The 55,496-nt window shown below is 72.8% G+C and carries 53 protein-coding genes and 2 pseudogenes (1 of these 55 running past the window's edge); 22 read left to right on the top strand and 33 right to left on the bottom strand.

Annotated features, from left to right (window positions below; all coding sequences use genetic code 11):
* From RM609_RS13635 to RM609_RS13625, 3 genes are all read right to left on the bottom strand, one after another.
* On the bottom strand, window positions 1–810 hold the 5' portion of the coding sequence (locus tag RM609_RS13635) for an alpha/beta hydrolase (RefSeq protein WP_311611062.1). The gene continues 753 nt to the left of window position 1, outside the view; 810 of the gene's 1,563 nt are visible here — the first part of the coding sequence; the start codon lies at window positions 808–810; the stop codon falls past the left edge of the window.
* A 124-nt stretch (window positions 811–934) separates the two neighbouring features.
* Window positions 935–1,978 carry a DUF1996 domain-containing protein gene (locus tag RM609_RS13630; protein ID WP_311610771.1) on the bottom strand — a complete coding sequence of 348 codons (1,044 nt, stop codon included), beginning with the start codon at window positions 1,976–1,978 and terminating at the stop codon, window positions 935–937.
* Between the two features lie 6 nt (window positions 1,979–1,984).
* Window positions 1,985–2,836: a DUF4142 domain-containing protein gene (locus tag RM609_RS13625; RefSeq protein ID WP_311610769.1), complete on the bottom strand. Its 852-nt coding sequence runs from the start codon at window positions 2,834–2,836 to the stop codon at window positions 1,985–1,987.
* A 341-nt stretch (window positions 2,837–3,177) separates the two neighbouring features.
* Here RM609_RS13625 and RM609_RS13620 point away from each other — a divergent pair, with 341 nt between their 5' ends.
* Window positions 3,178–3,867, top strand: a complete 690-nt coding sequence (locus RM609_RS13620; RefSeq protein WP_311610768.1) for a nuclease-related domain-containing protein — start codon at window positions 3,178–3,180, stop codon at window positions 3,865–3,867.
* 34 nt (window positions 3,868–3,901) lie between these two features.
* Here the strand turns inward: RM609_RS13620 and RM609_RS13615 are convergent, their stop codons facing one another.
* Window positions 3,902–4,300 (bottom strand): BlaI/MecI/CopY family transcriptional regulator, encoded by a 399-nt coding sequence (locus RM609_RS13615; protein ID WP_311610766.1) that lies wholly within the window; start codon window positions 4,298–4,300, stop codon window positions 3,902–3,904.
* Between the two features lie 220 nt (window positions 4,301–4,520).
* Here RM609_RS13615 and RM609_RS13610 point away from each other — a divergent pair, with 220 nt between their 5' ends.
* Complete coding sequence (locus tag RM609_RS13610; RefSeq protein WP_311610765.1) at window positions 4,521–6,614, top strand: transglycosylase domain-containing protein; 2,094 nt, start codon at window positions 4,521–4,523, stop codon at window positions 6,612–6,614.
* Window positions 6,615–6,658: 44 nt separating this feature from the next.
* Here RM609_RS13610 and RM609_RS13605 read toward each other — a convergent pair whose 3' ends face one another.
* A complete protein-coding gene (locus RM609_RS13605) occupies window positions 6,659–7,165 on the bottom strand; it encodes a MarR family winged helix-turn-helix transcriptional regulator (RefSeq protein WP_311610764.1) in 507 nt (168 codons plus the stop codon).
* A 120-nt stretch (window positions 7,166–7,285) separates the two neighbouring features.
* On the opposite strand from RM609_RS13605, the gene RM609_RS13600 reads away from it, so the two are divergent.
* Window positions 7,286–7,789 carry a cupin domain-containing protein gene (locus tag RM609_RS13600; protein ID WP_311610762.1) on the top strand — a complete coding sequence of 168 codons (504 nt, stop codon included), beginning with the start codon at window positions 7,286–7,288 and terminating at the stop codon, window positions 7,787–7,789.
* A gap of 37 nt (window positions 7,790–7,826) precedes the next feature.
* On the opposite strand, the gene RM609_RS13595 is transcribed toward RM609_RS13600, so the two are convergent.
* From RM609_RS13595 to RM609_RS13585, 3 genes are read right to left on the bottom strand one after another with little or no spacing between them, the layout of a single operon-like run.
* Window positions 7,827–9,107, bottom strand: a complete 1,281-nt coding sequence (locus RM609_RS13595; RefSeq protein WP_311610760.1) for a polysaccharide deacetylase family protein — start codon at window positions 9,105–9,107, stop codon at window positions 7,827–7,829.
* A gap of 43 nt (window positions 9,108–9,150) precedes the next feature.
* Window positions 9,151–9,867: an aminoacyl-tRNA hydrolase gene (locus RM609_RS13590; RefSeq protein WP_311610759.1), complete on the bottom strand. Its 717-nt coding sequence runs from the start codon at window positions 9,865–9,867 to the stop codon at window positions 9,151–9,153.
* On the bottom strand, window positions 9,864–10,775 hold the full coding sequence (locus tag RM609_RS13585) for a LysR family transcriptional regulator (protein WP_311610757.1): 912 nt from the start codon (window positions 10,773–10,775) through the stop codon (window positions 9,864–9,866). The genes RM609_RS13590 and RM609_RS13585 overlap by 4 nt, the downstream gene beginning before the upstream one ends.
* Window positions 10,776–10,873: 98 nt before the next feature.
* Between RM609_RS13585 and lpdA the strand changes: the two genes are divergently transcribed.
* Complete coding sequence (gene lpdA / locus RM609_RS13580) at window positions 10,874–12,289, top strand: dihydrolipoyl dehydrogenase (RefSeq protein ID WP_311610756.1); 1,416 nt, start codon at window positions 10,874–10,876, stop codon at window positions 12,287–12,289.
* Between the two features lie 214 nt (window positions 12,290–12,503).
* Complete coding sequence (locus RM609_RS13575; protein WP_311610755.1) at window positions 12,504–13,424, top strand: N-acetyltransferase; 921 nt, start codon at window positions 12,504–12,506, stop codon at window positions 13,422–13,424.
* 61 nt (window positions 13,425–13,485) lie between these two features.
* On the opposite strand, the pseudogene RM609_RS13570 reads toward RM609_RS13575, so the two are convergent.
* Together RM609_RS13570 and zapE are read right to left on the bottom strand one after the other, a co-directional pair.
* A pseudogene (locus RM609_RS13570) lies at window positions 13,486–13,575 on the bottom strand (polysaccharide deacetylase family protein); the annotation flags it as partial.
* A 24-nt stretch (window positions 13,576–13,599) separates the two neighbouring features.
* Window positions 13,600–14,670, bottom strand: a complete 1,071-nt coding sequence (gene zapE, locus RM609_RS13565) for a cell division protein ZapE (RefSeq protein WP_311611061.1) — start codon at window positions 14,668–14,670, stop codon at window positions 13,600–13,602.
* Window positions 14,671–14,798: 128 nt separating this feature from the next.
* On the opposite strand from zapE, the gene RM609_RS13560 reads away from it, so the two are divergent.
* Both RM609_RS13560 and RM609_RS13555 read left to right on the top strand, forming a co-directional pair.
* On the top strand, window positions 14,799–15,572 hold the full coding sequence (locus RM609_RS13560; RefSeq protein WP_311610754.1) for a pyrimidine reductase family protein: 774 nt from the start codon (window positions 14,799–14,801) through the stop codon (window positions 15,570–15,572).
* 189 nt (window positions 15,573–15,761) lie between these two features.
* On the top strand, window positions 15,762–16,277 hold the full coding sequence (locus RM609_RS13555; RefSeq protein ID WP_311610753.1) for an indole-3-glycerol phosphate synthase: 516 nt from the start codon (window positions 15,762–15,764) through the stop codon (window positions 16,275–16,277).
* Window positions 16,278–16,332: 55 nt separating this feature from the next.
* On the opposite strand, the gene RM609_RS13550 is transcribed toward RM609_RS13555, so the two are convergent.
* Window positions 16,333–17,013, bottom strand: a complete 681-nt coding sequence (locus RM609_RS13550) for an ABC transporter ATP-binding protein (RefSeq protein WP_311610752.1) — start codon at window positions 17,011–17,013, stop codon at window positions 16,333–16,335.
* The gene (locus RM609_RS13545) at window positions 17,010–18,074 is read right to left on the bottom strand and encodes an ABC transporter permease (RefSeq protein WP_311610751.1); all 1,065 of its coding nucleotides are present in this window, start codon (window positions 18,072–18,074) and stop codon (window positions 17,010–17,012) included. Before RM609_RS13545 ends, RM609_RS13550 begins: the two co-directional genes overlap by 4 nt.
* Window positions 18,075–18,250: 176 nt before the next feature.
* On the opposite strand from RM609_RS13545, the gene RM609_RS13540 reads away from it, so the two are divergent.
* The 4 genes from RM609_RS13540 (at window position 18,251) to msrB (ending at window position 22,020) form a co-directional block, all read left to right on the top strand.
* Window positions 18,251–19,477 carry a sensor histidine kinase gene (locus RM609_RS13540; protein ID WP_311610749.1) on the top strand — a complete coding sequence of 409 codons (1,227 nt, stop codon included), beginning with the start codon at window positions 18,251–18,253 and terminating at the stop codon, window positions 19,475–19,477.
* Window positions 19,474–20,115 carry a response regulator gene (locus RM609_RS13535; RefSeq protein ID WP_311610748.1) on the top strand — a complete coding sequence of 214 codons (642 nt, stop codon included), beginning with the start codon at window positions 19,474–19,476 and terminating at the stop codon, window positions 20,113–20,115. The genes RM609_RS13540 and RM609_RS13535 overlap by 4 nt, the downstream gene beginning before the upstream one ends.
* 76 nt (window positions 20,116–20,191) lie before the next feature.
* On the top strand, window positions 20,192–21,586 hold the full coding sequence (murC, locus tag RM609_RS13530) for a UDP-N-acetylmuramate--L-alanine ligase (RefSeq protein WP_311611060.1): 1,395 nt from the start codon (window positions 20,192–20,194) through the stop codon (window positions 21,584–21,586).
* A 26-nt stretch (window positions 21,587–21,612) separates the two neighbouring features.
* Complete coding sequence (msrB, locus tag RM609_RS13525; RefSeq protein ID WP_311610746.1) at window positions 21,613–22,020, top strand: peptide-methionine (R)-S-oxide reductase MsrB; 408 nt, start codon at window positions 21,613–21,615, stop codon at window positions 22,018–22,020.
* A gap of 9 nt (window positions 22,021–22,029) precedes the next feature.
* On the opposite strand, the gene RM609_RS13520 is transcribed toward msrB, so the two are convergent.
* The 4 genes from RM609_RS13520 to glgX all read right to left on the bottom strand — a co-directional run bounded on the left by RM609_RS13520 (window position 22,030) and on the right by glgX (window position 28,809).
* Window positions 22,030–22,323: a hypothetical protein gene (locus RM609_RS13520; RefSeq protein ID WP_311610745.1), complete on the bottom strand. Its 294-nt coding sequence runs from the start codon at window positions 22,321–22,323 to the stop codon at window positions 22,030–22,032.
* 79 nt (window positions 22,324–22,402) lie between these two features.
* Entirely contained in the window at window positions 22,403–24,142 is a 1,740-nt protein-coding gene (gene treZ, locus RM609_RS13515) for a malto-oligosyltrehalose trehalohydrolase (RefSeq protein WP_311610743.1), read from the bottom strand.
* Between the two features lie 38 nt (window positions 24,143–24,180).
* Window positions 24,181–26,577, bottom strand: coding sequence for a malto-oligosyltrehalose synthase (gene treY, locus RM609_RS13510; protein ID WP_311610742.1), 2,397 nt, complete (start codon window positions 26,575–26,577; stop codon window positions 24,181–24,183).
* 84 nt (window positions 26,578–26,661) lie between these two features.
* Window positions 26,662–28,809 (bottom strand): glycogen debranching protein GlgX, encoded by a 2,148-nt coding sequence (gene glgX, locus RM609_RS13505; RefSeq protein ID WP_311610741.1) that lies wholly within the window; start codon window positions 28,807–28,809, stop codon window positions 26,662–26,664.
* A gap of 272 nt (window positions 28,810–29,081) precedes the next feature.
* On the opposite strand from glgX, the gene RM609_RS13500 reads away from it, so the two are divergent.
* Together RM609_RS13500 and RM609_RS13495 are read left to right on the top strand one after the other, a co-directional pair.
* The gene (locus RM609_RS13500) at window positions 29,082–30,332 is read left to right on the top strand and encodes a DUF5919 domain-containing protein (RefSeq protein WP_311611059.1); all 1,251 of its coding nucleotides are present in this window, start codon (window positions 29,082–29,084) and stop codon (window positions 30,330–30,332) included.
* 92 nt (window positions 30,333–30,424) lie between these two features.
* Window positions 30,425–31,159 (top strand): exonuclease domain-containing protein, encoded by a 735-nt coding sequence (locus tag RM609_RS13495; RefSeq protein WP_311610739.1) that lies wholly within the window; start codon window positions 30,425–30,427, stop codon window positions 31,157–31,159.
* Window positions 31,160–31,226: 67 nt separating this feature from the next.
* Here RM609_RS13495 and RM609_RS13490 read toward each other — a convergent pair whose 3' ends face one another.
* Entirely contained in the window at window positions 31,227–31,541 is a 315-nt protein-coding gene (locus RM609_RS13490; protein ID WP_311610737.1) for a hypothetical protein, read from the bottom strand.
* A 187-nt stretch (window positions 31,542–31,728) separates the two neighbouring features.
* Here RM609_RS13490 and RM609_RS13485 point away from each other — a divergent pair, with 187 nt between their 5' ends.
* Window positions 31,729–32,667, top strand: coding sequence for a zinc metalloprotease (locus RM609_RS13485; RefSeq protein WP_311610735.1), 939 nt, complete (start codon window positions 31,729–31,731; stop codon window positions 32,665–32,667).
* Window positions 32,668–32,698: 31 nt separating this feature from the next.
* Here the strand turns inward: RM609_RS13485 and RM609_RS13480 are convergent, their stop codons facing one another.
* Window positions 32,699–33,565 carry a phosphotransferase enzyme family protein gene (locus RM609_RS13480; protein ID WP_311610734.1) on the bottom strand — a complete coding sequence of 289 codons (867 nt, stop codon included), beginning with the start codon at window positions 33,563–33,565 and terminating at the stop codon, window positions 32,699–32,701.
* Window positions 33,566–33,782: 217 nt separating this feature from the next.
* Between RM609_RS13480 and RM609_RS13475 the strand changes: the two genes are divergently transcribed.
* A complete protein-coding gene (locus RM609_RS13475; protein WP_311610732.1) occupies window positions 33,783–34,415 on the top strand; it encodes a LysE family translocator in 633 nt (210 codons plus the stop codon).
* On the opposite strand, the gene RM609_RS13470 is transcribed toward RM609_RS13475, so the two are convergent.
* Window positions 34,412–37,207 carry an NACHT domain-containing protein gene (locus RM609_RS13470; RefSeq protein WP_311610730.1) on the bottom strand — a complete coding sequence of 932 codons (2,796 nt, stop codon included), beginning with the start codon at window positions 37,205–37,207 and terminating at the stop codon, window positions 34,412–34,414. The genes RM609_RS13475 and RM609_RS13470 overlap by 4 nt on opposite strands.
* A gap of 57 nt (window positions 37,208–37,264) precedes the next feature.
* On the opposite strand from RM609_RS13470, the gene RM609_RS13465 reads away from it, so the two are divergent.
* The gene (locus RM609_RS13465) at window positions 37,265–37,393 is read left to right on the top strand and encodes a hypothetical protein (protein WP_311610729.1); all 129 of its coding nucleotides are present in this window, start codon (window positions 37,265–37,267) and stop codon (window positions 37,391–37,393) included.
* Here the strand turns inward: RM609_RS13465 and RM609_RS13460 are convergent.
* The 12 genes from RM609_RS13460 to RM609_RS13405 all read right to left on the bottom strand — a co-directional run bounded on the left by RM609_RS13460 (window position 37,383) and on the right by RM609_RS13405 (window position 48,711).
* Window positions 37,383–38,132, bottom strand: coding sequence for a sirohydrochlorin chelatase (locus tag RM609_RS13460; protein ID WP_311610728.1), 750 nt, complete (start codon window positions 38,130–38,132; stop codon window positions 37,383–37,385). The genes RM609_RS13465 and RM609_RS13460 overlap by 11 nt on opposite strands.
* A 10-nt stretch (window positions 38,133–38,142) precedes the next feature.
* Window positions 38,143–39,033, bottom strand: a complete 891-nt coding sequence (locus tag RM609_RS13455) for an ABC transporter permease (protein ID WP_311610726.1) — start codon at window positions 39,031–39,033, stop codon at window positions 38,143–38,145.
* On the bottom strand, window positions 39,020–39,838 hold the full coding sequence (locus RM609_RS13450; protein ID WP_311610724.1) for an ABC transporter ATP-binding protein: 819 nt from the start codon (window positions 39,836–39,838) through the stop codon (window positions 39,020–39,022). The genes RM609_RS13455 and RM609_RS13450 overlap by 14 nt, the downstream gene beginning before the upstream one ends.
* Before the next feature lie 55 nt (window positions 39,839–39,893).
* Window positions 39,894–40,997, bottom strand: a complete 1,104-nt coding sequence (locus tag RM609_RS13445) for an aliphatic sulfonate ABC transporter substrate-binding protein (protein WP_311610722.1) — start codon at window positions 40,995–40,997, stop codon at window positions 39,894–39,896.
* Between the two features lie 186 nt (window positions 40,998–41,183).
* Window positions 41,184–42,512 carry a sulfate adenylyltransferase subunit 1 gene (locus tag RM609_RS13440; RefSeq protein ID WP_311610720.1) on the bottom strand — a complete coding sequence of 443 codons (1,329 nt, stop codon included), beginning with the start codon at window positions 42,510–42,512 and terminating at the stop codon, window positions 41,184–41,186.
* A gap of 2 nt (window positions 42,513–42,514) precedes the next feature.
* On the bottom strand, window positions 42,515–43,432 hold the full coding sequence (cysD, locus tag RM609_RS13435; protein ID WP_311610718.1) for a sulfate adenylyltransferase subunit CysD: 918 nt from the start codon (window positions 43,430–43,432) through the stop codon (window positions 42,515–42,517).
* Window positions 43,429–44,010 (bottom strand): adenylyl-sulfate kinase, encoded by a 582-nt coding sequence (gene cysC, locus RM609_RS13430; protein ID WP_438828428.1) that lies wholly within the window; start codon window positions 44,008–44,010, stop codon window positions 43,429–43,431. The genes cysD and cysC overlap by 4 nt, the downstream gene beginning before the upstream one ends.
* Window positions 43,992–44,675, bottom strand: a complete 684-nt coding sequence (locus RM609_RS13425) for a phosphoadenylyl-sulfate reductase (protein WP_311610715.1) — start codon at window positions 44,673–44,675, stop codon at window positions 43,992–43,994. Before RM609_RS13425 ends, cysC begins: the two co-directional genes overlap by 19 nt.
* Complete coding sequence (locus RM609_RS13420) at window positions 44,672–44,857, bottom strand: hypothetical protein (RefSeq protein WP_311610713.1); 186 nt, start codon at window positions 44,855–44,857, stop codon at window positions 44,672–44,674. Before RM609_RS13420 ends, RM609_RS13425 begins: the two co-directional genes overlap by 4 nt.
* On the bottom strand, window positions 44,854–46,551 hold the full coding sequence (locus tag RM609_RS13415) for a nitrite/sulfite reductase (protein ID WP_311610712.1): 1,698 nt from the start codon (window positions 46,549–46,551) through the stop codon (window positions 44,854–44,856). The genes RM609_RS13420 and RM609_RS13415 overlap by 4 nt, the downstream gene beginning before the upstream one ends.
* 342 nt (window positions 46,552–46,893) lie before the next feature.
* Window positions 46,894–47,490, bottom strand: a complete 597-nt coding sequence (locus RM609_RS13410; RefSeq protein WP_311610711.1) for a GNAT family N-acetyltransferase — start codon at window positions 47,488–47,490, stop codon at window positions 46,894–46,896.
* Between the two features lie 24 nt (window positions 47,491–47,514).
* On the bottom strand, window positions 47,515–48,711 hold the full coding sequence (locus RM609_RS13405) for a helix-turn-helix domain-containing protein (protein ID WP_311611057.1): 1,197 nt from the start codon (window positions 48,709–48,711) through the stop codon (window positions 47,515–47,517).
* A 297-nt stretch (window positions 48,712–49,008) separates the two neighbouring features.
* On the opposite strand from RM609_RS13405, the gene RM609_RS13400 reads away from it, so the two are divergent.
* From RM609_RS13400 to RM609_RS13380, 5 genes are all read left to right on the top strand, one after another.
* On the top strand, window positions 49,009–50,193 hold the full coding sequence (locus RM609_RS13400) for a YihY/virulence factor BrkB family protein (RefSeq protein WP_311610709.1): 1,185 nt from the start codon (window positions 49,009–49,011) through the stop codon (window positions 50,191–50,193).
* 196 nt (window positions 50,194–50,389) lie between these two features.
* Window positions 50,390–51,481: a ribosome small subunit-dependent GTPase A gene (gene rsgA / locus RM609_RS13395; protein WP_311610708.1), complete on the top strand. Its 1,092-nt coding sequence runs from the start codon at window positions 50,390–50,392 to the stop codon at window positions 51,479–51,481.
* Between the two features lie 164 nt (window positions 51,482–51,645).
* Complete coding sequence (locus RM609_RS13390; RefSeq protein WP_311610706.1) at window positions 51,646–51,858, top strand: cold-shock protein; 213 nt, start codon at window positions 51,646–51,648, stop codon at window positions 51,856–51,858.
* Window positions 51,859–52,003: 145 nt separating this feature from the next.
* The gene (locus RM609_RS13385; protein WP_311610704.1) at window positions 52,004–53,491 is read left to right on the top strand and encodes an AlkA N-terminal domain-containing protein; all 1,488 of its coding nucleotides are present in this window, start codon (window positions 52,004–52,006) and stop codon (window positions 53,489–53,491) included.
* 2 nt (window positions 53,492–53,493) lie between these two features.
* Window positions 53,494–53,988 (top strand): methylated-DNA--[protein]-cysteine S-methyltransferase, encoded by a 495-nt coding sequence (locus RM609_RS13380; protein WP_311610702.1) that lies wholly within the window; start codon window positions 53,494–53,496, stop codon window positions 53,986–53,988.
* 34 nt (window positions 53,989–54,022) lie between these two features.
* Here the strand turns inward: RM609_RS13380 and RM609_RS13375 are convergent, their stop codons facing one another.
* Both RM609_RS13375 and RM609_RS13370 read right to left on the bottom strand, forming a co-directional pair.
* Window positions 54,023–54,346 (bottom strand): DUF456 family protein, encoded by a 324-nt coding sequence (locus RM609_RS13375; protein ID WP_311610700.1) that lies wholly within the window; start codon window positions 54,344–54,346, stop codon window positions 54,023–54,025.
* 57 nt (window positions 54,347–54,403) lie between these two features.
* Window positions 54,404–55,072 carry a helix-turn-helix transcriptional regulator gene (locus tag RM609_RS13370; protein WP_438828427.1) on the bottom strand — a complete coding sequence of 223 codons (669 nt, stop codon included), beginning with the start codon at window positions 55,070–55,072 and terminating at the stop codon, window positions 54,404–54,406.
* A gap of 110 nt (window positions 55,073–55,182) precedes the next feature.
* On the opposite strand from RM609_RS13370, the pseudogene RM609_RS13365 reads away from it, so the two are divergent.
* A pseudogene (locus RM609_RS13365) lies at window positions 55,183–55,496 on the top strand (protein phosphatase 2C domain-containing protein); the annotation flags it as partial.

Genomic DNA, 55,496 nt, shown 5'->3' with positions numbered 1-55,496 from the left:
GGCGGCGGACTGCTCCAGGTTGTTGCCGTACCAGACCTTGCGGGGGTCGGGGTTGACGACGCTGTCGAAGACCATGCGGCGTACGTGCGTGGGGAAGAGCGTGGCGTAGAGGGCGCCGAAGTAGGTGCCGTAGGAGGCGCCCACGTACGTCAGCTTCCGCTCGCCGAGCGCGGCCCGCAGGACGTCGAGGTCCCGGGCGTTGTTGACGCTGGTGAAGTGGCGCAGGTCGGCGCCGTTGCGGCGGGAGCATCCCTGGGCGTAGGCCTTGGCCTTCTTGACCTGGTCCTTCTTGTACGCCTCGGTGGGGTGCTCGGGCGCCTGGGTGGGGCCCTTGCCGAAGCCCGCCGGGTTCACGCAGGACAGCGGCGCGGAGCGGCCCACGCCACGGGGGGCGTAGCCGACCAGGTCGTATTCCTCGGCGACGTTCCGCCACTGGGGAAGGCGGGTGAGCAGCGGGTAGAACATGCCGTTGCCGCCGGGGCCCCCGGGGTTGAAGACGATGGCGCCCTGCCGGTCCTCCTCCCGGCCGAGGGCGCGGGCGCGGCTGACGGTGAGGTTGATCTGTTTGCCGCCCGGGTGGGCGTAGTCCAGCGGCACGGTCACGGTGCCGCACTCGATGGGGGCGGGCAGGCCCTCCGAGGCGGGGCAGTCGTCGAAGTCGACGCCCCGGGCGGCGGCCAGCTTGGCCGCCTGGGCGACGCCGTGGGCCTCGGCCCGCCCGTCCTGGGCATGGGCCGGGGCGGAGGGGAGGCCGGTGAGCCCTGTGAGGACCAGGGATCCGAGGGTTCCGTACAGGGCTGCTGCTCTCAGTGGCACTGGCGCCGTCCCTTCATATGTAATGCGGCAAAAGGGATAATTAGGCCAGTAGTTGATGAAGTAAAGCACCGGGGTGCGATGTCGGGTGCGATGCGCCCGAAGAGAGGCCGGTCCCGGCTCAGCCGCAGCGCCGCCCCTCGTTGACGCAGCGCACGACGGTCGCCATCAGCCCGGCGGGCATCACGTCGGCGAAGTCGGCGTGGTCGGTGACGGGCTTGCGGAGCTGCTCGGGGAAGCTGTCCACGGCGAAGGAGGGGCCCCGGGGAACGCTGTAGGTCAGCTCCATGCGCAGCTGCGGCACGGGCGTGAACCCGCGCCCACAGCGCCCCGTGGCGCTGTCGGGGAAGACCAGGTGCGTCCGGTGCCCGGCCGAGTCGGTGTGCTGCCCGTCCCAGCAGCTGGGGAAGTCCAGCAGCCGTACGACCGCGCTGCCGCGCGGGCAGAGCGGGTACTTGTCGGTGAGGTGCCGGTCGGCGAAACCGGTGCAGCTCCAGCGGGCGCGGGCGTCCTTGGTGCCGTTGGTGAAGGCCTTCGCGTCACCGGTGATCGCGCGCAGCCCCTCCGGCATGGCGGTGACCTTGGCCGTGGGGTTGCCGCGGAAGGTGAGGGCCACGCTGTCGGGGGTCAGGACGCGGCCGGAGTTGCCGCCGCCGTCTCCCTCGCCCCCCTCCGTGTCCGGCTCGGCGCCCGTCAGCCGCAGGACGGGCCAGAAGTACGCCGACTTGTCGCCCCGGGCGCAGGTGGTGCCGGCCGCCCGCAGCGAGCCGTCGGTGGAGGAGGCGTCGGTGGAGAGGTTGCCGACGTAGTCGTGGAGGTGGTGGGCGCCGTTGCGCACGCCCGGCGTGACGATGAAGTTGTCGGGGTTGCGGTGGCCGTTCTCGTTGCGGCCGCAGCGGGCGGTGAAGGTCCCGGTGGAGGCGGAGGGCTGGTTCCGGGGCGGTCGCGCGTCGGGGCGGGCGCGGCGGATGTCGGCGAAATCGGCGGGGGAGGGGCCGCCGTGGGCGTGACTGTCAGTGGGGCCTGTCACTCTGGGTGACGGACTCGGATGGGCGGAGGCGCTGCCGGTGACGGCGGCGAAGGTGCCCGCCGAGCCGAGTAACGCGAGCAGTGCGACGAGGATCAGGTGCCGGGCGCCGAGGCGGCGCCGGTGAGCGGCGGTCATGGCGGCTCAGTTCCCTTCGGAGGGTGAGGGGGACGCGGGGGAGGAAGCCTGTGGTGAGGGGGAGGACGAGGGTGCTTCGGGCGAGGGCGGGGACACCGACATGGACGAGGACGGCGGCGCCGGCGACTCGGCGGACGGGACCATGGCCGACGGGGGCGGACCGGTGACGGCGGCACCCGGGGACGACGACGGGGCCGGAGCCCCGGACGGCGGCGCCCCCAGCTGCCCCAGCTGCGCGGTGAGGGCGTCGAAGTCGACGAGACCGGTGTCCTCCAGCACCTTCATGTGGTCCAGGACGGTCGCGTTGGCGTCCTCGGCCAGCTCGCGCACGGCCGCGTTGCGGGTGGCCGCGCGGATCTGCCCGACCAGCGCGAAGACCCGGCCGTGCGCGAGCCGCAGAACATTGGTGAACTCGCGGTCGTACGCGGAGCCGTGCGCGGCGTCCAGCCGCGACAGCCAGCCGCGCTGCTCGGCGGTGGCCTGGCTGGGCAGATCGACGCCCAGCCGCGCGGCCACGTCGCGGACGTGCCGGTCGAGCGAGGTGTGGCCCTCGACGAGGTGCTCGCCCGCCCGTTTCACGGCCGCCGTGCCGCCCCGCTCCATGGCCTGCTGGCCGGCGGGCAGCTCCCAGAGCCCGGCCTGGCGGACCCGGGCGACGAAGTCGCGGTCGGCCGCCGACAGCGGCCCGAAGCGGGTGGACACCGAGCCCGCCGTGAGATCGGCGGCGCCCGTGCCGGGGCCCGCGCGGTCGCGGTACGACCAGAGGGGGAAGAGCAGCGCGGCGGCCGTCGCCACCAGGGCGGTGACGACCAGACCCGTGCCGGTGAGGGAACGTACGGCGCCTTTCGGGGATCGCATGGCACCTCCTTGTGCGGCACCGCACGTTAGGGGCCCGGTGCTGATCGCCAAGGGGATTCCGGGAAGCCCTGCCGGCGGCCGGGCCCCGGAACACCGGGCCGACCTGCGGCTCCACCGCTCCGGAGGATTCCGGCGGGAGATTGTGCGCCACGTCACTTCCGGGGCGAGGGCGCCCGAGGAGCGGGCCGCCGCCGGTAGGGTGCGCGCTTCCGCCGCCGGCCCGGGCATGGACGAGGCCCCGCGGTCGGGGGGATGCCGCGGGGCCTCGACCGGTTCAACGGACGTCCGATTGGGTTGGTTCCCGCACTTCTGCGGCAGTATGGCGGGTGGGGGTGATGGGCGTGCGCGAGCGGCCGGAAGCGAAGAGGAGCGCGAACGGAAAGGCTTACGACCCCGAGAGGCTTTTCCTCCCACCCGACGACGACCTCGCCCCGAACCGGCCCGGGGAGACCCTGCGCGCCCGGCTGGAGGCGTCCCGGACCGGCCGGGTCGGGCTCGTGCTCGCCCGGCTGCTCGGCCGGCGGCCCGTGGAGGACGCCTGGCGCCGTGAGCTGGCCGTCCAGCAGCTCGTCGGGTCGGCGCTGGAGATGCTGACAGCCGGCGGCTGGGAGGTCGTCCACTCGATCGTCCTGCCGGGGGACGACGTGATCCCCCATCTGCTGATCGGCCCCGGAGGAGTGTTCTGCGTCGCCCCCGAGCCCGCCCACGGGGCGCGGCTCACGGTGGACGACACCGCCGTCCGCTACGCGGGAGAGCGCCACCCCCGCCCGTACGTCCGGCGGATCCGGCACAGCGCGGCGCGGTCCTCGCTCGTGCTCTCGCGCGGCTGCGACTTCCCGGTACGGGCGCGGCCCGTCCTGGTGCTGGTCGGCGCGGCCGAGGTCGGGACGACCGAGCCGCCGGCGGACGTACGGGTGCTGCGGGAGCGGGACGTACCGGGGCTCGGCAGGCTGGGCGGCGTGCTGCGCCCGGAGCGGGTGGACCGGATCCACACCGTGGCGCGCAACCGGCGCGTCTGGCTCCGGGCGTGACCGGCGACGGCTCCGGGAGGGGGAGAGGGAGGGGTCAGCGGGGCCGGGGGATGCCGGTGAGGAGCTGCCGCAGCAGGTCCGCGTCCTCGGGGGCCAGGCCGTCGGCGAAGCGGGTCAGCACGATCTCCCGGTCGGGGCGGCCCTCGAGCACCTTGTGCATCCGGCGGGCGGCGAGCCCGGCCTCGTCGGTGAGGGGAGCGTAGGCGTAGGCGCGGCCGCGCGGGGTGCGGGTGAGCACGTCCTTGACGAGCAGCCGGGAGAGGATCGTGACCACCGTGCTGTAGGTCAGCTCGCCCGGCAGGGTGCTCTGGACCTCGCGGGGGGTCAGCGGGGTGCCCGCGCGCTGTAGCGCGGCGAGGACCTCGCCCTCCAGCGCGCCGTTGGCACGGCGCCGGCCCCGGCGCACGTCGTCGGCGGGTGCGGCCGCTTCCATCTCTTCCGGCGTTCCTTCCGCTGTGCCCGCCATGACCTCTACAGGAGTGTAAAGGACTCCTGCACTCCGGGTGACCTAACGGACGGACCTTCAGATTCCGGTATGGCAGACTCCCGGTAATCGGTCGGGAGAACCGAAGACGGATGTTCGGGCAAGGGTGGGGACAAGAGCGGTGAGCGAACGGCGCAGCAGGGCGCGTGCCCGTAAACCCTTCGCTTCCGTGCGCGGCCGCCGTGGGCAGCGAGCCGCCACGGGTACCGGTGCGGGCGCCGGCCCGGGCGTCGGCACGGGCTCCTCCGGCCGCCGGGCGGCCCGTCCCCGCCGGGGCGCCGCCGGTACCACCGGTGCCCTCGGCACCCTCGGCACCCGCCTGGCCCGGCTGCGGCCCGCCTACCCCCGCCCGGGCCGGACGGGCGCGCGCCGCTGGATACCCTCGTGGCGCCAGACCCTCGGCCTGTTCGGCTGCCTCTTCGGCACCCTCGCCGCCGCCGTGGCGGTCCTCTACGCCACCACCGACATCCCCACCGACCTCAACGCCTTCGCCACCCAGCAGGACAACGTCTACTACTGGGCCGACGGCAGCGAGATGGCCCGCACGGGGCCCGTGAACCGCCAGGACGCCGCCCTGGACAAGGTCCCCGAGAAGGTGCGCTGGGCCGCCCTGGCCGCCGAGAACGAGACCTTCTACACCGACAGCGGGGTCTCCGTCAGCGGTATGACCCGGGCCGTCACCAGGATGATCGGCGGAGGGGACACCCAAGGCGGCTCCACCATCACCCAGCAGTACGTGAAGAACGCCTACCTCAACCAGCGGCAGACCTTCACGCGCAAGCTCACCGAGATGTTCATCGCCGTCAAGCTCGACAACAAGATGAGCAAATCGGACATCCTCCAGGGCTATCTCAACACCAGCTGGTACGGGCGCGGCAGCTACGGCATCCAGCGCGCCGCCCACGCCTACTACGGCAAGGACGTCTCGGAGCTCACCCCCAGCGAGGGCGCCTTCCTCGCCGCCCTCCTCAAGGGCGCCGGCCTCTACGACCCCTCGCTCGGCCCCAAGAACCACGAGCGGGCCGTGGAGCGCTGGAAGTGGATCCTCGACCGCATGGTCGTCATCGGCAAGCTCTCGCCGCAGGAGCGGGCCACGTACACGACCTTCCCCGAGCCCAAGGCCCCGCCCAAGCCGGCCGGGCTGACCGGGCAGACCGGCTATCTCGTGGACACCGCTCACGCCTACGCCATCGCCCACACCGACGTCTCCGACAAGGACTTCGACCTCGGCGGCTACCAGATCCACACCACCTTCGAGAAGCCCAAGGCCGACGGCCTGGCCAAGGCCGTCGCCGACGCCACCCGCGGCCTCGACCCCGACAAGCGGGAAGCCGACCGGGACGTACGGATCGGGGCCGCCTCGGTCATGGCCGACGGGCGGATAGTCGCCCTCTACGGCGGGCCGGATTATCTCAAGCAGGGCTTCAACGACGCCAATTCCACCGTCGTCCCGGCGGGGACGGCCTTCTCCCCGTTCGTCTACGCCTCGGCCCTGACCAACGGCATCCAGCGCGAACGTGGCGGCCCCCGCATCCCCGTCACGCCCGCCACCGTCTACGACGGTGACGACAAGATCGCGATACGGACGCCCGAGGGCCCCTACTGGGACCGCTCCGGGAAGATCGTCAAGGGGCGCAACGAGGGCGACAAGTCCTGGGGGAAGATCCCGCTGCGGGAGGCGGTGGCCCAGTCCGTCAACTCCTCGATCATGCAGCTCGGCATGGACGTCGGCCTGGACAAGGTCAGCCGCACGGCCGTCCAGTGCGGGATCCTGGAGGACAGCCTCGGCCCGCAGGTGCCCGCCTTCTCCCTCGGCACCACCCGGCCCAGCGCCATCCGCATGGCCGCCGCCTACGCCACCTTCGCGGCCAAGGGCATGAACGCCGAGCCGTACTCCGTCACGGAGGTCAGCCGCAACGGCGACCCCGTGTCCGTGGAGAAGTCCGTGGCCGTGCGCGCGCTGTTCGCGAGCGTCGCCGGCGCGGTGGACGACGCCCTGCGCCAAGGCGTGCAGAACGGGCACGGGGCCGCGGCCAAGGCCGCCGGGGCGGGCACGGCGGCCACCGCCGGCACCGGCCCGGACAACAAGTCCGCCTGGTTCGCCGGCTACCGGGGCACGGTCTCGACGGCCGTCTCGCTCTCCCGCATAGACCCCAAGACGCAGGAGCTGCTGCCGCTGGACGGGCTGGGCGGCACCGCGAAGACGGTTCAGGGGAGCACGTACCCGGGCGACATCTGGACGCGGTACATGGCCAAGCGCTAGCGCTTGGCCGGCGGCGGCAGCCGCATATCGACAGTCGCTCGCCGTCAGCCGAGTGCGGTGTCGCCCTGGGCGGTGAGGATCTTGCGCAGGCCGGAGGAGACCTGCTCGCGTTCCTGCGGGTCGAGGGGCGAGAGGATCTCCGCGTAGTCGCGCAGGTGGGCGGCGAGCGCCTCGACTGCGAGGGTCCGGCCGCGTTCGGTGAGGCGGATCTGCACCGAGCGGCGGTCGCTGCTCTCGCGGACGCGTTCGATCAGGCCCTTGCCCTCCAGGCGGTCGAGGCGGTTGGTGACGGCGCCGGCGGTCACCATGGCGGCCTTGACGAAGGCTCCGGCGGTGAGGGTGTAAGGCGGTCCGGAGCGGCGCAGCGTGAAGATCATGTCGAATTCGCCGAGGTTCAGGCCGAACTCGTCGGACAGCTTCTTGAAGTGCTGGTCACAGACGCGCCGCATCCGCTGGACGCGCCCGAAGATCTCCATCGCCTCCAGGGCGTCGGCCAGCTCGGGACACTCCTTGCGCCACTGCTCGCCGATCAGGTCCACCGCATCGGTCATTCCGGGTCTCCTCCCGCGCCATTTGTTTCAACCTTAAGAAGCTTGCCATCGAAGGACAAGCGTGGTTTTCTTTCAACGTCAAAAGACCTCAGCGTTGAAACACCTCTCCGGAGCGCCACCATGTCCTACCCCGCCCCCCGCTACCACGGAGACAAGGGCGAAGTGAACGCGTCCTTCCGTACCGCCGACACCCCGCCGGACCTCACCTCGCCCCGCGGCGACGCCTACCACTACCTCGCCACACACGAGTCGACCGGCGGCGAGTACGGCCTGTACAAGGTGGACCTGGCGGCACGGGCCGCCGGCGCCAAGCCGCACTTCCACAAGGCGATGTCGGAGGCCTTCTACGTCCTCTCCGGGAAGCTGGAGCTCTTCAACGGCGAGAAGTGGGTGACGGGCGGCGCCGGCGACTTCCTGTACGTGCCGCCCGGCGGCCTCCACGCCTTCAAGAACGCGACGGACGAGCCCATGTCGATGCTCATGCTCTTCACCCCGGGCGCCCCGCGCCAGGAGTTCTTCGAAAGGGTCGCGGAGATGTCACAGCGCGGCAGCGAGGAACTCAAGGAGTTCCGTGTGCGGCACGACAGCTACTTCGAAGAGGACTTCGGGGCGGGGGCGGTGTAATGGGCCGCCGGCCCGCCCGGCTCACTTCATCACTTCATCACTTCAGGAACGTCTTCCAGTCCGGCGCCTGTGCGGGGTCCAGGCCGCGCAGCTTCGCCAGCACCTTGGGGTCCTGGGCGTCCAGCCAGTCGGCCAGCTGCTCGAAGGACACGCAGCGCACCCCGTCCTTCCTGCACACCGACTTCATGACGTCCTCCACGGCCTTCATATAGATGCCGTCGTTCCAGTCCTCGAAGTGGTTGCCTATGAAAAGCGGCGCCCGGCTGCCGTTGTAGACGCGATTGAAGCCGTTGAGATAGCCGTCGCGCGTCAGCTTCCGCCACTCCTCGTACTTCGCCGGGTCGCCCTTGGTGTTGTCGCCGGACTGGTTGTAGAGGAAGTTGAAGTCCATGGACAGGACCTGCTTGTCGCTCTTGGGGTACGGGAGCAGCTGGAGCGGGAAATTCCACATGCCGCTCAGCTTGGACGGCCACAGCTGGAAGTCGCCGGGCGAGCTGGCGTCGTAGCGCCAGCCGAAGTCCTTCGCCGCCGTCAGCAGGTTCTTCTGCCCCTCAAGGCAGGGGGCGCGGCCGCCCACCAGCTCCTTCTTGTAGTCGAAGGGCAGCGGGGGCAGGTCCTTGTAACCGGTGTTCGTCTTCCAGTTCTCCACGAAGGAGTACGACTGCTCGATCTCGCTCTTCCACTCCGCCGGGCTCCAGTCGCCACCGCCCTTGGTGCCGCAGAAATGGCCGTTGAAGTGGGTGCCGATCTCATTGCCGTCCAGCCAGGCGCCGCGCACCTGGTTCAGGGTGTCCCGGATGTGCTGGTCGGTCGCGAAGGATATCGCCGCGTCGCCCGGCTTGTGCTGCGGCGGCTTGTACAGCGTCGCCTTCGATTTCGGCAGCAGATACATGGCGGTCAGGAAGAACGTCATCTGCGCGTTGTTCTGCTTGGCGACCTGCCGGAAATGGGAGAACAGGTGGTCGTCGCCCTCCAGGGCGCCGTCCCAGGAGAAGACGACGAACTGCGGGGGCTTCTCGCCGGGCTTCAGCTTCTCGGGCTTGGCGACCTTCGGCTGCGGGCCGGTGAAGGACGTCGAGCCGTCCCCGAGGACCTTGACCTTGCCGTCCCAGGGCTCCTCGTCCTGCTTCTTGCCGTCACCTGCCGCGTCCGTCCCACCGGCCCGCTCGGACGACGACGAGGCGTTGCCCTGGCGGCCTTCGCCCCCGTCGCCCTGCGTCAGCACGACGACCAGCGCCGTCGCTATGCATATGGAGCCCAGCGCTGTCGGACCGTAGACAGACCTCTTCGAGAACGTCTTCGAGAACGCCTTCGACAACGTCGTACTCCCTGGCACCGGTACAGATGTTCAGGCGCCAGTATCACAGGCGGGTGTGACAGCTCCGCAGCAAGGGATGGTCCGCGACGACCGTGGACGAACCGGGAGCGATCTCCGTGAAACCGGCGTCCCTCACCACCGGCAGCCCGCTCGTCGTCAGCTCCGCCCAGCGCCCGGGCTCGGCCGTGCGCACCGACAGCGCGAAGCCGTCCTTCCGCCAGGCGTCCCGCGCTGCGTCGTCCAGGGCCCACCACGCGAGCTGCGCGCCGTGCCCGGCCTGGGCCATGGTCTTGCCCGCCGACATCTCCAGCTCCGGGTTGAGCCACAGCACCGGCCGGGCGGGGTCCGGCGCGGCCGGCGGCTCGGGGTCGTCCAGGTCGGTGCCCGACACCTGGAGCTTCACCAGCTCCTTGGGCCAGCCGTCCAGCGGCACGGGCGGGAAGACCCGCACCTCGGCGGCCTCGCCCGCGACCTCGATGCCCGGCAGCGCGGACGCCTTGCGCCACTCCGCCCCGCGCGCCCGCCGCACGACCTTGCGGATGCGGGCGTCCTGCCAGTCCGCCACCGCCCGGGCCCACTCGCCGTCCCCGGCCGCCCGCTCGTCCGACAGCAGGAACAGCACCGCCCGCGCCGCCGTCTCCAGCGCGTCCGTGCGCGCCGGGGGCGCGGCCTTCTCGATCCGCACCACGAGGGGCAGGACGAACTGGGGGGCGCTGTCGCGCGGGTCCTCGTCGTACGGGACGGTATCGGTGCTGGTCACACCCCCAGTCTGCCAGCCGCCCCCAGCGACTCCCCGCGCAGGATCTCCACGCACCGCGCCACGAACACGGCCGCCACCCCAGTCGGCTCCACCCGCGAGAACACCGTCTGCTCCCGCCGCCAGCGCGCATCGACGGCCACCGGCACCGTGCCCGCCGTCGCGGTGGCGAGGTGCCGGGGCGCCGCCACGATCCCCACCCCGGCGGCGGCCATCCGCACCGCCGTCGACGACTGCTCCGTCTCCACCGCCGTCACCGGAGTGAAGCCCCGCTCCTCGCACACCACGTCCAGCCACCGCCGCCCGCCCACCACCGGCTCCAGCGCGCACCGCACCCACGCCCGGTCCGCCAGTTCCTCCAGCGCGACCGGAGCCGTACGTCCGGCCAAGGGGTCGTCGGCGGAGACGACCAGGACGATCTCCTCCTCGCCGAGGGAGACCACCGGCCCCGGCCAGCCCTGCGGGCGGGGCCCCACGGCCAGGTCCGCGACACCGCGCTCCATGCGGTCCCGCAGCTCGTCCGTGGTGACGCACTCGTGCAGTCGCAGCGCGACCCCCGGGAACTCGGCCCGCCAGCGCGCGAGTACCAGTGGCAGAACGCCGGCCGCCAGCGCGTGCAACGTCACGATGTGCAGCTCACCGCCCTCCGCCCCGGCGGCGGCCCGGGCCGCGCGGCGGGCCCGGCCCGCGCTGCGCACGGCGAGCTCGGCGTGGGGCAGGAAGGCCCGGCCCATCGGCGTGAGTTCCACGCCGCGCGGCAGGCGCTCCAGCAGGGGGCCGCCGACGGTCCGTTCCAGCGCCTTGATCTGGTGGGACAGCGCGGACTGGGTGACGTTGAGGGTGTGCGCGGCCCGGCTGAAGGACCGTTCCTCCACGACCGCGACCAGGTACTCCATCTGCCGCAGACTCATCCGTACGCCTCTCCCGGCCAACCCTATGAAGAGCCGTCATCGATCCCATCAAGAACTTGCGTTGGACTCATCATCGCCGGTGGGCGGAGGGTTGAGGCATGCATGAGACAGATGTCATCGTCATCGGCGGCGGTACCGGCGGCTACAGCACGGCGTTGCGCGCGGTGGCCCTCGGACTCGGTGTCGTCCTCGTGGAGCGCGACCTCGTCGGCGGCACGTGTCTGCACCGCGGCTGCGTCCCCAGCAAGGCGATGCTGCACGCGGCGGAGCTCGTCGACGGAATCGTGGAGGCGCGTGAACGGTGGGGGGTGAAGGCGACGCTCGAGTCCGTCGACTGGTCCGCCCTGACCGCGACCCGCGACGACATCGTCTCCCGCAACCACCGCGGGGTGGAGGGCAAGCTGACGCACGCGGGCGTACGTGTCGTCCGGGGCTCGGCCACCCTGACCGGACCCCGTGGGATACGGATCGGCACCAGCGCCGAGGCCGGCACCGCGTGGCGGGCCCGGCGCGGCGTCGTCCTCGCCACCGGTTCGCGGCCCCGTACGCTCCCCGGGCTGGAACCGGACGGCGTCAGGGTCGTCACCAGCGACGACGCGCTGTTCGCACCCGGGCTGCCGGGCTCGGTCGTGGTGCTGGGCGGCGGGGCGATCGGCGTCGAGTACGCCTCGCTGCACCGCTCCATGGGCGCCGAGGTGACGCTGCTGGAGGCCGCCGACCGGCTGCTGCCGCTGGAGGACGCCGACGTCGGCCGCCATCTGACGCGCGGTCTGAAGAAGCGCGGCATCGACGTCCTGACCGGCGCGCGCCTCACGGAGGCCCACCCGTACGACGGGGGTGTACGGGTCGTCCTCCGCACGGCGCGCGGCGAGACGCGGACGCTGGAGACGGAGCGGCTGCTGGTGGCCGTGGGCCGGGCTCCGGTCACCGACGGCCTCGGCCTCGCGGCGGCCGGACTGGCCACCGACGCCCGGGGCTTCGTCGCCCCGGCCGACTGGTCCCGGCTGGAGACGGCCGTCCCCGGCGTCCACGTCGTCGGCGATCTGCTGCCGCCGCCGTCGCCGGGCCTGGCCCACGCATCCTTCGCGGAGGGCCTGGTGGTCGCCGAGACCCTGGCGGGCCTCACGCCCCGGCCCGTCGACTACGCGGCCGTGCCCCGCGTCACGTACTCCAGCCCGCAGACGGCCTCCGTGGGCCTCACCGAGGCCGGGGCGCTGGAGCTGGGCCACCGGGTCCGGGCCGTCACGATGCCGCTGACCGCCACCGCCAAGGGCATGGTGCACGGCCAGGGAGGCATGGTGAAGGTCGTCGCCGAACAGGACGGGGGCCGGGTACTGGGCGTCCACCTCGTGGGCCCGCACGTCTCCGAGATGATCGCCGAGAGCCAGCTCGTCGTCGGCTGGGACGCGGAGGCCGCCGACGTCGCCCAGCACATCCACCCGCACCCGACGCTCTCGGAGGCGGTCGGCGAGGTCATGCTCGCCCTCGCGGGCCGGGGCCTGCACCAGCCGTAGCGCCACGGCAGATCGTTTACCGCGGTAAATCGATGGACGCCCACGCCCGACGGCTCCTAAAGTCGCCGCAGACGTCCGAGAACCCGGAAAGGAGGGGCGAGAGATGAACCGCACCGACAGCACTGTCCCGCGCTCCCGCCCCCTCCGCCGGGCGTCCTCCGTCTGACATCCCGTCCGACCGGGAGCGCGACCACCCGCCTCCGGAAGGATCCCCATGACCTCCCTGGTCATCCGTGCCCTCACCGAGCACGACACCGCACTCTTCACCTCCCTCGACACCGCCCCCGCCCTCGTCGGCAGGGCCGCCTTCGGCCGGACCTACACGCCCGTCCACCTCGGCGGCGAGTACCGCCCCGACTGGACCTGGGTGGCACTGCGCGACGGCCGCGTCGTCGCCCGAGCCGCCTGGTGGGGCGGGCCCGACGACGAGACGCCCAAGGCCCTCGACTGGTTCGACTTCGCCGACGGCGAGACCGAGGCGGCCGTCCGACTGCTGCGCACCGTCCCGCTGAGCGCCGAGTACGCCCTGCTCGCCCCGCCCGGCTGGCGCGACCGGCCGCGTGTACGGGCCGCCGTCGAGGCCCGCGCCGCGGCGGCCGAGGCCGCCGGGATGCGGCGGCTGGTCGAGCGGTACCGCTACGAATGGACGCCCGCCTGCCCGCTGCAGGAACGCACCGGCCGCCTGGAGTACCGGCCCGAGCCGGACGACACGGTGTTCGGGGACGCCGTGCGCCGCACCATGGACGGCACGCTGGACGCCCACGACCGCCGCACCATCACCGAGTCCGGCCTGGAGGCCGCCGTCGACGACATGATGGCCCTCCTCCACTGGATGCCCTCGCCCCGTGAATGGTGGCGGCTCGCCTTCACCCCCGACGGAGACCTCGCGGGCCTCCACGTCCCCGCCCGCAACCCGGCCGGCCCGTGCGTCGGCTACATCGGCGTCGTCCCCGAACAGCGCGGCCACGGCTACTCCCACGACCTGCTCGTGGACTGCACCCACGACCTGGCCGCCCGGGGCGCCACGAGAATCGCGGCCGCCACGGACAAGGGCAACACCCCGATGGCGGCGAGCTTCGCCAGGGCGGGGTATCCGGTGACGCAGGAACGGATCGACTTCGTGCCGGAGGATTAGGGGGTACGTACGCCCCACCTTCCGCATGCCGCGGCTCAAGGTGGGGCTTTGGCCCTGGCAACTGGCCCCATCTGCCGGTCATGAAGACTGAAGCGGGCACCTTCAGGTTCCGGAGCGTCGCGATGAGCCCGGGGTTGTCGAAGCGCTCACCGTGCGTATGGACCGGCCGGGGCCGTCACTCGCCGGTGTCGACGAGCGGCTTCGCGTCGCGCGCCAGCGCCGTGAGCCGGGAGATCGCCCGGAAGTACTTCTTGCGGTAGCCGCCGTTCAGCATCTCCTCGCTGAACAGCTCGTCGAAGGGCCGCCCGGACGCCAGCACCGGGACCTCGCGGTCGTAGAGCCGGTCGGCGAGGACGACCAGGCGCAGTGCGGTCGACTGGTCCGGCACGGCCCGGACGCCGGTCAGGCAGACGGCCCGGACGCCGTCGCACATGGCGCCGTAGCGGCTCGGGTGGACCTTGGAGAGGTGGTCGAGGAGGTCGGGGAAGGCGTCCAGGGAGGCGCCCTCGGTGCGGTGCGCCACCCGCTCGACGGTCCCGTCGTCGTACGGGGCGGGGGCCTGCGGCAGGCCGCGGTGGCGGTAGTCCTCGCCGTCGATGCGCAGGGGGCGGAAGTGGGCGGAGAGGCCCTGGATCTCGCGGAGGAAGTCGGCGGCGGCGAAGCGGCCCTCGCCGAGCTTGCCGGGCAGGGTGTTGGAGGTCGCGGCGAGCGCCACGCCCGCGTCGACCAGCTTGCCCAGCAGGGTGGAGACGAGGACGGTGTCGCCCGGGTCGTCGAGCTCGAACTCGTCGATGCACAGCAGCTTGTGGCCGCTGAGGGTCTGGACGGTCTGCTGGAAGCCCAGGGCGCCGACGAGGTTCGTCAGCTCCACGAACGTGCCGAAGGCCTTCCGCTCGGGGGCGGCCGGGGTGGCGTGCCAGAGGGAGGCCAGCAGGTGGGTCTTGCCGACGCCGTAGCCGCCGTCGAGGTAGACGCCGCGCGGGCCGGCGGGGGCGGCGGGCTTCGTCTCGCGCCGGAACCAGCGCTTGCGGCCGCCGGCGGCCTCGCCGCCGAGCCCGCCCGCGAATCCGTCGAGGATCTTGACGGCCTCGGTCTGGCTGGGCTGGTTGGGGTCGGGGATGTACGTGTCGAAGCGCACCGAGTCGAAGCGCGGCGGGGGCACCATCTCGGCGACCAGGCGGTCGGCCGGGACGTGCGGGGCGCGCGAGGTGAGGGCGACGGGGGTTCCGGCCGGGCCGCCGGTTATCGGACCGGGGGTCGCGGGGCCCGTGGCGCTTGCGGGTGATGCGGTGGAGGACGACACAGCTGTCCAGCGTAGCCCCTGAAAGTGCGGTGGCCCGCCCGCGAGGAGCGAGCCATGTCACACTGCGGCCTATGCGACGCCTGTTCCCCTCCCCGTTCAGCCCCGCCGACCTCGACGACCGAGAATGGGGGCTGGACGAGCTCGCCGACCTCTACGCGTACCCGGCCGGTCTTCCCGCCGGGACGGCGTGGCTGCGGGCCAACATGGTCTCCTCGCTGGACGGCGCGGCGCATCACGAGGGCCGGTCGCAGCCGCTGTCCTCGGCCGCCGACATGCGGATCTTCGGCACGCTGCGGGGTCTGGCCGACGCGGTGGTGGTCGGCGCGGAGACCGTACGGCAGGAGGGCTACCGGCCCGCGCGGGCCCGGGAGGCCTTCGCGGCGCGGCGGGCGGCGCTCGGCCAGGGGCCCGCGCCGGTCATAGCCGTGGTGAGCGCGGGGCTCGACCTGGACTTCTCGCTTCCGTTGTTCACCGAGCCGCTGGTGCCGACGGTCGTGCTGACCGGGGCGGACGCCCCGGCGGAGCGCGTGGCCGCGGCGCGGGCGGCGGGCGCCGAGGTGCTCGTGGCGGGCGAGGGGCCGGGCGTCGACGTGGCGCGGGTGCCGGGGCTGCTGGCCGGGCGGGGGCTGACGCGGCTGCTGACCGAGGGCGGCCCCCGGCTGCTGGGTCAGTTCGCGGCGGCCGGGGTGCTGGACGAGATGTGCCTGTCGCTGGCGCCGGTGGTGGCCACCGGGACGGCGCCGCGGATCATGGCGGGGCCGCCGCTGGCGGTGCCCGAGCGCTTCGCGCTGGGGTCGGTGCTGGAGGACGGCGGTTTCCTCTTCACCCGGTACCGACGGGTTTGACGCCCCGGTGGTCCGTCGGCGGGTCTGACAATCGGCGGAATTTACCGTTCCGGTTTAACTCGGGGTGGGCAGAATTGAGTCAGACGCTCCCCCGGGGGCACAGGATCAAAACAGGCGGGTTCCCGGGGAGCCCGCGCAGGATGGTTTCTGTTGGGGCCCGGTGGCCCATGGAGTAGAAGGGCTCCCACCGTGTTCACGAGCGTATTGATGATCGAGCAGCCGCTCTCCGCGACGGATGTCGACTTCGTCACCACCCTCCACGACGACAGCATGTCGTTCGTGGTCCTCATGCGTCCCAGAGGCGACGAGGACCGGCTGCTGCGCGCCATCGACGACGTGGCCCTCGGCGAACTGGAGCAGGCGCTCCACGAGGCCGACGAGCCCGAGGGCGACGCGGCCGTACGGCCCGCCGCGGTGGCCCTGGAGCACTCGCTGCGCCTGCTGCGCGAGGCGGGCTGCGAGGCCGTCGGCCAGCTCATCGACGGCCACCCGCTGGACCTCCTGCGCTCCGTCGTGGAGCAGACCCACGCCGACGAGGTGATCGTGCTGACCGCGCCCCACCTCGTCGAGGAGTTCTTCCACCGCGACTGGGCCTCGCGCGCCCGCCACAAGGTCGGGGTGCCCGTCCTCAAGCTCTACGCGCACGCGGATGGCGAGGGGGAAGGGGAAGGCGAGGAGGCGCCGGCGGCGGGCGAGCGCGACTGAGCCGGACGGCGCGCCACGCCACGCCGCGCTCGTCCGCCGCGCCGCGCCCGGGGCGTCACCCCAGCCTGCCGTCGCGCATCGTCAGTACCCGGTCCGCCCGGCCGAGCAGCCCCCGGTCGTGGGTGACCAGCACCGTCGCCGTGCGGTGCCGGCGCGTGACCTCGGCCAGCAGCTCGACGACCCGCTCGCCGCGCTCGTGGTCCAGGGCCGACGTCGGCTCGTCCACCAGCAGCACGGCGGGGTCGCCGAACAGCGCGCGGGCGATGTTCACGCGCTGCCGCTCGCCCCCGGACAGCTGATGGGGACGCCGCCTCCGCTTCGCCGCGTCCAGCCCGACCGACTCCAGCAGCTCCGCCGCCCGCGCCCGGGCCGCACGCACACCCCCGCCGCGCAGGTGCGCGACCGCCAGCAGTTGTTCCTCGGCCGTCAGCGACGGCAGCAGGTTCGGCTGCTGGAAGACGATGCCGATCCGTTCGCGCCGCAGCGCGGTGCGTTCCTTGGCGCTCAGCGGCCCCGTGTCGCACCCCGCCACCACCACCCGCCCCGCGTCGGGGCTGCGCAGCGTCGCCGCGACCGCCAGCAGGCTGGACTTGCCCGAGCCCGACGGCCCCACGACCGCCACCAGCTCGCCGGGCGCCACGGTCAGCGACACCCGGTCCAGGGCGGTGAGCGCGCGGTCCCCGTCGGGGTAGGTGAGGACGGCGTCCTGCAACGAAAGAGCGGGCGAGGCGGTCATCGGGTGGCTCCCAGCGCGGTCAGCGGGTCGACGGACGTGATGCGGGCGACGGCGAGCGCCGAGCCGGCCAGCCCCAGCAGCACCATGGCGGCCACCGGTACGGCCACCGCCGCCGCGCTCAGCTCGAACGGCACGGCCGCCGATGCCAGCGCCCCGCCCGCCGCACCGGCTACGGCGCCCGTGGCCGCTCCGGCGGCCAGCACCACCGCCGCCTGCCCGAGCGCGTCCCGCACCAGATAGCCGCTGCTCGCGCCCACGGCCTTGAGCACCGCCACGTCGGGCCGCCGCTGCACCGTCCACACGGTGAAGAAGGCCCCCACCACGAGCGCGCTCACCACGAACAGGAAGCCCTGGACCATCCGGAGCGTGCCGTGCTCGGCGGCGTAGCCGTCGATGCCGTCCAGCGCGTCGTCGAGGGCGACGGCCTTCGTGGTGCGGGCGACGGCCCCCGAGGGCGTACCGGAACCGGTCACGGCCAGCGCGGTCGGCCGCGGCAGATGGCTCACGTCGCGCCAGGTGGCGAGCGTCGTCCAGACGGTCGGCGCGTGCCCGTGGCCACGGTCGGGCGTGACGCCGGAGACGGTCAGCTCCCGGGTGCCCAGGGTGATCCGGTCCCCGGGCCGCAGCCCGTGCTCCCGGGCGATCCGCCGGCTCACGGCCACCTGCCCGTCGGCGGGAGCGGCTCCCTCCTCGGGCGCCGGAGCCAGCCGCTCCGGGCCGCCGATCACACTCACCGACTCCGCCGAGCCGCCCGCCGTCAGCCGGGTCATCCCCACGCCGAACGGCTCCGCGGACCGCACCCCCGGGGCCCGGCGCCACGCCTCGGCCTGCCGCTCGTCGACGGTGCTGTTGGAGAACGACACCTCGGGCGCGGCCCCCGCCGGGGCACCGAAGACCACGCGGCCCGCCGGCAGCCCCGCCACGGCCGACGACGCCTCCCGGGCCAGACCGTCGGTCAGGCCGTAGAGGAAGACCACGAGCGTGGTGATGAGCGCGACGACCGTGCCCATGAGGGCGAAGCGCCCCCGGGCGAAACGGATGTCGCGGAGCGCGACGAACAAGAGATTCCCTCCGGTGCCGGATCGAATGCGGACTCCAGGCTGCCGCCCCGCACCCGCGCCGCCATCGGGCCGGGGGACGGTTCACGGACCGTCCGTCCGATGTACCCGGAAATCAATCGAACGGTTGATGGCGGCCGGTTCCGGAGCGTCCGGCACGGGCCCGTACGCTCAATGGGATGAGCCGAACGAGCCCTCCCGACCCCGGCGCGCCCGCCGCGCTCCCGCGCGGACGCGAGGCCTCCGACGTGCCCCCGCTGCGCCTGGTCCGCCTCGCCTTCCACGGCGCCTTCTACGCGCTGCTCGGCGTCGCCCTGGCCCCCACCCTGGCCGGCCGCCCGTCGGCGGGACCCCTGGCCGTACTGCCGCTGGGCGCGCTGCTCGCCGCCGTGTACGCGGCCGGGACCGTCCGCCCCGCCCGCCGCCCCGGACTCTGGCTCTCCGCCGTCACGGCCCTGTGGCTGGCGCTCCTCGCCCTGGACCACGGCTTCAGCTACGTCGCCTTCCCGCTGTTCTTCCTCTTCCTGCGCGCCCTCCCCGTCCGCTGGGCGCACCCCGCCGTCGCCGCCGCCACGGCGGCCGTCGTCGCCGCCCAGGCGACCGCGCCCGGCGGGCTCACCGTCGCGAAGGTCATCGGCCCCGCCGCCGGGGCCGCCGTCGCGATCCTCACCGCCTACGGCTACGCCGCGCTCCACCGCGAGAGCCAGCGCCGCGAGCGGCTGATCGACGACCTCGTGCGCACCCGGGACGAGCTCGCCGCCGCCCAGCGCGAGGCGGGCCGGCTCGCCGAGCGGCAGCGGCTCGCCCGCGAGATCCACGACACCCTCGCCCAGGGCCTGTCCAGCATCGTCCTGCTCGCCCGCGCCGCCGAGACCGCCGAACGGGACACGGCCCGGGAACGGGTCCGCGAGATCGGGCTGACCGCCGCCGACAACCTCGCCGAGGCCCGCCGCTTCGTCCAGGCCCTCACCCCGCCCGCACTGGAGGACGCGCCCCTGCCCGAGGCGCTGCGCCGGGTGACCGCGCGCACCGTCCCCGGGGCCGTCTTCCGCCTCGACGGCGAACCCTGCCCCCTGCCCGTGGAGACCGAGGTCGCCCTGCTGCGCCTGACCCAGGAGGCCCTGGCCAACGTGGCCCGCCACGCGCGCGCCGAGCACACCGCCGTCACCCTCGCCTTCCTCGACGGACAGGTTGCCCTCGACATCTACGACGACGGTGTCGGCTTCGCCCCCGGCCGGGGCCCGGCCGACGGCCGCCGCACCTTCGGCCTGCACGGCATGCGCGAGCGCATCGCAGGCCTCGGCGGCACCTTCACCGTCGAGTCCGCCCCCGGCGAAGGCACGGCCATCGCGGCGACGGTGCCGACGGCGCCGAAGGAGATCCGCGTCGTGGGAGCGGCGGCATGAGCGCCGGCATCGGGGTCCTCCTCGTCGACGACCACCCCGTGGTGCGGCGCGGACTGCGCGCCATGGTCGACGACCTGCCCGACGTGGAGGCCGTGGGCGAGGCCGCCGACGGCGCCGAGGCACTGCGGCTGCTCGCCGAAGGGGTACGCCCGGACGTCGTCCTCATGGACCTCCAGATGGGTGCCGGAATGCACGGTGTGGAGGCCACCCGGCGCATCACCGCGCTGCCGTCCCCGCCCGCCGTGCTGATCCTCACCACCTACAGCACCGACGCCGACATCCTGGCCGCCGTCGAGGCCGGAGCCACCGGCTACCTCCTCAAGGACGCCCCGCCCGAGGAGGTCGCGGCAGCCGTCCACGCTGCCGCCCGCGGCGAGACCGTCCTCGCCCCGCCCGTCGCCGCCCGCCTGCTGGGCCGGGTACGGGCCGGCGGCCGGCCCGCGCTCTCCCCGCGCGAGACGGAGATCCTGGGCCTGGTGGCCGAGGGCCTGGCCAACCGGCAGATCTCCAAACGGCTCTTCATCAGCGAGGCGACGGTCAAGACCCACCTCGTGCACATCTACGACAAGCTCGGCGTCGACAGCCGCACGGCGGCGGTCGCGGCGGGCCTGGCGGCGGGGCTGATCCGGGCGGTGTGACGGGCGTGGCCGGGGCTGTCCGAGCCGGGGAATAGAGTTACCCGCAATGAGCACCGACCTTCAGGGAGCACCGCACATGGCACCGGCCGTCCCCACGACGATGGACCGACCGCACTTCATCGGCATCGGCGGCGCCGGCATGTCGGGCATCGCGAAGATCCTCGCCCAGCGCGGCGCGGCCGTCGCCGGCAGCGACGCGAAGGACTCGGCCACCGCCGCGTCCCTGCGCGAGCTGGGCGTCACGGTGCACATCGGCCACGCCGCGGAGCACCTGGCGGCCGACGCCACCTGCGTCGTCGTCTCCAGCGCCATCCGCGCCGACAACCCCGAGCTGGCCGCGGCCGCCGAGCGCGGCGTCCCGGTCGTCCACCGCTCCGACGCGCTGGCCCGGCTGATGGACGGGCTGCGCCCGATCGCCGTCGCGGGCACCCACGGCAAGACGACCACGACGTCGATGCTCGCCGTCTCCCTGGACGCCCTGGGCCTGGCCCCGTCGTACGCCATCGGCGGCGACCTCGCCGGCCCCGGCACCAACGCCCTCCACGGCTCCGGCGAGATCTTCGTCGCCGAGGCGGACGAAAGCGACCGCAGCTTCCACAAGTACGCGCCCGAGGTCGCGATCATCCTCAACGTGGAGCTGGACCACCACGCGAACTACGCGTCGATGGACGAGATCTACGAGTCCTTCGAGACGTTCGTCGGCCGCGTCCGCCCCGGCGGCACGCTCGTCGTCTCCGCCGACCAGGCGGGCGCCCGCGAGCTCACCGAGCGGGTCTCCGGCCGCCACGACATCGAGATCGTCACCTACGGCACGGCCGAGGACGCCGACGTGCGCGTCCTGAAGGTCACCCCGCGCGGCCTGGCCAGCGAGGTCACCATCCTGCTGAACGGCAAGATGCTCACCTTCGCCGTCTCCGTGCCCGGCAGCCACTACGCGCACAACGCCGTCGCCGCCCTCGCCGCGGGCGTCGCCCTCGGCATCCCGGCGCACAACCTCGCCTCCGCGCTCGGCAAGTTCACCGGCGTCGGCCGCCGCCTCCAGCTCAAGGGCGAGGCGAACGGCGTGCAGGTCATCGACTCCTACGCGCACCACCCCACCGAGATGACCGCCGACCTGGAGGCCATCCGGGGCGCCGCCGCCGGCTCCCGCGTCCTGGTCGTCTTCCAGCCCCACCTCTTCAGCCGCACCCAGGAGCTCGGCACGGAGATGGGACAGTCCCTGACCCTGGCCGACGCCTCCGTGGTCCTCGACATCTACCCCGCCCGCGAGGACCCGATCCCGGGCATCACCAGCACCCTGATCATCGACGCGGCCGAGAAGGCCGGCGCGGACGTCCGCCCCGAGCACGACATGGCGGCGATCCCGGACGTGATCGCGGGAATGGCCCGCCCCGGTGATCTCGTTCTGACGATGGGCGCGGGTGACGTCACGGACCTCGGTCCGAAGATCCTGGCCCGCCTGGAGAACTGACCCACACACCGCGGAGGGCGTACGGCATGGCGTACGAGGTCGAGAAGACGGACGAACAGTGGCGCGCGGAGCTGACGCCGGCGGAGTACCAGGTGCTCCGCCGGGCGGGCACCGAGCCCGCCTTCCGCGGTGAGTACACCGACACGAAGACGGTGGGCGTCTACACCTGCCGGGCCTGCGACGCGGAGCTGTTCCGCTCCACGGAGAAGTTCGAGAGCCACTGCGGCTGGCCGAGCTTCTTCGACCCGAAGGACTCCGACGCCGTCGAGCTCCTGGAGGACCGCACCCACGGCATGGTCCGCGTCGAGGTCCGCTGCGCCCGCTGCGGCTCCCACCTGGGCCACGTCTTCGAGGGCGAGGGCTACCCCACCCCCACGGACCAGCGGTACTGCATCAACTCCATCTCGCTGCGGCTGCGCCCGGACGAGGGCTGAGCGGAGCGCTCACCCGGTGAAGTCCGCGAGGCCCTTCTTCAGGTCGTCCAGGTTCATCACCGGGTTCAGCTCGACCTCGGCGTCCGCTTCCTGGAAGAACTTCTCGCCGATCCCGACGATCTGCGAGGAGTCCTGCATGTCGAAGACCATGAGACAGGACCGGCCGCCGTCCAGGGGCGCGAAGTAGGCGGCTTCGGGCTTGAGCTCCTCCACGATCTTCTCCATCAGCCTGGGCAGGCTGCCGTCCTTGACCCCCGCGTTCGACGTGTGGGTGTCCAACCGGGCCCGCAAGAGCATGCGCATGGCCCTCACTCCTTCACCTGCGAGGTCGCGTCACTTCCAGGGTCGGCCCGGTGCGCCCGGTGGCGCAAGCGCGGGCGATTCAGCGCAGCACGGCCGCCGTCTCCGGCGGCAGCCGCAGCACGCCGTCGTCGCCGTCCGGCAGGCCCACCGGCCGCCACGCCGCGACGGCCTCCGTCACCGGGCCCGCCAGGCGTAGGGCGGCCGGGCGGGCGGTGAGGTTGACCGCGATGTGCAGCGGGCCGCGCCGGAAGGAGACGACGCCCTCGCCGGTGACGGACAGCGCCTCGTACCGCCAGCGCGGATCCGTCAGGGCGGGCTCGGCGCGCCGCAGGGCGATCAGGCGGCGGTACCAGGCGAGGAGCCGGGCGTGCGGGGGGCGGCCGGGTTCCGTCCAGTCCAGGCAGGAGCGGTCGCGGGTGGCCGGGTCCTGGGGGTCGGGGATCTCCTCGGCGGGCCAGCCGTGGGCCTCGAACTCGCGGCGCCGGCCGGTCCGTACGGCCTCCGCCAGGGCCGGGTCCGGGTGGTCGGTGAAGTACTGCCAGGGCGTCCGGGCGCCCCACTCCTCGCCCATGAACAGCATGGGGGTGAAGGGCGCGCACAGCACGAGCGCGGCCGCGCAGGCCAGCAGGCCCGGGGAGAGCCGGGCGGAGAGGCGGTCGCCGAGCGCCCGGTTGCCGACCTGGTCGTGGGTCTGGGCGTAGCCGAGGAGCCGGTGGGCGGGGGTGGCGCCCGGGTCCAGGGGGCGGCCGTGGGGGCGGGCGCGGAAGGCGGAGTGGGTGCCGTCGTGGAAGAAGCCGCCGCGCAGGGTCTTGGCCAGGGCGCGGGCCGGGTCGGCGGCGAAGTCGGCGTAGTAGCCCTGGGACTCGCCGGTGAGCGCGGTGTGCAGGGCGTGATGGAAGTCGTCGTTCCACTGGGCGTGGAGGCCGTGGCCGCCCGCGTCGCGCGGGGCGGTGGTGGCCGGGTCGTTGAGGTCGGACTCGGCGACGAGGAACAGCGGCCTGCCCAGCCGGCCGGCCAGCTCGTCGACGGCGGCGGACAGGTCGGCGAGGAAGTGCCGCGGGCCGGTGTCGGCGAGCGCGTGCACGGCGTCCAGCCGCAGCCCGTCGAGCCGGTAGTCGCGCAGCCAGGCCAGGGCGCTGCCGATGAGGTACGCCCGTACCTCCGGGGATCCGGGCGCGTCGAGGTTGACGGCCGCGCCCCAGGGGGTGTGGTGGGTGTCGGTGAAGTACGGGCCGTACGCGGGCAGGTGGTTGCCCGACGGGCCCAGGTGGTTGTGGACGACGTCGAGCACGACGCCCAGGCCGAGGCCGTGCGCGGCGTCCACGAAGCGGCGCAGCCCGTCCGGGCCGCCGTAGGGCTCGTGCACGGCCCAGGGGGCCACCCCGTCGTACCCCCAGCCGTGCCGGCCCGGGAACGGGCAGACGGGCATCAGCTCCACGTGGGTGACGCCCAGGTCGGCGAGGTGCGGCAGCCGCGCGGCCGCCGCGTCGAAGGTGCCCTCGGGGGTGTACGTGCCGGTGTGCAGCTCGTACAGGACCGCGCCGGGCAGCCCCCGGCCGGACCACGGGTGCCGCCAGGCGAAGCGGGCGAAGTCGACGACGGCGCTGGGCCCGTCCGGCCCGTCCGGCTGCCGCCGCGAGCGCGGGTCGGGCCGGGTCGGGCCGCCGTCGAGGGCGAAGCCGTAGCGGGTGCCGTGCCCGGCGCGGGCCTCGCCCCGCCACCAGCCGGGACGGGCCGGGTCCGGCTCCATGGCGTACGTGCGGCCGTCCGCCTCCAGGGCGACGTGCCGGGCCTGTGGTGCCCACACCTCGAACAGCACGACGGCTCCTCTCGACGGTGGGATCCTTCCCAGGAGGTTCAGGCGCAAGCGACGAGCAACGCCACCGGCGCCGCCCCCAGCAGCTCCGCCATCGCCACCCGCCCCCGCCACTCCCCGCCCCCCAGCAGGTCCCGCCACGCCGTGTCCCCGGGCAGTTCCAGGTCGGTGTCCCGCCAGCCGCCCGCTTCCCTCAGCCGCCCCGCCAGCCGCGTCGCCACGGCGACCGCCCCGCCCGCGCGGGCGAAGGCCACGCAGTGACCGGCCGCCACCCCATCCGCGTACAGCGGTACATAAGCCCCCTCCTCCCCGAACCACTCCGGGTGCTCGCGCCGGAGCCCCAGCGCCGCCCGCGTCAGTCGTAGCTTCTCGGCGGAGAGACCGTCCTCCGCTTCGCCGGATTCATCGGATTCATCGGATTCATCGGGGAAGGGCGGCACCGACCGGTTGTCCGGGTCGACGAGCGCCCGGTACACCCCTTCCGTTCCCATGTACACATCCGGCACCCCCGGCATCGTCAGATGCAGCAGCGCCGCCCCCAGAGTGTTGGCGCGTATCGCGGCCCCGGCCTCCTCCCCGAACGCGGCCAGTGCCTCCCGGCCCGCCGCCCCGCACGGGCCGGTGGTGACGAACTCCTCCACCGCCGCCTCGTACGCCGCGTCCGGTTCCGTCCACGTCGTCAGCAGCGCGGCCTCCCGGGCGCTCTTCAGCACGGCGGGCACGAGCCGGGCGGCATCGGGGGCGCCGAGCCCGAAGGCGTTCTGCCAGGCGGTCCACGCCAGATGGGGGTCCGGCGCGGGGGAGCCGGACCGGAGCCGGTCCATCAGCCGGGCCCAGCGCGCCGGGTGTTCGCTCAGCGCGGCGATCCGCGCCCGCGCGTCCGCGCTGCGCTTGGTGTCGTGGGTGGACAGCACGGTCCCGCCGTGGGGCCGGTCGCGCTGCGCGCGGGCGCAGAAGGCGTGGAACTCCTCCGGGGCGATCGCCGGCCGGTCGGGGGTGCCGCCCACCTCCGTCGCCGACAGCAGGGGCGCGTAGCGGTAGAAGGCGGTGTCCTCGACGGACTTGGCGCGGAGCGCCGACGCCGTCTGGGCGAAGCGCGCGCAGAAGTCCCGCTGATCGGGGCCGTCGCCGAGGCGGCCGAGGGCGGCGTCGCGGATCAGGTCGACGGCCCGGGCCTCGCCGGGCACGGCGAAGGCGGTACGGGCCCCCCGGGCGGCCTCGTCCAGCAGCGCGGCGTCCGCGGGCGCGGCGGGCCGGCCGGCCGTGACGTACGGGCGGTAGACGGGCAGCCGGACGAGGATCTCGCACAGGGCGGTGCGCAGCGCCCAGGGGGCGTGGTCGCGCAGCGTGTGGGAGGTCTCGCAGAGCCGGACGGCGGTGCGGACGAGCCGCTCGGCCTCGGCGGCCAGCTCGTGGCCGATGACCCGGTAGGCGGCGCGGCGCACGGTCGCGGGCCAGTCGCCGCCCCGGTCGGGCGGGCAGCCGGTGAAGGCGAGGTAGGCGGCGGTGAGTTCGCCGAGCCCGGCGGGGTCGGTGAAGAGGCCGTCGAGGTGCCGCAGGGCGTCGTAGCCGGTGGTGCCGGCGACGGGCCAGTCGGCGGGCAGCCGTTCGTCCCCGGCGAGGATCTTCTCCACGACCGTCCACCGCCCGCCGGTGGCGTCGCGCAGCCGCCGCAGATAGCCGGGCGGGTCGGCGAGCCCGTCGGGGTGGTCGACGCGCAGCCCGTCGAGGACGCCTTCGCTCAGCAGCCGCAGCACGGTGGCGTGGGTGGCGGCGAAGACCTCGGGGTCCTCCACACGCACCGCGATCAGCTCGGAGACGGTGAAGAAGCGCCGGTAGTTGAGCTCGGTGCGGGCCAGCCGCCACCAGGCGAGGCGGTACCACTGGGCGTCGAGCAGCTCGGGCAGCGGCAGCCGTTCGGTGCCGGGACGCAGGGGGAGGGCGTGGTCGCCGTAGCGCAGCACGCCGTCGGCGGCGGTGCAGCGGTCCAGCTCGGCGCCGATCCGGTCGGCGAGCACGGGCAGCAGCACCTTGCCGCCGTGCTCGGCCCAGTCGATGTCGAACCAGCGGGCGTACGGGGAGGCCGGGCCGTCGCGCAGCACGTGCCACAGGGCGCCGCCCGGGCGTCCGGCGGCGGGCAGGGCCATGTGGTTGGGCACGATGTCGGCGATCAGGCCCAGCCCGTGCGCGTGGGCGGTACGGGCCAGCGAGCGCAGCCCGTCCTCGCCGCCCAGCTCCGCCCGTACCGCCGTGTGGTCGACGACGTCGTAGCCGTGGGTGGAGCCCGGGACGGCCTCCAGGAGCGGGGAGAGATGCAGATGGGACACGCCGAGCCCGGCGAGCCGGGGCACGGCCCGCTCGGCCGCCGCGAAGGGGAACGCGGGCTGGAGCTGGAGCCGGTACGTGGCGGTGGGCGGGTGACGGCTGTCGGGCTTCACAGGAACATACGTACCCACCCCAGGGCCCCGTAAGGGGCGCGGGGAACTGCGCGATCAACCCCCACCGGCCGGCAGCCGAACGGCTCACGCCGGCCGCTGCAACACCGCCAAGCTGCGGTCGACAAGCGTCAACCGCTCCCCGGCCCGGACCTTCGGCCCATCCGCCGCCACTCCCTCCGGGCGCGCGGTGTCGACGACGACCTGCCACTGCGCGCCGTGGTCGGCCGGGACGGTGAAGTCCAGCGGCCGGTCGTGCGCGTTGAACATCAGCAGGAAGGAGTCGTCGGTCACCGGCTCGCCCCGCGGCCCGGGCTCGGAGATGGCGCCCCCGTTGAGGAAGACGGTCAGGGACCTGGCGTGGGCGACGTGCCAGTCGCCGTCCCGCATTTCCTCCCCTTCCGGGGTGAACCAGGCGATATCGGAGAGTTCGTCGTGGGTGCCCTGCACCGGGCGGCCGTGGAAGAAGCGCCGGCGGCGGAAGACGGGGTGGTCGCGGCGGAGCCAGACCAGCGAGCGGGTGAAGCGCAGCATCCGCAGCGCCCGCGCCGTCGCCTCGTCGACGTCCTCCTCCGCCTCCTCCGGGCGGCCCGGCCAGTGCACCCAGGACAGCTCGCCGTCCTGGCAGTACGCGTTGTTGTTGCCCCGCTGGGTGCGGGCGAACTCGTCGCCGTGGCTGAGCATCGGCACGCCCTGCGACACCATCAGGGTGGCGATGAAATTGCGCATCTGCCGCTCGCGCAGGGCGAGGATCCCCGGATCGTCGGTCGGCCCCTCGGTCCCGCAGTTCCAGGAACGGTTGTGGCTCTCGCCGTCCCGGTTGTCCTCGCCGTTGGCCTCGTTGTGCTTGACGTCGTACGAGACGAGGTCGTGGAGGGTGAAGCCGTCGTGACAGGTGACGAAGTTGACGGAGGCCAGCGGGCGCCGGCTGTCGCCCTGGTAGAGGTCGGAGGAGCCGGTCAGCCGGGAGCCGAACTCCGCCAGAGTGGCCGGCTCGCCCCGCCACAGATCCCGCGCGGTGTCCCGGAACTTTCCGTTCCACTCGGTCCACAGGGGCGGGAAGTTGCCGACCTGATAGCCGCCCTCGCCCACGTCCCACGGCTCCGCGATCAGCTTCACCTGACTGACCACCGGATCCTGCTGCACCAGGTCGAAGAACGACGACAGCCGGTCCACCTCGTGGAACTGCCGCGCCAGCGTCGCCGCCAGATCGAAGCGGAAACCGTCCACGCGCATCTCGGTCACCCAGTAGCGCAGCGAGTCCATGATGAGCTGGAGCACATGCGGACTCCGCATCAGCAGCGAATTGCCGGTGCCGGTGGTGTCCATGTAGTAGCGCGGATCGTCGCTCAGCCGGTAGTACGACGCGTTGTCCAGCCCCCGGAACGACAGCGTCGGCCCCAGATGGCTGCCCTCGGCCGTGTGGTTGTACACTACATCCAGAATCACCTCGATGCCCGCCGCGTGCAGCGCCCGCACCGCCGTCTTGAACTCCAGCACCTGCTGACCCCGGTCGCCCCACGACGCGTACGCGTTGTGCGGCGCGAAGAAGCCGATGGTGTTGTAGCCCCAGTAGTTGACCAGCCCCGCGTCCACCAGCCGGTGGTCGTGCACGAACTGATGGACCGGCATCAGTTCGATCGCCGTGACCCCCAGCTCCGTCAGATGCCCGATCACCGCCGGATGCGCCAGCGCCGCGTACGTGCCCCGGATCTCCTCCGGCAGCGCCGGGTGAAGCATCGTCAGGCCCTTCACATGGGCCTCATAGATGACCGTGCGGTGATACTCCGTCCGGGGCGGCCGGTCGTCCCCCCAGTCGAAGTACGGATTGACCACCACCGAAGTCATCATGTGCGGCGCCGAGTCCATGTCATTGCGCTTCTCCGGCCGCCCGAAGCGATAGCCGTAGACCGCCTCCCCCCAGTCCACCGCGCCGCTCACGGCCTTCGCGTACGGGTCGAGCAGCAGCTTGGCGGAGTTGCAGCGCGGCCCCCGCTGCGGCTCGTACGGGCCGTGCGCCCGGAAGCCGTACCGCTGACCCGGCATCACACCCGGTAGATACGCGTGCCATACGAACGCGTCGGTCTCCCGCAGCTCCACCGCCGTCTCCGAGCCGTCCTCGTGCAGCAGACACAACTCGATCCGTTCGGCGGCCTCCGAGAAGACCGCGAAATTGGTCCCGGCGCCGTCGTACGTGGCACCGAGGGGGTACGCCTGTCCCGGCCAGACCTGCATGCCCAGAAGTCTTCCACCCCGGGACGCGCTTTCCGCAGATCTTCGGCAAAAGCCGGTCCGCCGCCCGCCCCGAGGGCTCCGCCGAGCGGGTGACACCACCCTTCCGGCTACTTCTGGCTATGAATCAGATCACGTCCGGCGTCCGGCTTTCGGACAACCGGCACGTCCGACGGCAGAGTTGGCCGAACGCCCGCCGGACGCGGATGCACCCGCTCCCGCCCGCACAGTAGTCTGCCTTGATCGTTGGGACGGGGGCGGAAGGCGGTGCGCAGGTGAGCTCGGGCGGGCTGGAGCTGCCTCCTGGGGACGGCTGTCCGGAAGAGGACTGCACGTCCGACACCCCTCCGGGCGTGGTCTCCCTGACCCGCCCGAGGGAGATCGGGGCGGAACTGGACTGGGGCGCCGACGCCTGGGGCGAGGTGCGCACACGCGCCCGCCGGGCGGGGCGTGCCTACATATGGCTCAATCTGGTCGAGCAGCGGCTGCGCGCCGTCGTCGCCGCCGTGCTGCGCCCGGTCTACGAACCGGTCCACGGCGACGAGGAATGGGTCGTCGCGGCCGCCGGCCCGGCCGGCCAGGAGTGGGTGCAGCGCGCCGTCGCCGTCCGCGAGGTCAGCCGCCGCAAGGGCTATCTGCTCGACCCGGCCGACGACAACGTCCTCAGCTTCCTCACCCTGCCCCAGCTGCGCGAACTGGTCGTCCAGCACTGGCCGTGCTTCGAGCCCTACCTCGACGACCGGCGCGAACTCGAACTCGCACTGGACGAGCTCGAGGTGACCCGCAACATCGTCTCCCGCAACCGGGCGCTCTCCCAGACCGTCCTCGCCCAGGCCGAACGCGCCTCGGCCCGGCTGCTGGACATCCTCGGCAGCGGCCACGGCACGGGCACGCCCTCCGCCGACCGGCTGCCCATAGACGCCGTCGAGGACCTCGTCGGCGACCGCTACGCCGACGTCGTCGGCGTCCACCCCGACCGGGTGCGCCTCCAGCGCCAGCTCCCCGTCGAGGACCTCTTCGGCAGCGCCCGCCGCCTCGACGCCGTCGGCATAGGCCTGAACCTGCTCGTCCAGAACTACTCCGGGCGGCGCCTGGTCCGCCTCGCCGAGGCCGGCTGCCGCACCCGGCTGCTCTTCCTCAACCCCGCCAGCAGCGCCGTGCGCCGCCGGGAGCGGGAACTGGGGATCAAGAAGGGCGAGATGAGCCGGTCCGTGGAGATGAACATCATGCACATGCGGCGGGTCCGCGACCGGCTGCGCGACCCCGGCGCCTTCGAGATCCGCGTCTTCGACGAGACGCCCCGCTTCACCGCCTACCTGATCAACGGCGACGGCTCGGACGGCGTGGCCGTCGTCCAGTCCTACCTGCGCAAGGCCCGCGGCATGGAGTCGCCCGTGCTCGTCCTGCGCGGCGGCCACGGCCGGGGCGTGCTGCGGGAGGGCCGGGCCGACGCGGACGGCGGCCTCTTCGAGACCTACCGCGAGGAGTTCGAGGGCGTGTGGGAGGACTCCCGGCCGGTGTCGTAGCGGACCCCTGCTCAAGGCCCCGGGCCCGTTGTCAGTGGGCCGTGCGACGCTGGGGACCACACGGGGGAAGCACAACCTGAGGGGGGATCGCGATGTCCTGGCACGAGGAGCGTCTGGTCGGCTTCGATCTGGAGACGACGGGCACCGACCCGTCGACGGCCCGGATCGTCACCGCGGCGGTCGTGGAGACCAAGGGCGGCGAGGTCGTCGCGAGCCGGTCCTGGCTGGCCGACCCGGGCACGCCGATACCGGCCGAGACCACGGCGATCCACGGCATCACGACCGAGCGGGCCGCCGACTGCGGGCGGCCCGCTCGCGAGGTGGCGGAGGAGGTGGCCACCGCCCTGGCCGGCCACTGGTCGATGGGCGTGCCGGTCGTCGCGTACAACGCGGCCTTCGATCTGAGCCTGCTCTCGGCCGAGCTGGGGCGGTACGGCCTGCGGTCGCTGAGCGAGCGGCTGGACGAGCGGCTGGGTGGGGACGGCGCGGGTGCGCCGGCGGCGGCCGTGGGCCCGGTCGTCGACCCCCTCACCATCGACCGTGCCGTCGACCGCTTCCGCAAGGGCCGGCGCACTCTGGCCGCCGCCTGCGGGGAGTACGGCGTCGTGCTCGACGGGGCGCACGAGGCGGGCGCGGACGCCCTGGCGGCCGTGCGCGTGGCCCGCGCGATAGCCGAGCGGTACGAGCACATCGCGGCGGCCGACCTGTGGGAGCTCCACCGCGACCAGGAGCGGTGGTACGGGGAGTGGGCGGCCGGCTATCAGAAGTGGCTGCGGCGTCAGGGGAACCCGGAGGCGGTGGTGGAGGGCGCCTGGCCGCTGCGCTGAGCGGAGCCGAGCCGTCGAGCCCCTGAGCCGAGCCGGATGCGCGCGGGCGACCGGCACGGCCCTGGAACTAGCCCCGCACCCTGAGCACGCTCTCGTCGCAGGAGACGATCTCCAGCTCCCGTCCGGGCCGCCCGGCCGCGGGGAAGGAGATCGTCAGCCGGACGCCGTCCTTGGTCTGCCAGACGCCGGGCACGGAGTCGGGGGCGTCACCGCGCCCGATGGGGTGGTCGATGAATGTTCCGTCGGCGGCGAACTCCATCCCTTCCCGCCCTCGCGAGGGCGGGAAGGGATGGTCGGCGGGCCGGTAGACGGCGATGTCGGCGGAGTCCTCTTCACGGGAGTGCGTCCAGCTCCGGAAGAGAGCCGGGGGTGGCTCGTTCATTCCTCAAATACCTCAGCAATTACCCGGATTCACCTGAATGGCGGGATCCGGAAGGTTGGCATACGGTTGGAATTGAATTCCGCGGTATCCATCTCTTTTCACGTCCTACGGGTCTACCGTAGACGTCATCGGGCCCGACTCTCTCCCGTAACTCGCCGCGTTTCACAGCGGTCAGAGGAGGTGCGGCATGCCCGAGAACCGGCAGAACGGCACAGCCGAGAGGTCACCCGAGAGCCTGCTGTGCGGGACCATGGAAGTCCACCGCAGACTGCTCACCGAACACGCCCCGTACGCGGCGGCGCGTGCGGCCCTGGAGAACAAGGCCTTCGCCTATGAGAAGGGGCGCGAGCGGACCACCCGTGCCGGAGTGACCCTCATCCAGGTCGTCGTCCACGTCGTGCACCAGAACGGCGCGCAGAACATCGACGACGCCCAGGTCACCAGCCAGGTCGAGGCCCTCAACCGGGACTACCGCAAGACCAATACGGATGTCTCCGGCGTCCCGGCCGTCTGGCAGGCGTTGGCAGCCGACTGCAACATCGAATTCCAGCTGGCCACCACCGACCCGTCCGGGGCGCCGACCAACGGCATCACCCGCACACAGACGGCGACCGCAAGTTTCGGCACCGACGACGCCGTGAAGTCGACGGCGACCGGTGGCCAGGACCCCTGGCCCACCGATCGCTATCTCAACCTGTGGTCCTGTGAGCTGGGTGGCGGGCTGCTCGGGTACGCACAGTTCCCCGGCGGACCGGCGGCCACCGACGGGGTGGTCATCCTCCACTCCGCGTTCGGCACCAGCGGGACCGCGACGGCACCCTTCAACCTGGGCCGCACCGCGACCCACGAAGTGGGCCACTGGCTGAATCTCTTCCACATCTGGGGCGACGACGGCACGGCCTGCAACGGCACCGACTTCGTGGCCGACACGCCCAACCAGGGCGGGCCCAATTTCGGCAAGCCGGACTTCCCCCGCGTCACGTGCAACAACGCACCCGACGGCGACATGTTCATGAACTACATGGACTACGTCGACGACGCGGCCATGTTCATGTTCACGGAGGGCCAGTTGACGCGCATGAACGCCACCCTCGACGGACCGCGCGCCTCGTTCCACACCGCGTAGCCGCGCCGGCCGGAAGCCGGCCGGAAGCCGGTCAGAAGGGGTACCACCGCACCGCCGGGTCGTCCTCCCGCAGCGAGGCGACCCGGCGGCGGAACTCCGCGAGGGCGGCCGGATTGCCCGGCGCGTGCTGAGCCACCCAGGCACAGCTCGCCGTCTCCCGGGCCCCGCGCAGCACGGCGCAGCCCTCCCACTCCCGGACGTCCCAGCCGTAGGCGCGGACGAAGGAGTGATAGGCGTCCGGGTCCAGCCCGTACCGGTCCTTGCTGAGGGCCATCACCACCAGGTCGTGCTCCCGCAGGTCCGAGGCGAACGTCTCCAGGTCGACGAGTACGGGCCCGTCCGGCCCGATGTGGACATTGCGGGGGAGGGCGTCACCGTGGATCGCCCCCGGCGGCAGATGCGGGATGAGGGCGGCGGCCGCGGCGGCGAACCCGTCGCGGCGCTCGCGCAGATAGTCGGCGTCGGCCGGATCGATCGCCGTCCCGGCCAGCCGCAGCCACCGCTCGACGCCGCCCAGCAGATCACGCCGGGGCAGCCCGAACCCCGGCTCAGGCAGGGCGTGCACCTGCCGGAGCAGGGCGGCCAGGTCGGCGGGACCGGCAGGGCGCTCCGCCGCCGGGAGCCGGTGCCAGAGCGTCACCGGATGCCCGTCGGCGACCAGCACCCCGGGCTCCGCCGCGCGCACGGCCGGCACCCCGGCCTCCGCGAGCCAGGCGGCGATCCGCAGCTCCCGGCCGGCGCGCTCCACGAGGGAGGCGTCCCGCCCCACCTTCGCGACGAGGCCGTCGGCGGCGAACACCGCGTTCTCCCCGAGGGCCAGCAGCTCGGCCTCGCCGGCCGGAAGCGGAGCGCCCGCCGCCGCGAGGAGCTCCCGCGCCCGTTGTTCGGTGAATGCCACGCCGTTCCTTCCGCTTCTCCGCCGTACGCGCGTACGCGATCCCGCCAGTCTCCCTCATGCGCGGCGGTGGCCGGACACGCCGGGAGTTCGGTCCATCACGTAACCCCTGGTACGGTCGCGTCCCATCGGCTGCCGTGCCCAACCCCCACGGGGCACGGCGGCCGTCTCGATAAGCTCCCTCCATATCTGCGTGATCTTGTGAGAGGAGCTTTCGCCCATGACCGCCGCGATACTCGGCTTCGCCCTTTTCTCCCTGCTGGTGGCCATGGCACCGGGCCCGGACACCCTCCTCGTGCTGCGCAACTGCCTGCGCGGCGGCCGCCGCACAGGCATCGCGACCGCCCTCGGCGCGGCGGCCGGCTCCCTCGCCTGGGGCGTCGCCGCGGCCTTCGGCCTGGCAGCGGCACTCCAGCGCTGGGACACGGCCTTCACGGTCGTCAGGCTGGCGGGGGCGGCATACCTGGTCTTTCTGGGCGCACAGGTGCTCTGGGCCCAGCGCCGCGCGGGTGCGGTCGCAGCGGAGGCACCGGCCGAGAGCGGGGCCGCCCCGGGGGTGGGTGAGGCCTTCCGGCAGGGGCTGCTGAGCTGTCTGCTCAACCCCAAGGTGGGGGTCTTCTTCGTGGCCGTGGTGCCGCAGTTCCTCCCGGAGGGCGACGGGTCCGCGCTGGGCACGACGCTGTTGTTCGGCGCGGTCGACGCGGCGGTCGCGGGCGCCTGGCTACTCCTCGTCGCGGCCGGCGCCACACGCCTGCTGGGCTGGCTCCGCCGCCCCCGCGTCCACCGCAACCTGGAGCGGACCACGGGCGGAGTGCTGGTGGCGCTGGGGGTGGGGACGGCGGTGGAGGGTTAATAGCGGGGGCCGGGGAAGAGGGTGACCCGGCCGGGCGGGAAGAGATCCAGGCCCAAGATCGCCTTGGCATCCTCGACTACCACGTCGAGATGTTCGATGGAGGCAAGAGCGGTCAGGTCGACGACCGTGTGCTGCGTCCAGTCGCAGGAGATCCTGAGCAGCCGGAGCTCCGGGAAGATCTTGCTTATAGCTGTGAGATCGACGGGATGCGAGGCACGCGAAAGCGTGAGTTCCCGCACCTGAGGGAGCGTGGGGCTCATGGCGAGCCGGGTCATGTCCTGCTCGGAAATCATCAAGTGAGTCAGTTGTGGCAGGCGCGTAAGCTCCTCGCGGCCCCCCTCAGGGAATTTGAGGGCATTGATGCCGAGATATTCCAGTCCGTCGAACGCTTCCAGTCCCGTCAGGGATCGCGATGCGTTCCGCTGCCATACGTAAAGCTTCCGTAGTTTGGGCATGGCGGGCAGCGATGACGTGTGTGACCGGCGGATGGGGAGGTCGAGATTCAGCTCCTTCAGCTCGGGGAGCTTGGTCACGCGGCGCAGGTCGTGCGGCCGAGTGTCGTGGATGAGTAGCGTGGTGAGCGGAAGTCCGTCGAGTGGCGACAAGTCAGTGATCTCAGGGCACTGGAACAACCGGAGTTCGCGCAGCTTCGGCAGGCTCTGGAGGAAGGCCACATCGCTCAGCTGTTGGTTGGCGGACAAGGCGATGCTCGTCAATCGGTCCGGATCGACCGCCGCCAGGATTTCATCCGCGGAGAGGTCCCCCATGAATTGGATGTTCAAATTCTGCGGGAGGCTGGGGACGAGTTCCAGAGCAGCGCGGCTGCGGACGGTGATGTCGCACTCGGCCGGCAGGTGGTTGAGGATCTCTTTGGCGAACTCCTCGGTGTCGAATGAGCCCCAGCTTCTCGACAGCGCACTGAAAACGCGCGGGCTCCGGCAGTCGCGGTATCGCTTGAGCAACGTCAGAGCGGCGTCCCCGCCCACGGCCGCCGCCGCGTGGACGACAGCCTCCGCCTGTCTCTCCGGCAGGTCTTGCGGACCCGGCAGCAGATCGAGGATCACCGGCCCCACCGTGGCCAGATTCTGGGCCTCGGCGTAGCTGCGTGGCGGTAGCAGCGTCGCCGCCCGCTCCTCCACCTTCGCCCGGACCTCGGGGTCCAGTTCGGTGGCCTGCTCCAGGCAGGCCATGGCCAGCAGGTGCAGCCGCGTCCGGTGGTCGGGAGCTTGATCGCCGCGTGCCATGAGCTGGCGTAGAAGTGCCGCCCGTTCGGCGGGCCGTGCGTGGGCCACGGCCATCCGTATGACGTCCTCCCACCGGTCGTCGTCGGCGTTCCGCACCAACAGGCCGAGGTCGTGCCCCTCCACGGCGGCTTTCGCACCGAGGTAGTCCTGGAACGTGCGGTGGACGAAGTCGACGGTGTCCGCCGTGGGCCTGCGCAGCAGCCCGCAGCGGGAGACCAGATGGGTGAGAACCTGACGGGCGTCGCCCTGCCCGGCGACGGCCGGCATCGCCGGGAGGGCATCCTCAAAGACGGTCAGGGCGGTCTTCTCCTCCATCTCCGCCTGGCCGTTACGAATGAGCCAGTACGCCAGCCGCTGTAGCAGCTGAACCGCCTCGTGTTGCGTGAGACTGATCCCCTCGGGGGCCTCGATGCCCCGCTCGTCGTCCCTCCGGCCCAGCAGCATGGCCAGCGCCGCTTCATACAGCTCCATCCGGCTCCGGGGCAGACGACCCCGGCGGTCGCGGTGGAGCGCGCACATCAAGGCGCACATCAGAGGGGTCGTCGCCAATTGAGCCAACGGGCGCTGGGCCCGTACCGCGTCCTTGAACCGTTCTTCGAGGTCGGAGGCGGTGCCTGCCGCCGTGTGCCAGCGCGTGGCGAAGACGAGGACGTCCTTCCGGTTCATCGGCCGTACGGTCAGCTCCGCGAACCCTGCGCTCTCGAGCCACCGCTCGGGCACGGCCGTCGGCCGTGTGGTGACGATGAAGCTCGAACGAGGGTAGGCGGCGATCAAGTCGCGGAGCCACTCCTTCGTCTCCTCGCGCCGTTGCGCGGGGACCTCGTCGATGCCGTCGACGAGCAACAGCGCCCGCCCCTCCGTGAGGACGCGGTCGGCCCAGCCCGGCGGCTGCGCCGCGGCGAGCGGGCTCCTGATGGCTTCCAGGAATCGCTCCGGAGCGGGTGGGGCGCTCTTGAGGTCGAGCCTGCGCAGGGGAATGACGAAGGGGATGCTTCCGCGCCGGGCGGAGGTCACGGCCAGCCACTGCACGAGTGTGGTCTTGCCGCTGCCCGCGAGCCCGCGGACCAGCGCTCGCTGCTGCCCCGCCAATGCCTTCTCGGCACGTTCGACGACGGTGAGGGAGTCGTCGCGCCTGCTGGTCAGTTCCAGGCTGACGTAGGCGGGCTCCAGCGGCCAGCTCGCCGGCTGCGCGCCCCGCAGGTCGAGGCCGACAATGGTGAGCCCGCTGTGCCGCTCGACGATGCAGCGGCAATACCGTTCTTCGAATGGGACGTCATCCGCCCTGACGGCGGCCTGGCCGATCTCCTCTGCCGCTCTTTCCCGCAGCACCAGCAATGGGCCCGGGTCAGCGCCAAGGGCCTTGGCGAGCGCCACCACCGTGCCCTCCGTCGGGAGCTTCCGTCCATTGAGGGTCCGGCTGACGGTCGTGTGCCCCAGACCCGCCCGCCGCTCCAGCGCCACATACGTCAACCCGCGCTCAAACCGCAACCGGCGTAAGCGTACGGACAGTTCGATCAGCGCCCCCGACGCCTCTGGATCAACACCCATGCGTTCATCTTCATACGCGTGAACGCCGGTGAACGCGAAATCACGGAAGTTCAGCGCATGACTCTCGAACTGCTCATCCTCATCGCAGCGTTCACCGCGATCCTGTCACGCACCGACACCACCCCCGCCGACCGCGCGGCCCTCCTGACCGCCTTCGTCAACGTCCTCGACCTGCTCACCCGGTAGCCGCCACAATCCGTGCGGGCACCACCCGCGCCTCCTCGTACCGCCGCAGCACCAGCGCGGCCACCTCCGGGGCCGGGCCCAGGACGTCCGCGACGAAGTCGGCCTCCCGCGCCCCCGCCGCGATGCGGTCCGGCAGGCGGCCCGGTGCCAGGACGTACGGCGCGACCGCCACGCGCCGTACGCCCTCGGCGCGCCGCAGCGCGCGTACCGCGTCCTCCGTGCGGGGGAGGGAGGCGGAGGCGAACGCGGGTCGCACGGCACACCAACCACTCGTGTGCCGCCACTCCCGCGCGATTTCTGCGATCACCGCGATCGCCTCCGGGTCCGATGAGCCCGCCGAGGCCAGGACGACCCCGGTCGAGCTCCGGTCGGCGTCCCGCACTCCGGCCTGCCGCAGCCGCCGTTCCAGCGCGTCCGTCAGCAGGGCTGAGGGGCCGAGGACGTCCGCCTGGTGGACGGTCAGCCCCGGCAATCGGGCGGTCGCCCCGGCCAGCGCGGCCGGGATGTCGGACTTGGCGTGGAACGCCCGTGTCAGCAGCAGCGGAACCGCCACCACCTCCCGTACGCCCTCCGCCGCCAGCCGTTCCAGGACGCGAGGCACGCCCGGCGCGCAGAAGTCCAGGAAGCCGACCTCCACCCGGAGGCCCGGCCGACGGGCCGCGACCCTCGCCCGCAGGGCGGCGACCGTCGCCGCGTGCCGGGGGTCGCGGCTGCCGTGGGCGACGAGGAGCAGCACCACGGAAAAGCCCCTACCGCGTCGCCAGGCCGCGCGAGCGCAGCACCCTGCGCTCCAGCGGGCTGAAGACGATCAGGTCGATGGCGATGCCGACGAACAGGATGAGGGTGATGCCCAGCAGCACTCCCGGCATGTCGGAGTCGGTGCGGGCGTTCTCCAGGTACTGGCCCAGGCCCAGGCCCAGATCGGGCGAGGAGGCGATGAGCTCCGCCGCCATCAGCGATCGCCAGGAGAAGGCCCAGCCCTGCTTCAGCCCGGCGAGGTATCCCGGCAGGGCCGCCGGCAGCAGCACGTGCCACGCCCCGCGCACGCCCGTCGCGCCCATCGTGCGGCCCGCGCGCAGATACAGCGGGGGCACCTGGTCGATGCCGGAGACCAGGCCGTTGGCGATGGACGGCACGGCGCCCAGCAGGATCACCGCGTACATCGCCGAGTCCGTGATGCCCAGCCAGATGACGGCCGCCGGCACCCAGGCCACCGACGGGAGGGATTGCAGCCCCGACAGGACGGGCCCCAGCGCTGCCCGTATCAGCGGCACCCTGGCCACCAGGAGTCCCAGGGGGGTGCCGAGGGCGAGGGCGGCGAGGAAGCCGAGCAGGCCGCGCGAGACGCTGGTCCAGACGATGCCGAAGAGCGTGCCCTCCAGCCACAGCCTGCGCAGCGCGCCCCAGACGGCCGACGGGTCGGGGAGCTTGTAGTCGTCCGTGACACCGGCCAGGACCAGCAGCTTCCACACGACCAGTACCAGCACGACGGCGGTGACCGGCGGCAGCACCTTGCGCAGCAGCACCTCCCGCAGCGGCGTGCGCTTCACCGGTACCGTGTCGAGGGCGTCGAGCCCGGCTTCCAGGCCGGCCAGATCCCCTTCCGCGGCCCGGGGCCGTTCGGTCTCAGTCCCGGCCATGGCGGCGGATCTCCCCCCGGAGCTCTTCGGTGATCTCGACCGACAGGTCGGCCACCGCCGCGTCCTCGATCCGGCGCGGCTGCGGGATGTCCACCGTCCACTCCCGCACCACGCGCCCCGGCCGGGACGACAGCAGCACCACCCGCTGGCCGAGCCGTACCGCCTCCCGGACGTTGTGGGTGACGAACAGCACCGACAGCGAGGTCTCCGACCAGATGCGCGTCAGCTCGTGGTGCAGCACGTCCCGGGTGATGGCGTCCAGCGCGGCGAACGGCTCGTCCATCAGCAGCACCCGGCTGTCCTGCGCCAGGGCCCGCGCCAGCGCGACGCGCTGCCGCATCCCGCCCGACAGCTCGTGCACGCGCTTGCCGTACGAGCCGCCCAGCCGGACGAGCTGGAGCAACCGCTCCGCCTCCGCCCGGCGTTCCGCCCTCGGCACGCCGCGCAGCCGCAGCGCCAGCTCGATATTGCGGCCCGCCGTCAGCCAGGGGAACAGCGCGTGCTCCTGGAACATCAGCGCCGGGCGGCCGCCGGGCACCTCGATGGTGCCGGCGGACGGGCGGTCCAGACCTGCCACCAGGTTCAGCAGCGTCGACTTGCCACAGCCCGAGGCGCCCAGCAGGCACACGAACTCACCGGGGCGGACGTCGAGGGTGATGTCGTCGAGCACGGGGCGCCCGTCGTGCGAGCGGCCGCCGTAGCTCTTGTGGACGTGGTCGATCCGGACGGCCGCCGGCGCGTCGTCACCGACGACGGCCAAGGCGGGCGTACTGCCGGACGTATCGGTACTCAGTGCCGGTGCCATCCGGTCACCTCCTGGTCGGGGAGCGGGCATACGAGCCCCTACTGCCGCGTACACGTCACTGCCTGCCGAGCTGCGCCGCGCCGACCGTGGGCCTGCCCCCGGCCGCCAGGACCTTGTTGAGCAGGGTCAGGTCGTAGATGCCGGTCAGATCCGGCTTCTCCAGCAGCCCCGCCTTGACCGCGTGGTCCGCCTCGGCCTGGAGGGTGGCGGCCAGCGGGTCGTCCGTCGTCCTGATGGACTGCCACGCCGGATCGAGGATCTCCGGCGGCAGTTCCTTGCCCGACAGCTTCTTCAGCGCCGCGTTGGCCGAGGCCTTGGCCCGCTCGGGGTTCGCGGCGATCCAGGCGTTGGTCTTCACCGAGCCCCGCAGCACGGCCTCCACCACGTCCGGGTGCGCGTCGAGGAACTTCTGCGACACGACCACATTGGTGATGACGAACTTGCCGTCCGGCCAGAGGGTGCTCTCGTCCAGCAGCACCTTCCCGCCCTCCGACACCAGCTTGGAGGCCGTCGGCTCGGGCACCCAGGCGCCGTCCACGGAACCGGACTTGAAGGCGTCGGGCGTCACCTTGTTGTCCGTGCGGACGACCGAGACATCGCCCTTGCCGCTCTGCGGGTCGACCTTCCAGCCCTGCCCGGAGATCCAGTTGAGGAATGCCACGTCCTGGGTGTTGCCCTTCTGCGGGGTGGCGATCCGCTTGCCCTTGACGTCCTCCAGCGAGGAGATCTTCTTGGGGTCGACGACCAGCTTCACCCCGCCGGAGGCCGAACCCGCCACGATCCGCAGGTTCTTGCCCTTGGACTTCACATAGCCGTTGATGGCGGGCGAGGGGCCGATCCAGCCGATGTCGATGGAGCCCGCGTTGAGCGCCTCGATCTCCGACGGCCCGGCGTTGAAGGTGGTCGAGGTGAGCTTGGTTGTGCCCAGCTCCTTCTGGAGGATGCCCGCCTGCTCGCCGACCAGCGGCGTGGCGTGCGTGATGTTGGGGAAGTAGCCGATCCGCACGGTGTTGGCGGAGAGCTTCGCGCCGGTGACGGCCGCGGGGCCGGCGGTGGTGCCGGAGGCCTTCTGGGAACCGTAGCCGCAGGCGCCCAGGGCGACGGTCAGCAGCGGCAGGGCGGCGAGCGCCGACAGCGCCCGGCGGGCGGGGGATGACACGAGGGGGGTTCCTCTCGTTCAGCGATACACGCGGTGTACGCGATATGCGCGGTATGGGGGACGGGGACGGACGTCAGCCCGCACATCGCCCCACGCCGCCCTGGCCGCTGCCGAGGGCACCGCTGCCGATGCGGCCGCCCTCCTTGTCGAACGTCGCGAAGACGTCCTGGACCCGGCCCGCCATCCCTAGAAGTCCCAGCCGTCGTCGTCGGCCGCCGCGCGCGGGGCCTTAACCGCGAATGCCGTCCCGGCCATGCCCGCCGTCAGCGTCGTGCCGTCGGCGGGGTCGATCAGCAGGAACGAGCCGGTGCGCCGGGAGTCGGCGTACGCGTCCAGCGCGAGCGGCTCGGCGGTGCGCAGGACGACCCGGCCGATGTCGTTGGCGGCCAGCTCGCCGGGGTCCGGGTACTGGGTGAGGTCGTCGAGGGCCAGCCGCGACGGCACCGCTTTGACCAGTGCCTTCACCGTCCGCGTGGTGTGCTTGAGCAGCACCCGGTCGCCGGTGCGCAGCGGGCGGTCGGCCACGTGGCAGACGGTGGCCTCGACGTCCTGGGTGGTGCCGGGCGCCGCGCCGGCGGGGGCGATGAGATCGCCGCGCGAGATGTCGAGGTCGTCGGCGAGCCGCAGGGTGACCGACTGCGGCGCCCAGGCCACGTCCACCGGTCCGGCCAGGCCGTCGATGGCGGCGATCGTGCTCGTACGCCCCGACGGCAGCACCGTCACCGGCTCGCCGACGCGCAGTACGCCGGAGGCGATCCGGCCGGCGTAGCCCCGGTAGTCACGGTGCCCGGGGGTCTGCGGGCGGATGACGTACTGGACGGGGAAGCGGGCGGGTTCGGCGGTGGGGTCGTCGCCGACGGGCACGGTCTCCAGGTGCTCCAGCACGGTCGGGCCGCCGTACCAGTCCATGTGGGCGGACGGGGTCACCACGTTGTCGCCCGCGAGCGCCGAGATCGGGATCGCGGTGACCTCGGGCACCCCGAGCGAGGCGGCGTACGCGCCGAACTCCCCGGCGATCGTGGCGAAGGCGGACTCGGCGTAGCCGACGAGGTCCATCTTGTTGACGGCCAGCACCACGTGCGGGACGCGCAGCAGCGCGGCGACGGCGGCGTGGCGGCGGGTCTGCTCGACGACGCCGTTGCGGGCGTCGACCAGCACCACGGCCAGCTCGGCGGTGGAGGCGCCGGTGACCATGTTGCGGGTGTACTGAACGTGGCCGGGGGTGTCGGCGAGGATGAAACGACGGCGTGGGGTGGCGAAGTAGCGGTGGGCCACGTCGATGGTGATGCCCTGCTCGCGCTCGGCGCGCAGCCCGTCGGTGAGCAGCGCCAGGTCGGGGGCGTCCTGGCCGCGGCCCAGCGACGCCCGTTCGACGGCCTCCAACTGGTCGGCCAGGACCGACTTGGAGTCGTGGAGCAGGCGTCCGACGAGGGTGGACTTGCCGTCGTCGACGCTTCCGGCGGTGGCGAAGCGCAGCAGTGAGGTGGCCTGGTCGGTGGCGGTGTCGGTGCTCATGGCTAGAAGTACCCCTCGCGCTTGCGGTCCTCCATCGCGGCCTCCGACAGCTTGTCGTCGGCCCGGGTCGCGCCCCGCTCGGTGAGCCGGGACGCCGCGATCTCGGCGATGACGGCGTGGATGGTGGCGGCATCGGAGTCGACGGCGCCGGTGCAGGACATGTCCCCGACGGTGCGGTAGCGCACCAGGCGTCTCTCCACCCGCTCGCCGTCGCGGGGGCCTCCCCAGTCGCCCGGGGCCAGCCACATGCCGTCGCGGGGGAAGACCTCCCGCTCGTGGGCGTAGTAGATCGAGGGCAGTTCGATCTTCTCGCGGGCGATGTACTGCCAGACGTCCAGCTCGGTCCAGTTGGACAGCGGGAAGACGCGCACGTGTTCGCCGGGGGAGTGGCGGCCGTTGTAGAGCTGCCACAGCTCGGGGCGCTGCCGGCGCGGGTCCCAGCCGCCGAACTCGTCCCGCAGCGAGAACACCCGCTCCTTGGCCCGGGCCTTCTCCTCGTCGCGCCGCCCGCCGCCGAAGACCGCGTCGAAGCGGTTACCGCTGATGGCGTCCAGCAGCGGGACCGTCTGGAGCGGGTTGCGGGTACCGTCGGGGCGTTCGCGCAGCTCGCCCCGGTCGATGAAGTCCTGCACGGAGGCCACGTGCAGCCGTAGGCCCAGCTCGGCGACCGTGCGGTCGCGGTAGGCGAGGACCTCGGGGAAGTTGTGCCCGGTGTCCACGTGCAGCAGCGGGAAGGGCACGGCCGCCGGGGCGAACGCCTTGAGGGCGAGGTGCAGCATGACGATGGAGTCCTTGCCGCCGGAGAACAGCAGCACCGGCCGTTCGAACTCGCCCGCCACCTCGCGGAAGACGTGCACCGCCTCGGACTCCAGCGCGTCCAGATGCGTCAGGGCGTACGGGCTGTCCGCTGCGGTACTCACAGCAGCCCCCTTTCCGTCAGCAGCGTGTACAGCGCCGCCGCCGATTCCCCGACGCTCTGCTCGTGCACGGGGATCCGCAGGTCCGGTTCGGCCGGCGCCTCGTACGGGTCGTCGACGCCGGTCAGGCCGGATATCTCGCCCGCCGCCCGCTTGGCGTACAGGCCCTTCACGTCCCGGGCGGAGCACACGTCCACCGGGGTGGCCACATGGACCTCCACATAGCCCGTGCCGCTCGCCTGATGGCGCTTGCGCACCGCCTCGCGGGAGTCCGCGTAGGGCGCGATGACGGGCACGAGCACCGTCACGCCGTGCGCGGCCAGCAGTCGGGCGACGAAGCCGATCCGCTGGACGTTGGTGTGCCGGTCCTCGCGGGAGAAGCCCAGGCCCGCCGAGAGGAACTCCCGGATCTCGTCGCCGTCCAGCACCTCCACCGGCCGCCCCTCGGTACGCAGCCGGTCCGCGAGCGCACGGGCGATCGTCGTCTTGCCCGCGCTCGGCAGGCCGGTGAGCCACACGGTGGCGCCCACGCTCATATTCCTCTCCAGCTCCAGGAGTTCCGTCATCCGTGCAGCCCGCATTCCGTCTTGCCCGTGCCCGCCCAGCGGCCGGCCCGCGCGTCCTCGCCCGTCAGCGTGCGACGCGTGCAGGGCGCGCAGCCGACGGAGGTGTAGCCGTCCATCAGCAGCGGGTTGACGAGCACGCCGTGCTCGGCGACGTACGCGTCCACGTCCGCCTCGGTCCAGCGGGCGATCGGGGAGACCTTGACCTTGCCGCGCCGGGCGTCCCAGCCCACGACCGGGGTGCCGGCCCGGGTGGGGGACTCGTCACGGCGCAGGCCGGTCGCCCAGGCGTCGTACGCGGCCAGGCCCTCCGCCAGCGGCTCGACCTTCCGCATCCGGCAGCACAGGTCCGGGTCGCGCTCGTACAGCCGCGGCCCGTACGCCGCGTCCTGCTCGGCGACGCTGCGGCGCGGGGTGAGGGTGAGGACGTGGACGTCCATGACGGCCTCGACCGCGTCGCGGGTGCCGATGGTCTCCGGGAAGTGGTAGCCGGTGTCCAGGAAGACCACGTCGACGCCGGGGTGGACGCGCGAGGCGAGGTGGGCGACGACGGCGTCCGCCATGGAGGCGGTGACGCAGAAGCGCTCACCGAAGGTGTCGGCCGCCCAGCGCAGGATCTCCAGGGCGGGCGCGTCCTCCAGCTCCCGGCCCGCCTCGACCGCCAGTTTCTCAAGACCGGTCATGTGTCCGCCCCTTGACCATCTGCCCGCCCCTTGACCAGGCCCCGGGTCAGGAGCCCGAGGAAGGAGAGCTTGAAGGCGCGGTTGCAGGCGCCGCACTCCCAGGCGCCATGACCCTGCTCACCGGGCCGCAGGTCCTCGTCCCCGCAGTAGGGGCAGTAGAAGGGGGCGGCGCGCTCACTCATGAGAGGGCCTCCTCGTCCGCCCGGGCCGCCCATTGGGCGAACCGTTCCCCCTCGGCTCTCTCCGCCTGGAAGCGCCGCAGGACGCGCTCCACGTAGTCCGGGAGCTCCGCCGAAGTGACCTTCAGGCCGCGCACCTTGCGGCCGAACCCGGCCGCGAGGCCGAGCGCCCCGCCCAGGTGCACCTGGAATCCCTCGACCTGCTCGCCCCGCTCGTCGGTGACCAACTGGCCTTTGAGACCGATGTCCGCGACCTGGATACGGGCGCAGGCGTTGGGGCAGCCGTTGATGTTGATCGTGACGGGCTCGTCGAAGTCCGGCAGCCGGCGCTCGAGTTCGTCGATGAGCGCAGAGCCGCGCGCCTTGGTCTCCACGATCGCGAGCTTGCAGAACTCGATGCCCGTGCAGGCCATCGTGCCGCGCCGGAACGGGGAGGGCGCCACCCGCAGATCCAGCGCCTCCAGGCCCGCCACCAGCGAGGAGACCTGCTCCTCCGGCACGTCCAGGACGATCATCTTCTGCTCGGCCGTGGTGCGTATCCGGCCCGAGCCGTGCTGCTCGGCCAGCTCCGCGATCTTGGTGAGCGTGGCGCCGTCGACCCGGCCGACGCGCGGGGCGAAGCCGACGTAGAAGCGGCCGTCCTGCTGCCGGTGCACGCCGACGTGGTCCCGCCAGCGGTGCAGGGGCTGTTCGGGGGCCGGGCCGTCGACGAGCCGGCGGCCGAGGTACTCGTCCTCCAGCACCTGGCGAAACCGTTCGGCACCCCAGTCGGCGACGAGGAACTTCAGCCGGGCCCGGTTGCGCAGCCGCCGGTAGCCGTAGTCGCGGAAGATGCCGATGACGGCGCCGAAGACGTCCGCCACCTCGTCCAGCGGCACCCACGCGCCGAGCCGGACGCCGATCCGGGGGTTGGTGGACAGCCCGCCGCCCACCCACAGGTCGAAGCCCGGGCCGTGCTCGGGGTGACGGACGCCGACGAACGCCACGTCGTTGATCTCGTGGGCGACGTCGAGCAGCGGGGAGCCGGAGACGGCCGACTTGAACTTCCGGGGCAGATTGGAGAAGTCGGGGTTGCCGATGAAACGGCGGTGGATCTCCTCGACGGCCGGGGTGCCGTCGAGGATCTCGTCCTCGGCGATACCGGCCACGGGCGAGCCCAGGATCACCCGGGGTGTGTCCCCGCAGGCCTCGGTGGTGGACAGGCCGACGGCCTCCAGCCGCCGCCAGATCTCCGGCACGTCCTCGATCCGGATCCAGTGGTACTGGATGTTCTGCCGGTCGGTGATGTCGGCGGTGCCCCGGGCGAACTCCTGGGAGACCTCGCCGACGACGCGCAGTTGCGCGGTGGTCAGCCGGCCGCCGTCGATGCGCACCCGCAGCATGAAGAACTCGTCGTCCAGCTCCTCCGGGGGCAGGACGGCCGTGCGGCCGCCGTCGATACCGGGCTTGCGCTGGGTGTAGAGGCCCCACCAGCGCATCCGGCCGCGGAGATCGCTGGGGTCGATGGAGTCGAAGCCGGCCTTGGAGTAGATCGTCTCAATGCGTGTCCGCACATTGAGACCGTCGTCGTCCTTCTTGAACTGCTCGTTGGCGTTCAGCGGGGTGAAGTGACCGACGGCCCACTGGCCTTCGCCTCGGTGGCGGCCGGACTTGCGCCGCGCCGGGGCGGCGGGGGAGCGGGAAGGGGTGTCAGTCATAGAGAAATGTCCTTAAAATCCGCATGTGTCCCCAATGGGTGTGCCGGGCACGGCATACGAAGGGGAGGCAGGGGTCACCTCGTCGGCACGACAGGGCCGACTGAGGGGAGGGGCGGTGGTGCTGTGACTGTCAGCCCGCCGGACAGATGGCGCTGGACATGCGGCCGAGGTCGACGTGACGCCGACTCACCAAGGCGATTCCAGCTCGGGACATGACGGCAGCGTGGCACGGCAGTCTTCGGCCAGTCCACTGTTGTCCGAATAACAAGATGGACCATTCCGGAATGTGGAATGGTCCATTGTGCTCGCGGGCGCCGCCCGCCATCGCCCCGTCCGCTGCGGCTAGGCCGCCTTCTCCGGGTGAGCGCCAGGCCAGGGGCCCGGAGTGGGCACGTCCGGCTCTTCCGTCACCTCGGTGGCGAACACCCGGAAGCCGCGCCGCTCGTAATTGCCGAGCGCGTGCGGTCCGTCCAGGCTGCACGTGTGCACCCACACCCGCTTCGTGGGCTCCCGCTCCGGCCACCGCGCGGCCAGGTCCCAGGCCCGCGCGGTCCCGACGCTCAGCAGATGGCCCCCGATCCGCCGCCCCCGGAACCTCGGGATCAGCCCGAAGTAGGCGATCTCGACGGCCCCCTCCGGCTGGGCGTCCAGCTCCACGTACCCGGCCGGCGTGCCGTGCTCGTACGCCACCCAGGTCTCCGTCCCCGGCCGCTCCAGGAACTCCGCCCACCGCTCGTACGACCAGCTCAGCCGGTCCGTCCAGGTGATGTCCCCGCCCACGGCGGTGTACAGGAAACGGCTGAACTCGGGGCAGGGTACGGCCGCCCGTTCGATCCGGATGCCGGACGAAGCGTCCGGAACGCGGGCCGGGACGAGATCGGCCGGCGTGGTCTGCTCCAGCGACCAGGTGGTCACGGTCGTCGTCGTGCTGTCGCTCATGGCCGAAACCTCATCACACTGCTGTCAGCACTCCACGGGCAGCCCCCGGCGCGCCGCCAGCACCAGCGGTGCCGTCGAGGCGGGCAGCAGGTCCTCGGGGACCTCCGGTTCCAGCAGATGCACCTCCAGCCCGTCGGTGAAGCGGTACGGGCGGTGGCTGAGCACCCCCGCCAGGGTGCGCCGCAGCCGGGACAGCTCCGCCCGCACCGTCACCGTGCGCGAGGCGTCGCCGAAGAGGTCCGCCGCCAGCTGGGCGGCCGTCCGCCCCGCCCGGTGCCGGGCCAGCACGTACAGCAACTCGGCGTGGCGCGGGCTGAGGTCGTGCGACCACTGGCCCGCCGCCCCGGCGACGCTCACCGTCCACGTGCGCGGCTGGCGCAGGTCCAGCACCAGCCGCCCGGGCGGCGCCTCCTCGTCCGCGCCCCGGTCCAGCCGGACCAGCCAGCCGTCCGGCAGCGGTTCCAGCGTGCACGGACCCAGGGACGGCAGCCACACCCGCCCCGGGGCCGCCTCCCGGGGCAGCACCACCCGGCTCACCGGCGCCATCCCCGTCACGGCCGCCGTCCAGCCGTCGCGGTCCACCGCCAGCGCCCGGCCGCCCAGCCGGGCCAGCATCGGCGCCGCGACCGTACGCAGCCGGTCCACCGACTCCCAGTGCCGGGCGCGCAGCTCCGCCTCGGACACCTTGGCCACGGCCGTCACCAGGGCCAGCGTCGTCGGGTTGAACGCGGGCACGGGCCCCGACACGTTCAGCACGCCCAGCAGCCGCCCGTCGCGCGGGTCGTGCAGCGGGGCCGCCGCGCACGTCCAGGCGTGGTGCGACCGTACGAAGTGCTCGGCGGAATGGACCTGCACCGGCCGGCGCTCCACCAGCGCCAGCCCGATGCCGTTGGTGCCCACCAGCTCCTCGGTCCAGGACGCGCCCACCTCGAAGCCCAGCCGGTCCGCGCTCCGGCGCACCCCGGGGCTGCCCTCCCGCCACAGCACCCGGCCCTCGGCGTCCGAGACCACGATCAGATGCCGCACGGCGTCCACCGCCTCGCGCAGCCCCTCCCGCACCTGCGGCAGCAGCCCGCCCAGCGGGGAGCTCCGGCGCAGGTGCTCCACCTCGGCCGCCGAGATCAGGGCGACGGGCCCGCCGGTGTCGGGGTCGAGACCGTGGCGGCGGGCGCGGTGCCACGACTCGCCGATCACCGGACGCGGTCGCACGGGCGACTCCATGCCGCCGAGGGCGGCCTCCCGGATGGCGGGCAGCAGTCCCGCGTCGATCGGTATGCGCTTCACGCTGCAATGGTGCCGTCGCGAGCCGCTCCGCGCCGGGTCATCCGCGATATTGCAACGCCTTGCAACCATTGCGAACGCACCCGTCCCGGGCGGAAGGTGAAGGGGAGCGGCCGGAGGGTGGTGCCGAGTCGGCGCAGCATCACCCTCCGCGGCCTCCCACCTGCAACGGCCCGGCCCGGCCCGGCGCCGGGCCGCAGGATGAACCGACCCGCCCGCGGCGGATACGGTTAGGTCGTGCAGGCAGCAAAAGAACATTCGGGCCGGGAGGTCGGCCGGCTCCGCAGGGCTAGGGCTCTGTACCGAAATGTCTCCAAACGCAGGATGGCGTGGCTGCTCCTGAAGGACACCGTCAACTCCTGCATGGAGTACCGCGTCACGGGACTGGCCGCCGAAGCCGCCTTCTTCACCCTGCTGTCGCTGCCCCCGTTGCTCCTCGCCCTCCTCGGGCTGCTGCGCTACCTGGACGACTGGACGGGCACCCGCACCATCCTCGGCATCCAGGAGAGCATCCTCACCGTGTCCTCCGCCGTCCTGTCGGACAAGGGCACCAAGGAGATCGCCGAGCCGCTGGTCCGGGACGTCCTCAAGCTCGGCAGCCCGGACATCATCTCCGTCGGCTTCGCCATCGCCCTGTGGTCCGGCTCCCGGGCCGTGAACGTCTTCGTGGACACCATCACGATCATGTACGGGCTGGAGGGCAAGCGCGGCATCGTCAGGACCAGGCTGCTGGCCTTCCTCCTCTACGTCGTCGCCCTCGTCATCGGGGCGGTGGCGCTGCCGCTGATGGTGGCCGGGCCGGAGACGGTGGTGAACGTCGTGCCCTGGAGCGGGGACGTCGTCCGCTTCCTCTACTGGCCCGTCGTCACCCTCCTGTCCATCGCCTTCCTCACCACGCTCTACCACGTGTCCGTCCCCGTGCGCTCCCCCTGGGCGGAGGACATCCCCGGTGCCTTCGTCGCCCTCACCATGTGGGTCCTCGGCAGCCTCCTGCTGCGCGTCTATCTCACCCACACCGTCGAGGGCGTCACCATCTACAGCTCGCTGGCCGCGCCCGTCGCCGTGCTCCTGTGGATCGGCGTCTCCGCCTTCGCGGTGCTCGTCGGCGCCGCCGTGAACGCCGCGATCGACCGGGTCTGGCCCTCCGTCACCACCGCCGCCGCCCGTGCCGAGGTCGACCGGCAGCGCGAGGCCGCCGCCACCCGCGCGGCCGCCGAGCGGGCCGCCCGGGCCCTGGTCCACGAGATCGACGACGACCCCTGGGAGCCCGAGGAGGGCGTCATCGGCCAGGACCGGGAACCCCCCTCGGAATTCCCCGAGCGCTGGGCCCAGTTCCTGCCCCCCGAGGACGTCCGCTCCCGGCTCCACAAACCGGACCAGCCGCCCAAGCACGCCAAACCGAACAACAAACGGGACACGTGATCAGGACCGCCGACGGGCCGTGAGAAAACCACTCGCGGCCCGTCGGCGTTCGCCCCTACGATCGCTTGCGCCAGGACGAACCGCTCCAGGCACTCGGACCGCTCCACAGGAGGTGAGCACGCGATGACTGTCGTCGCCACGGGCCGCGCCCGCGCTCAGAAGACCATCCCCACCTCCCTCCTGAAGGACCACAGTCTTGTCCGAGCTCAATGCTCCGCACCCCCTCTCCGCCTACGGCTGGGACACGGGGTTCGCTGACGGCTTCACCCCGTACGCCGCCGAGGGGCTCGTCCCCGGGCGTATCGTCCGCGTCGACCGCGGCCGCTGCGACGTCGTCGTCGCCGACGGCGAGGCCGGCGTCCGCCATGTCATGGCCGACACCTCGCTCGTCACCACGGGCGACCCGCTGAACATCATGTGCACCGGCGACTGGGCCGCCGTCGACCTCTCCGGAGGCTATGTACGGGCCCTGCTGCCGCGCCGCACCGCCTTCGTCCGCTCCACGTCCTCCAAGCGCTCCGAGGGCCAGGTCCTCGCCGCCAACGTCGACCACGCCGTCGTCGCGGTCTCGCTGGCCGCCGAGCTCGACCTGGGCCGGATCGAACGGTTCCTGACGCTGGCCTGGGAGAGCGGCGCCACTCCGCTCGTCGTCCTCACCAAGGCCGACCTCGTCCCCGACCCCGCCACCCTGGCCCACCTCGTCGCCGACACGGAGACGGCGGCGCCGGGCGTTCAGGTGCTGGCCGTCAGCGCCGAGGCGGGCGACGGCGTCGACGCCCTCGCGGCCGTGCTGTCGGGCGGCGCGTCCGTCCTCATCGGCCAGTCCGGCGCCGGCAAGTCCACGCTGGCCAACGCCCTCGTCGGCGGCGAGGTCCAGACCGTACAGGCGATCCGCGACCGCGACGGCAAGGGCCGCCACACCACCACCACGCGCAACCTGCTGCCGCTGCCCGGCGGCGGGGTCCTCATCGACACCCCCGGGCTGCGGGGAGTGGGCCTGTGGGACGCGGAGGGCGGCGTCGGCCGCACCTTCGCCGAGATCGAGGCCCTCGCCGAGGACTGCCGCTTCCAGGACTGCGGCCACGGAGGCGAACCGGGCTGCGCGGTCCTCGCGGCGCTCGAGGACGGCACCTTGCAGCCCCGCCGCCTCGACAGCTACCGCAAGCTCCTCCGCGAGAACGAATGGATCGCCTCCCGCACCGACGCCCGCCTGCGGGCGGAGATCCGCCGCGACTGGAAGCGGAAGCAGGCGGAGGGGAGGGCGGCGATGGCGCGGAAGCGGGGGTGAGCTGGGGGCGGGGTGCCCCTGGGCGTAGCCCGGGGGGTTCTGAACGGGGCCTGCGCCCCGCTACATATTGTGAGATATTGCTTACGCGCCGTCGTCGATTGTGGCGCGATCGCGTCTGTGATGGCCGGGGACATCGCGGCCCGCGCTTGATTCAGGGAGTGTTCATGGCTGACCGGCAGACCGGCACGGTGAAGTTCTTCAACGACGAAAAGGGATACGGGTTCATCACCCCGGACGGCGGAGGGGACGATCTCTTCGTGCACTTCAGGGCGATCGAATCGGACGGGTTCAAGTCCCTGAACGAGGGACAGCGCGTGAGCTTCGTCGCCGCGCGGGGACAGAAGGGCATGCAAGCCGAGCAGGTGCGGCCGGAGTGACGCGCTGACCGTTCGGACGCTGTGGGGGCCGTACGGGCTTCCAGCCCTGTTCGGCTCCTGCCCCCGGCGCGGGAGCGGACACCGCCCCGAGGGCCGTGTCCGATTTCCGCCAGCCCGGCGGCAGGCGCTCCCGCAGACTGGACACATGGAACGCACGACGGGCCACCCCCCACCCCTCGACGACGACACCCGGTACCAGGCCGTGACCAGCCGGGACGCGCGTTTCGACGGGGTGTTCTACCTCGCCGTCGTCACCACCGGCATCTACTGCCGGCCGAGCTGCCCCGCCGTGACCCCGAAGCGGGCCAATGTCCGCTTCCATCCGTCGGCCGCCGCCGCCCAGCGTGCCGGGTTCCGGGCCTGTCGACGGTGCCGGCCGGACGCCGCGCCGGGGTCGCCCGAGTGGAACGTCCGCGCCGACCTCGTCGGCCGTGCCATGCGGCTGATCGGCGACGGCGTCGTCGACCGCGAGGGCGTCGCAGGGCTCGCCACGCGCCTCGGCTACAGCTCCCGCCAGGTGCACCGCCAGCTCACCGAGGAGCTGGGCGCGGGCCCGGTCGCCCTCGCCCGGGCCCAGCGCGCGCACACCGCGCGGGTGCTGCTCCAGACCACCGACCTGCCGGTCACCGAGATCGCCTTCGCGGCGGGCTTCGCCAGCGTCCGGCAGTTCAACGACACCATCCGTGCCGTCCACGCCCGCACCCCCAGCGAACTGCGCGCCCGCCCCGCCCAGCGGCGCGGGACCGGCGCCGGCGTCCCGCTGCGGCTCGCCCACCGGGGCCCGTACGCCGCACGCGAGGTCTTCGACTTCCTCCAGCGCCGCGCCATCACCGGCATCGAGGAAGTCCTCGGCACCCCCGGCTCCCGGGTCTACCGCCGCACCCTGAGCCTCCCCTACGGCACCGGCACAGCCGAGATCCACGAGCCGGACCCCGCCGGGACCCGCCGGCACGGCGACTGGCTCGACTGCCGGCTCCACCTCACCGACCCCCGCGACACGGCCGCCGCCGTCCAGCGCGTCCGGCGCCTGTTCGACCTCGACGCCGACCCCTTCGCCGTCGCCGAGCGGCTCGGCGCCGACCCGCTGCTCCGCCCGCTGGTCGAGGCCCGCCCCGGACTCCGCTCCCCGGGCGCCGCCGACGGCGACGAACTCGCCGTACGGGCCGTCCTCGGCCAGCAGATCTCCGTCCCGGCCGCCGCCCGCCTCGCGGCCACGCTCGTGGCCGCGTACGGAAAACCACTGGCCGCGCCGGACGGCGGGCTCACCCACCTCTTCCCCGCCGCCGCCACCCTCGCCGCCGCCGACCTCGCCGAGCTGGGCATGCCCGACACCCGCCGGCGGACCCTGCGCACCCTCGCCACCGCCCTCGCGGACGGCGCGGTCCGCCTCGACGGGGGCGTGGACCGTGACGAGACCGAGCGCGCCCTGCTCGCCCTGCCGGGCATCGGCCCCTGGACCGCCGGCTACATCCGCATGCGGGCCCTCGGTGATCCGGACGTCTTCCTCCCGGGCGACGCCGGGGTACGCCATGGACTCGCCGCCCTCGGCGCCACGGTCGGCGACGCCGACGCCTGGCGCCCCTGGCGCTCCTACGCCCTCCATCACCTGTGGAACGCACCGAAGGACTCCTGACCATGCTGTACACACACGTCCCCGGCCCGCTGGGCCCGCTGCTGCTCACCGGCCTGCCCTCCGCCACGGCCCCCGGCGGCACCGCCCTGACCTCCCTCACCGTGCCCGGCCAGAAGAACGCCCCGGCCGTCGGCCCGGACTGGCGCGAGGACCCCGCCGCGTTCGCGGAGGCCGAGCGCCAGCTCGACGCCTACTTCACGGGCCGGGCCAAGGAATTCCACCTCGAATTCGCCGCCGAGGGCACGGACTTCCGGCGCAGGGTGTGGGAGGCGCTCGACTCCATCCCGTACGGCGCCACCACGACGTACGGCGGGCTGGCCGCCCGTATCGGGGCCTCGCGTGCGGCCGTCCGCGCGATCGGCGGCGCCGTCGGGGCCAATCCGCTGCTGATCCTCCGGCCGTGTCATCGGGTGATCGGGGCGGACGGGTCCCTGACGGGGTACGCGGGGGGACTGGACCGCAAGCGGCTGCTCCTCGAACTCGAGGGCGTCGCGTAGCCGCGGTGGTGGGAGGGGCCATGTGGCCACGGCCTCAGCCCAGGACCACCGCCGCCACCCAGGCCCCGACCACCGCCAGGCAGGCGAAGAGCGTCGTCGCCCACGCCTCCTCCGCGACCGTGGCCGTCGTCCGGCGCGGCGACGGCGGCGGTGGCCGTAGCCGGACGAAGGCCTGGTCGAGCAGCAGGAGCCCGGTCCCGCCGACGAGCACCGCCCAGGCCACGGCCGAGAGTTCGGCCATCGTCCACCAGAGCGTGCCCGCCCAGACGATCAGCGGCCCGGGTACGCCCGGGGTCACGACGCCGAGCAGGCCGAGCAGCATCACCAGGCCGACCAGGAGCAGCTGCCACGTCCCCATGCGTCAAGGTTGCCGGAACCCGGACGCGGCCGCCCCCGGGCGAATTCGGTCAGAGCTTCACCGGCGTATCGTCCAGCCACGCTCGGCGGCCTGCCAGCCCAGTTGGAGCCGGGTGGTCACCCCGGCCAGCTCCATCAGCCGCCGCACCCGGCGCTGAACGGTCCGCAGGCCCAGCCCGAGCTGTTTGGCGACGCTCGCGTCCGTCAGCCCCGCCAGCAACAGGGACAGCACCTCCAGGTCGGTGGCGTCGGGCTCGGCCGGGCCGGCGCCGGGTCTCCCGTCCGCGCGCAGGGGACGGCCCTCGCGCCAGGCGCCCTCGAACAGGTCGATCAGCGAGTCCAGCAGCGTGCCGGAGTGGACGACGAGGGCGGCGGTGTCGGTCGCGCCGGCGGTGCCCGAGGCGAGAGGCAGCAGTGCGACCCCGCGGTCCACGATCACCAGTTCGGCGGGTATCCGGTCGACCACCCGGCACCGGCCGGGGAACGACGCGGTGCCCTCGACGACCGTCCGGTGGGCCACCGCGGCCCCCTCCGTCAACACCCCTACCCGGCCCGTCAACATGACGCACACTTCTTCCGCCGCGCTCAGCCGGAGCCCCGACAGCCGCCGGGCGACCGCCCCGGCACCCGTCACGACCTCCACCGCCCCCGCCCCGACAGGCTGCTCCGCTGGACTTTCCGCGTGTGCCGTCCGTCGTATGGCGTCCACACCCATGGAACCGAGCACGCGACATTCCTCCCCATCCCCGCGACCGAGCTATGGCTCGGGACATCATCCCTGGGGTGGTGTTCGCCGTGCACTCTTCCCGTATGCCCCACAGTGTGGACAATAAGGGCATGAGTCAGCAGGGGGACCAGTACGCCGAACAAGAGGACGCCTGGTGGCGTGAGTTGTACGGCAGGAGTGAACCCGACACGGGAGGCGGCGCCGTCGGCGACAGCCTCGACGAACGGTTCTCCTCCGCCTCGGCGGTGGTCGGTCCGGAACCTCTTCGTCCGAGAGCGGAGCCGCGACGGCCCGAGCCGCCCAGGAGGGCCGCCGGGGCCGCGGACGGCCCGCCCGGCCCGTCGTCGGGCGCCCCCTCCGGGCTTTCGCCCGCTGTGTCCCGCGGCGTGCCACGGCAGACCAAACGCTGGGCCCCGCCCGCCCC

It is taken from the genome of Streptomyces hesseae (genome assembly GCF_031845785.1).
Classification (GTDB): domain Bacteria; phylum Actinomycetota; class Actinomycetes; order Streptomycetales; family Streptomycetaceae; genus Streptomyces; species Streptomyces hesseae.
This window is presented reverse-complemented; position numbering and strand designations above follow the sequence as displayed.

Excerpts from the sequence above, each read along its gene's own strand:
- RM609_RS13535 (WP_311610748.1), top strand. The coding sequence starts at position 19,474 with ATGAGCGCCGGCATCGGGGTCCTCCTCGTCGACGACCACCCCGTGGTG.
- RM609_RS13425 (WP_311610715.1), bottom strand. The coding sequence starts at position 44,675 with ATGACCGGTCTTGAGAAACTGGCGGTCGAGGCGGGCCGGGAGCTGGAG.
- RM609_RS13520 (WP_311610745.1), bottom strand. The coding sequence starts at position 22,323 with ATGCGCATGCTCTTGCGGGCCCGGTTGGACACCCACACGTCGAACGCG.
- RM609_RS13380 (WP_311610702.1), top strand. The coding sequence starts at position 53,494 with ATGCTGTACACACACGTCCCCGGCCCGCTGGGCCCGCTGCTGCTCACC.
- RM609_RS13495 (WP_311610739.1), top strand. The coding sequence starts at position 30,425 with ATGTCCTGGCACGAGGAGCGTCTGGTCGGCTTCGATCTGGAGACGACG.
- RM609_RS13540 (WP_311610749.1), top strand. The coding sequence starts at position 18,251 with ATGAGCCGAACGAGCCCTCCCGACCCCGGCGCGCCCGCCGCGCTCCCG.
- RM609_RS13615 (WP_311610766.1), bottom strand. The coding sequence starts at position 4,300 with ATGGAAGCGGCCGCACCCGCCGACGACGTGCGCCGGGGCCGGCGCCGT.
- RM609_RS13465 (WP_311610729.1), top strand. The coding sequence starts at position 37,265 with ATGACTCTCGAACTGCTCATCCTCATCGCAGCGTTCACCGCGATCCTG.
- murC (WP_311611060.1), top strand. The coding sequence starts at position 20,192 with ATGGCACCGGCCGTCCCCACGACGATGGACCGACCGCACTTCATCGGC.
- RM609_RS13490 (WP_311610737.1), bottom strand. The coding sequence starts at position 31,541 with ATGAACGAGCCACCCCCGGCTCTCTTCCGGAGCTGGACGCACTCCCGT.
- RM609_RS13475 (WP_311610732.1), top strand. The coding sequence starts at position 33,783 with ATGACCGCCGCGATACTCGGCTTCGCCCTTTTCTCCCTGCTGGTGGCC.
- RM609_RS13410 (WP_311610711.1), bottom strand. The coding sequence starts at position 47,490 with ATGAGCGACAGCACGACGACGACCGTGACCACCTGGTCGCTGGAGCAG.
- RM609_RS13390 (WP_311610706.1), top strand. The coding sequence starts at position 51,646 with ATGGCTGACCGGCAGACCGGCACGGTGAAGTTCTTCAACGACGAAAAG.
- RM609_RS13420 (WP_311610713.1), bottom strand. The coding sequence starts at position 44,857 with ATGAGTGAGCGCGCCGCCCCCTTCTACTGCCCCTACTGCGGGGACGAG.
- RM609_RS13575 (WP_311610755.1), top strand. The coding sequence starts at position 12,504 with ATGACCTCCCTGGTCATCCGTGCCCTCACCGAGCACGACACCGCACTC.
- RM609_RS13375 (WP_311610700.1), bottom strand. The coding sequence starts at position 54,346 with ATGGGGACGTGGCAGCTGCTCCTGGTCGGCCTGGTGATGCTGCTCGGC.
- RM609_RS13450 (WP_311610724.1), bottom strand. The coding sequence starts at position 39,838 with ATGGCACCGGCACTGAGTACCGATACGTCCGGCAGTACGCCCGCCTTG.
- RM609_RS13415 (WP_311610712.1), bottom strand. The coding sequence starts at position 46,551 with ATGACTGACACCCCTTCCCGCTCCCCCGCCGCCCCGGCGCGGCGCAAG.
- RM609_RS13405 (WP_311611057.1), bottom strand. The coding sequence starts at position 48,711 with ATGGAGTCGCCCGTGCGACCGCGTCCGGTGATCGGCGAGTCGTGGCAC.
- RM609_RS13605 (WP_311610764.1), bottom strand. The coding sequence starts at position 7,165 with ATGACCGATGCGGTGGACCTGATCGGCGAGCAGTGGCGCAAGGAGTGT.
- lpdA (WP_311610756.1), top strand. The coding sequence starts at position 10,874 with ATGCATGAGACAGATGTCATCGTCATCGGCGGCGGTACCGGCGGCTAC.
- glgX (WP_311610741.1), bottom strand. The coding sequence starts at position 28,809 with ATGCAGGTCTGGCCGGGACAGGCGTACCCCCTCGGTGCCACGTACGAC.
- cysC (WP_438828428.1), bottom strand. The coding sequence starts at position 44,010 with ATGCGGGCTGCACGGATGACGGAACTCCTGGAGCTGGAGAGGAATATG.
- RM609_RS13560 (WP_311610754.1), top strand. The coding sequence starts at position 14,799 with ATGCGACGCCTGTTCCCCTCCCCGTTCAGCCCCGCCGACCTCGACGAC.
- RM609_RS13585 (WP_311610757.1), bottom strand. The coding sequence starts at position 10,775 with ATGAGTCTGCGGCAGATGGAGTACCTGGTCGCGGTCGTGGAGGAACGG.
- RM609_RS13600 (WP_311610762.1), top strand. The coding sequence starts at position 7,286 with ATGTCCTACCCCGCCCCCCGCTACCACGGAGACAAGGGCGAAGTGAAC.
- RM609_RS13455 (WP_311610726.1), bottom strand. The coding sequence starts at position 39,033 with ATGGCCGGGACTGAGACCGAACGGCCCCGGGCCGCGGAAGGGGATCTG.
- RM609_RS13470 (WP_311610730.1), bottom strand. The coding sequence starts at position 37,207 with ATGGGTGTTGATCCAGAGGCGTCGGGGGCGCTGATCGAACTGTCCGTA.
- RM609_RS13625 (WP_311610769.1), bottom strand. The coding sequence starts at position 2,836 with ATGCGATCCCCGAAAGGCGCCGTACGTTCCCTCACCGGCACGGGTCTG.
- msrB (WP_311610746.1), top strand. The coding sequence starts at position 21,613 with ATGGCGTACGAGGTCGAGAAGACGGACGAACAGTGGCGCGCGGAGCTG.
- RM609_RS13550 (WP_311610752.1), bottom strand. The coding sequence starts at position 17,013 with ATGACCGCCTCGCCCGCTCTTTCGTTGCAGGACGCCGTCCTCACCTAC.
- RM609_RS13385 (WP_311610704.1), top strand. The coding sequence starts at position 52,004 with ATGGAACGCACGACGGGCCACCCCCCACCCCTCGACGACGACACCCGG.
- RM609_RS13630 (WP_311610771.1), bottom strand. The coding sequence starts at position 1,978 with ATGACCGCCGCTCACCGGCGCCGCCTCGGCGCCCGGCACCTGATCCTC.
- RM609_RS13440 (WP_311610720.1), bottom strand. The coding sequence starts at position 42,512 with ATGAGCACCGACACCGCCACCGACCAGGCCACCTCACTGCTGCGCTTC.
- RM609_RS13485 (WP_311610735.1), top strand. The coding sequence starts at position 31,729 with ATGCCCGAGAACCGGCAGAACGGCACAGCCGAGAGGTCACCCGAGAGC.